Source organism: Halomonas sp. ML-15, from assembly GCF_014779595.1.
Classification (GTDB): domain Bacteria; phylum Pseudomonadota; class Gammaproteobacteria; order Pseudomonadales; family Halomonadaceae; genus Franzmannia.
In genome coordinates, this window is the sequence record NZ_JACXZT010000001.1 from 282,089 (window position 1) to 339,759 (window position 57,671).

Consider the following 57,671-nt stretch of genomic DNA (forward strand, 5'->3'; position numbering starts at 1 on the left):
GGCAGCGTCGCCCCAAGACCATGCGGATTCACATCGGCGGCCAGCTCGCCGACGGCGTCACCGCCAAGGACCTCGCCCTGCACATCATCCACCAGATCGGCACCGGCGGCGCTACCGGACATGCCGTGGAGTACACCGGCTCGGCGGTGGCTGCGCTGTCGATGGATGCCCGCATGACCCTGTGCAACATGACCATCGAGGCCGGTGCCCGGGTCGGCATGGTGGCACCGGACGAGACCACCCTCGCCTGGCTGCGTAATACACCCCAGGCGCCCAAGGGCGAGGCGCTCGAGCATGCCGAACGCCATTGGCTCAGTCTTTATAGCGACCCCGATGCCCACTACGACAAGTCGGTGACCATCGACGCCAACCAGGTCGCACCGCGCATCACCTGGGGCACCAGCCCCGAGCAGTCCGTGGCCGTCGATGAGCCCTTTGCCACCGTCGACAGCGAGGCCACCCGCAGTTCGCTGGAGTACATGGGCCTCAGCCCCGGCCGGCCCATTATCGGCCTGGAAGTCGACCAGGTGTTCATCGGCTCATGCACCAACTCACGGCTCAGTGACCTGCGCGATGCCGCCAGCGTTCTGGCCTCCGGCACGGTCAAGGTGCCAACGCTGATCGTCGCCGGCTCCAACCGTGTCAAGGCCCAGGCCGAAGACGAGGGTCTGGCGGATATCTTCCGTCAGGCCGGCGCCAGCTGGGGTGAAAGCGGCTGCTCGATGTGCGTGGCCATGAACGGCGACAGTGTCGCGCCGGGCCAGCGTTGCGCCTCCACCAGCAACCGCAACTTTCCAGGCCGCCAGGGCCCCGGTGCCCGGACACACCTGATGAGCCCGGCCATGGCCGCCGCCGCCGCGCTCAACGGCAAGATCGTCGACATCCGCCACCCTGATAAAGGAGCACCCGCATGACGCCCGTCACCCAGGTCGAAAGCCCCGCTCTGCTGCTGCTCGACGCCAATATCGACACCGATCAGATCATCCCTGCACGCTTTCTGCGCAAACCACGCAGCACTGGCTACCACCACTATCTGCTCTACGATGCCCGCTACGACATGCACGGCCAGCCGCGTAGCGACTCGCCGATTCCCGAGGCAGAGAGCGGCGCCAAGATCGTCCTCGCCGGCCACAACATCGGCTGCGGCTCTTCCCGGGAAGGCGCCGTCTACGCCTTCGTCGACTACGGCATCCAGGTCATCATCTCGACCAAGATCGCCGACATCTTTCGCAGCAACGCCATCCGCAACGGCCTGCTGCCGATCATGCTCGATCAGGCCCCCTTCGATGCGCTGGTCAGCCACTGCCGAGTCCAGCCGCAGGCGTCGCTGACCGTGGATCTCGTCGCCTGCGAGATACGCTGGGGAAATGACAACTGCCTGACCTTCGAGATCGACGACGGCAGCCGTGAGCGCCTGCTCAAAGGCATTGATGACATCCAGGCCACCCTGGCCTGGGAAACGCAGATCAACGCCTTCGCTGATAGTTACCTAAGCCAAAGACCGTGGGTGATTCCCGCTCACAGATAGCCACCGCAGCAGGGCCATCGAATGCGTCTGTCATACCTCTCGAAACGTCATGTCCTATTGACATTACAATATCACTATACATAAAGTGATATGAACCACGGCGACGGCTCATCCAATAACACTGCCTACATCCGCCAACGGCTTAACTACACCAATAAGATGGAGTCTCACATGCGCTTGACTACCCCCCGCCCCCTGCTCGTGCTCGCCGCAGCTGCCCCCTTCGGCCTGCTACTTGGCGCCCAGGCAATTGCCGACGACTACCCCAGCGAACCGATCAATCTGATCGTTGGCGCTTCCGCCGGTGGCACCACCGATGCCTTGGCGCGTGAGGTCGCCGATGGCCTGGCACAGAAGTACGACGTACCCACAGTGGTCGACAATCGCCCGGGGGCCGGTGCCAACATCGCCGCCGAGGCCGTCGCCAACAGCGACCCGGATGGCTACACCCTGCTGGTGGCCTATACCAGCCACACCCTCAATGAGTCGCTGTTTCACGAGCTGCCTTACGATCCGGTCGAGGATTTCTCGCCGATCTCACTGCTGGGCGAAGTCTCCAGCATTCTACTGTCGCGCCCCGACCTGGAGATCGACAGCCTGCAAGACCTGCTCGACTATGCCGCAGAGCAGCCCGACGGCATCACCTTCGGGGTCGGCGGCCTGGGCTCCTCGCTGCATATGGAGACCCTCAAGTTCATGCAGGAATCCGAGATACTCGGCTACGAAATCCCCTACAACGGCACTGCCCCGGCCATCGCCGACCTGATCGGCAGCCACGTCGACGTGATGTTCGCGCCCTTCGCCGCCGCCATGCCGCTGGTCGAATCGGGTGACGCCAATGCCATTGCCGTCACCTCTCCGGAGCGCATGCCCAACCTCGACGACATCCCCACCGTCAACGAGACCCTCGCCGACTACCCCACCACCTACGGCTGGTTCGGTCTGCTCGGCCCCGCCGGCATGGATCCGGGCATCGTCGAGCGGCTCAACGCCGACGTCACCGAGATCATGCAAGGCGAGTCCGGCGCCGACCTGCTCGAGCGCGAAGGTGCCGAACCTATCGACATCAGCCCCGAGGCGTTTGCCGACTTCATCGCACAAGACGTCGAGCGCTGGCAGGCCATCGCCGAAGCGGGCGGCATCGAGAAGCAGTAATCAGGGCATAACGTCATCATGGCCACACGTAACCTGACACTGAAGGTCAATCACGAGCTGTTTGGCGGGCTGCTGCTCATTGGCATAGGCGCCTATGCCTATTACCACGGCCAGCAGTACGCCTTCGGCAGCCTGGCGAGAATGGGGCCGGGCTTCCTGCCCCAGGTACTGTCAATGGTGCTGTGTGGCATAGGCGGCCTGCTCGCCGTCACCTCCCAGCTGAAACCCAGCAGTACCGTCCAGTTGCAGTGGGGACAGCTGCTGATCGTGGCCGCCAGCATGGCGCTATTTGCGCTACTGCTGAGGCCCGCCGGCCTGTTCACGGCGGCCTTCGTGGGCGTGGTGATCTCCTCCTGGGCCGACCGCGAGATCACCTGGCCGGGGCGCATCGCACTGGCACTGGTGGTCGCCGCGCTCGCGTCACTGATCTTCATCGTCGGGCTCGGCATGAACATGCCGCTGTGGTGGGGCTAATCGCCTTGGAGACTTTCTGGTGGATGTAATCGCAAACCTGGGAATCGGCCTGCAAGCGGCACTGACCCCGACCATGCTGTGGTACTGCTTCGTCGGTGTGCTGCTAGGCACCTTCATCGGGGTACTGCCGGGGATTGGTCCCCTGGCGGCCATCTCGCTGCTGCTGCCGATTACCTACTACATCGGGCCCGACGTCGCCATCGTGATGCTCGCCGGCGTCTATTATGGCGCCCAGTATGGCGGCTCTACCGCCGCCATCCTGCTGCGCCTGCCAGGCACCGCCTCTTCCGCGGTGGCCTGCATCGACGGCAACCCGATGGCGCGTAATGGGCGAGCCGGGGTAGCGCTATTCATTACCACCATCGCCTCGTTTGCCGGCGCCATCACCGGCCTTGTCATCCTGATCTTCTTCTCGCCCTATATCGCCAAGCTGGGGCTCAAGTTCGGCTCGGCGGAATATTTCGCGCTCATGCTGCTGGGGCTGGTAGCCGCCTGTACCTTCTCCGACTCACCGCTCAAGGGTGGCGCGATGGTGGTGCTGGGGCTGCTACTGAGCATGATCGGCACCGACGTCAACACCGGCGTGATCCGCTACACCTTCGGTTTCTCCGAACTGTCCAGCGGCCTGAGCCTGGTCGCCCTGGCAATGGGTATCTTCGGCGTCGCCGATATCATTCGTAATATCAATACCATCGACACCTCCGGGCTGAGTGAGCGGTTCACCATGCGCTCGATGCTGCCGAGCCGAGAGGACTGGCGGCTATCGCTGCCCTCCATGGCCCGCGGCTCGGCCATCGGCAGCTTCTTCGGCACCCTGCCCGGCACCGGCGCCTCTATCTCATCGTTCATGGCCTACGCCACCGAGAAGAAGATCGCCAAGCAGCCTGAACGCTTCGGCAACGGCGCCATCGAAGGCGTCGCCGCTCCTGAAGCGGCCAACAACGCCTCGGCGCAAACCGCCTTCGTGCCCACGCTGACCCTCGGCATTCCCGGGGACATCACCATGGCGCTGATCCTGGGCGCCCTGATCATCCACGGCATCACCCCCGGCCCGCAGCTGATCACCACGGAGCCGGAACTGTTCTGGGGGCTGATCATCAGCTTCATTATCGGCAATATCCTGCTGGTACTGTTCAACATTCCGATGATCGGCGTGTGGATCAGCCTGCTCAAGATCCCCTACCGACTGCTCTATCCCACCATCCTGATATTTATCAGCGTGGGGGTCTTCAGCGTCAGCAACAGCACCTTCGACATCTACACCGTGGTCGGCATCGGTGTGCTCGGCTACCTATTGACCATGCTGCGCTTCGACCCCGCGCCGCTGCTATTGGGCTTCATCCTCGGCCCGCTGATGGAGGAGCACTTCCGGCGCGCCATGCTGCTATCGCGCGGCAACCTGGAAACCTTCATCGAGCGGCCGATCAGCCTCACCATTCTGATCATCACCGGATTGGCGGTGTGCTTCATCATCGCCAGCAGCGTGCGTCGTCGGCTGCAAGCCTACAAGACAGACAAGGAGTCCCATGTCACCTGAGTCACTCGATCCGCGCCACACCGCCCTGATCATCGTCGACCTGCAGAATGACTTCCTGCATCCCGACGGGGCCTATGCCCGCGGCGGCGCCACCAATCCCGAGGCCGTTGCCCTGCCCGAGCGCATCGCGCCGCTGGCCAAGCGCCTCAAGCAGGCCGGCGGCCTGGTGGCCACCACCCGCTTCACGCTATGGCCGGATGCACAGGGCGAACCGATGATCTCGCCACACCTGAAAGCGCTGCGGCCGTTTCTGTCCCGCGGCGACTTTGCCCCCGGCAGCCACGGTCAGGCCAACGTCGAGGCCATTGCCCCCCATGTCGATATCGCCGTCGACAAGGTCGCCTATTCCGGCTTCTTCAACACTCAGCTCGACTGGGCTCTCAGGAAGGCCGGCATCAGCAGCGTGATCGTTTGCGGCATCGTCACCAATGGCGGTGTGGCCAGTACCGTGCGCGACGCCCATATGCGCGACTACCACATCCTGGTGCTGGATGACGGCTGCGCGGCGTTCAAACGCAGCACCCACGACACCGCCATCGCCGACATGGCCAGTATCGCCACCGTTACTGACTGCGCATCGGTTGTCGCGCAGATCGGGTGAGAGGCAAACATGCGGCTCGAATTTCTGATCACCGTCATGACCATCGTCGACAAAGGCAGCTTTGCCGTTGCGGCCAAGGCAGTGAACATCACTCCCAGTGCGGTCAGTATGCAGGTCAAAGCGGTAGAGCAGTATTTCGAGAAGGCGCTGTTCAATCGCACTGGCCAGTCAGTGACGCCGACGCCGTTCGCCCATGACCTCTGTCAACGTGTCGGACCGCTACTAGATGAACTCGAGCAGATGCGCAGTGGCCGTCAGGCCGCGGTGACAGGCAGACTCAAGCTGGGCGCTATCAGCATCATGCAGCCTGTCATCTTGCCCCCTCTGTTCAAACGTCTGAAGCAGGACGCTCCCAAGCTCGACATTAGTTGCGTGCCCGGTCGTTCACACGAACTGATTGAAGCGGTCAAGGTCGGCGACCTGGATGCCGCCATCGTTGCAGAACCTGCCACAGCCAGCCGTCGACAACTCGACTGGCAGTTACTGCAACAAGCTCCTTTTTGCGTGATCACACCTAACGGCATAGCACCTGAAAGAAATAAGGATATGCTGACAGAACAACCTTGGATAGCTTACGACCGAACGACATCGCTCGGAAAGTTGTCGCGCCAACTCTCGATGTCGATCTTTGGAGGAAAACCGCCAGAACTTGAACTTCAGTCCCTCGAAGGTGTGATTTCCATGGTGTCATCTGGCTATGGATCTGCCGTTGTGATTCTCCCTGACCCGCGCCTAGCCAAGTATTACGAAATAGATACGCTGCCACTTGGCGATGATGCGCCTAGCCTACGTTTTTCACTTGTCAGCAGAAAAATAGAATGCCGAGACAAGCCACTGGTTATATTGAAGAACATAATAAATAACTGGAACACAGCGACCGACTAACGTCATTTCACATCAAAAATCTTCACTATCGAATAAAGAAATATTCACTAGCATAACGCCACCCGTTTGCTAGTTTATAACAGTAGATATAGACATTAAATCAACGACGCAAAGCCAAGTATAAAAAAGCATATAAATACAAATAGCCCTGAAAAAAGACGCCATGCAACCCACAGCATCACTCAAGCCGCTCATCGAGCGTCGCCTCATGTCGCCTCGCCAGTGGACCGACAACTACTCAAGCAGCACTGCCAGGAGAAGCTCATGAACACCACCGTTACACGTCGGCCAGGCTACCCATTGGGCCTTGCTCAAGCGCAAGGACGCAGCGCCAGGCTAAGAGAGTTGATCGACCGTGATGAAATAACCATGGCCCCTGGGTGCTTCGACTGCCTGACCGCACGGCTCGTCGCCGATGCCGGCTTTCCCGCTGCCTACATCACCGGCTCGGGGGTCTCGATGAGCGCTTTGGGCGCGCCCGATATCGGCGTGATCTCCTTTGCAGAAGTTGCCGAACGAGCGCGACGCATCGCCGACGTCGTCGACATCCCCATTATCTGCGATGTGGATACCGGTTATGGCGGCCCTCTCAATGTCGTTCGTACCGTTCGTGAACTCGAGCGTGCTGGCGTCAGCGCAATGCAGATAGAAGATCAGGCATGGCCCAAGAAGTGTGGGCACGAACTCGGACGCAAGCTGGTCGATATCACCGAAATGGAGGGCCGCATCAAGGCCGCGGTCGATGCTCGTGACGATGACGATGTCATGATCATCGCCAGAACCGATGCGCGCACCGGACACGGCCTCGCCGAAGCGCTTGATCGCGCCATGGCCTACCGCGAGGCCGGCGCCGACCTGATCTTCGTCGAGTCACCCGAAAGCCAAGAGGAGATGCAGAAGATCAACCAGCGTCTGTCATGTCCCACCCTCGCCAACATGGTGGAAGGCGGTCGCACGCCGTTTCTCGATGCCGAGACACTTGCCGCACTTGGATACCGTCTTGCTATCTATCCCAATTCGTTGACAAGGCTGTTCGGTTTCCAAGGCGCCAAGCTGCTTGAGAGTCTCGCCAAACATGGCAGCACCGAACCCTTGCGCGACCAGATGCTCGATCATCACGGGCTGTGGTCGCTGTTCGATTACCCCGAGTGGACGTCGCTGGAAGCTCGCTTCACCTAGCCAAGCCATCGGGACTTACACAATAACAAAACCATTTCCCCATCGCGTCATTGCGATAACAACAAGAGGTAAATCATATGCGACACTCAAAAACCAATGTACTGCACCACACTCCCCTCGCCGCTGGAATTGGCGCGGCGCTAATGCTCTCCTTGCCGTTTAACGCCCAGGCGCAGTCACAACTCTCGGTGGGCACCACCAGCCAGGCATCATCGCTATATGCCTACTTCGTTGCCGTGTCCCAGTTGCTCAATTCTGAACTCGACGACATTAATCACTCAGTGCTTGAAACCGGCGGCGGCCTCGACAACTCAAGGCGACTAAGTGAAGGACAGGTCGACTGGGCGATGATGGCAGAACCAGACCTGTTCGAATATTACAAGGGCCTAGGTCCCTTCGAAGGTGATCCCAACCCCAACTTCCGGACATTCTGGGTCACCACACCGTTAGCCTATCTGACCGTGGTCGATGCTGACTCGGATGTGACGTCCTACTCGGACCTTGACGGCGAACAGTTCAACGGCGGCGGACGCGGCTCTGGCACCGAACGCGCTACCTTCGAGGCTATGGAGGCCCTCGGCGTCGAACCCGACTGGTTCCGCACGGGCATGAGCGACGCCGTGACCGCCTTTCAGGATCGCCGCATCGTTGGCTTTACCAAGGCAGGGCCGCCCAACTCGCCCGACAGTGCCATCATGGATGCCGAGACCACCCGAGATATTCGAGTCCTGAGCTGGACGGATGATGAGATTGAACAGGTTCAGGCGGAATACCCGCACTTCGATTTCATGGCCGTTGACGATACCCCCTACGACACCGGCCCGATGAACCTGCGAGTGGTTTTCATCACCATCGGTACCACCACGGATCTGCCCGAGGATACCGCCTACGACATCTTCAAGACCGTGGTGGAAAACGTCGACACGGTCGCCGAATCCTACTCGGCCATCGAAGGGATGGACATCATCGAGCAGACCTTGGAACGGGGCCAGACACCGCTCCATGCCGGCGTAGCGCGTTACATCCTGGAGCAAGGTTACGACATTCCTGATCACCTGATGCCAGACGAGCTTGAGGAGGGTTGACCGTGACCGCACAGTCCCCCTATTCGGCGCCCCCAGGGGGCGCCTTTCGCTCACCTATGGTGCGTTTTCGCGGTCACTTGATTGCACTGCTCAGTACCACCATGGTGATGTTTCACCTCTATACCGGGGCATTCGGCTCCTTTCCCGACCTCATTCAGCGTTCGCTACACGTCGGCGGCACCCTGATCCTGGCGTTTTGCCTGTACGACATGCGCCGCGGCAGTGCTCGTGACACTCCACTAGGCCTTCTCGACGCCATTTTCATCCTGAGTACCGTGGTAGTAATCGGGCACCTGATCCTTAGCTACGATCGCATCATGGGCTTCACCTTCAGAATGACTCAGCTCGATTTTGCCTTCGCGATCATTGCCACGCTGCTTGTGCTCGAAGGTTGCCGCAGGGTGATCGGCTGGACTATCCCAGCGCTCGGTATCGCCGGACTCACCTACGCCCTGGCAGGACCCAATCTACCAGGCCCATTGGCACACGGCGGCCTCGATCCTCGCTTTGCTGCCGAAGTTCTGTATATCTCTACCCGCGGCCTGTTCGGCATGGTGACCGGTATTTCAGCGACCGTCATCGCGATGTTCGTCATCTTTGGTGCTGTACTGCTGCGCACAGGCGGCGGTCAAACCTTTATGGACCTGGCCATGGTAATTGGTGGCAGAACCACCGGCGGCGGAGCCAAGGTCGCAACCATCTCCAGCGCCATGTTCGGTAGCGTATCAGGCTCTGCCGCAGCCAACGTGGCCACTACCGGTGCCTTTACCATTCCGCTGATGAAGAAACTGGGCTATCGCCCTACCTTCGCCGGAGCGGTCGAGTCCGTGGCATCTACAGGCGGGCAGATCATGCCCCCCATCATGGGTGCCGGAGCCTTCATCATGGCCGAGCTGATCGGCATCTCATACCTCACCATTATGGTCGCTGCCATCATCCCCGCGGTGCTCTACTTCGCCGGCTGCCTGGCCGGGATTCACTTTGAATCCAAACGGCTCGGCTATAAACCGATGACCAGTGACGAGCTACCTCGCGCCAAGGACGTCCTGACCCTTCGCCGCGCCGGGCCTGTATTTCTCTCACTAGGTACTCTTATTACCTTGCTTGTGCGCGGATTTTCGCCAGCCATGGCCGCCTTCACCGCCACGGCGATTCTAGTAGTACTGTTTCTGCTCGGCACGCGGAGCTGGTCCGACCTCAAGAGGAGACTCAACAACCTCCGCGAAGGCTGCATCGATGCCGGGATCGGATTAGTTGCCATTGCAGTGCTTATCGCTGGCGCCCAGATCCTACTCGCCATGATCTCGACCACCGGCATGGGGGTCACCTTCACCTCAGCCATCATAGGGCTAGGTGAGAATCACCTGTTTATCTCTCTGCTGCTGGCCATGATCGTCGCCATGCTGCTAGGTACCGGGCTACCCACTGCTGCCGCCTACATGCTGGCAGCTGCTGTCGTCGCCCCGGCGCTGGTGCGGCTGGGTGTCGAGCCGATAGCTGCGCACATGTTCATCTTCTATTTCAGCATCATTTCTGGCCTGACGCCGCCGCTATGCGCCACGGTATTCATCAGTGCAAGCATGGCCAAGGCCAACTGGCTACCCACCAGTATTACCGCCATCCGGCTGTCCCTGGTGGCCTTTATTATCCCCTTCGTCTTCGTCTTCCACCCAGAAATCTTAATGATCGGTGACGGACTGACCATCGCTGCCTACGCCATCACGGGGTTGATCGGGGTGACACTCATCGGTGCGGCAATGTCGGGCTTTTTGCTCTACCCGCTGGTCCACTGGGAGCGTCTGATGTTCTCACTGGCCGCATTCGGCTTAATCGCTCCAGGCTTGCTACTGCCAGTCACCGGCGGAACGTTACTGCTATTGATGCTAGCCATCCACATAATGCGCGGCAAAGCCTCATATCAAATGACCAAGGAGACGACATGATCACTCTATATGGAAAGACCGTCAGGCAAACACTGGAAGAGATTCTGGTTCCCGAATCGACAGCACTTGTCGTCATCGACATACAGAACGACTTTTTCGACGACGATGGCGTGTTCGCTCAAGCCGGCAGAGATATGAGTCTCGCTCAGAAACACTTGCCCAACATGCGAAGTCTCATCGCCGAGTGGCAAGCAATGGATCTATTCACGATCTTCGTGCGCCAAGTCACACTTCCCGATGGTCGCGGTGATAGCCCAGCATGGCTGCGACTCAAGGTCCGTGATGGCAAGAGTCCCAACTACACCCTGAAGGGTTCCTGGGGAGCCCAGTTCTGTGCTGGCATCGAACCTAGAGCACAGGATCCGGTCATTGAAAAACTGCGGCCGGATGCCTTTCTTGGCACAAGCCTCGACATGATGTTAAAGGCCAACGGCATCGATACGACGGTACTGATTGGCGCCAACACCGAAGGCTGTGTCGAGTCCACCGTACGCAGCAGTGCCCATCACGACTTCTATACCATAATCGCCGAAGACGCCGTGGCCAGCAGCAATGCACAGTTCCACGACGCCTCTCTTGCCTTAATGAAAAACCGCTTCTTGGTGGAACCTTCGTCGCGCATTATCGACACCCTGGTTACCAACCAAAGGTAATATTGAGCTTTCACTGTATGCCAGTGGAACCACCACTGGCGTAATCACCAATTTTTGTTGAGTCAGCCTTTCACTAATATCGTTTTTATCAAGAAACTGACATTGCTAGCCTACCTATTACACACATAACGACATCTTGAGGTGAATTTTATGAGCACTCTAGCAAAGTGCCGCCCATGGCTTAGTGCTGATGTGGAAAACAACCACAGCTGGATACATTATATTTCTGATAATGCTATCGATGACATTGACCGCGCACTACAAAAAGCCAAGTCGACGTCCAAACCTCTGCTAGAATTGACACCAGATGACTTCCCGCTCAGCGGCGCTGGCCTGGAGGAGATACAAGCCGCCTACGCAAGTACTCAGCACGGCTGGGGATTCTGTCTGCTCAAAGGGTTTCCCGTCGAGCGTTACAGTGTCGAGGATATCAAGACACTCTACTGGGGCCTCGGACTGCATGCCGGCGTTGCCCGCACGCAAAATAAAACCAGCGACATCATGACGTCCGTAAAAGATACTGGCGGCCAATACAAGGTCAAAGGCGGTCGCGGCTACAACACCAATGCCGGCCTCGATTTCCACGTCGATTTCTGCGACGTCGTCTCGCTGTTGTGTATTCATCCAGCCAAAGCCGGCGGCACCAGCCTTATTACCAGTTCGCTGGCAATTCACGATGAACTCAAGCGTACCCGCCCTGATCTAGAAGCTGCGCTACACAAACCCTTCTTCTTCAGTTTGCAGGGCGCAGGCGCCGATGACGAGCCGAATATCTACCCCTGCCCACTCTACGGCGAAGCCCAGGGTTATCCAGCATTTCGAACCAACCGCAAGAACATTGCCGCGGCCCAAGAGTACTTCGAGGAGGTCCCCCGTCTAGCAGCGGACCAGGTTGAGGTCCTTGACTGGCTCGATGAAGCACTTAGGGACCCCAAGTTCTGCTTTTCGATGAATATCGAGAAAGGCGACATGCAGCTGCTCAACAATTACACCGTCGTTCACTCACGCACTGACTTCGAAGATTATGAAGACGATGCACGTAAGCGCCACCTGTTGCGCCTGTGGATGACCATTCCTGGATCTCAACCACTGCCCGACAGCTGGCGTGACGCCTTCAAGGATACCCGCGCTGGCGCCGTACGCGGCGGTAATCGCGGAAAGTGCATCGAAAGTGACTTTCTCGACTACGAACGCCGCCAGGCGCACTATCACGGCATGCACAACATCTTCAGCGACTACAGATGAATGATGACCTCGACCCGGCGATTCTTGGCGCGACCTTCGCTGGAGTCGTTGCTGGCCAGGGGGCGGGTATCGCCGAAGCCCACCGCACGCAACCGCGACGGCGACACGCCCTCATCGGCGAGATAGCGCAGGATCGCGGTGGCCCGGGCGCTGGAGAGCTCCCAGTTGGAAGGATATTCAGGTGTGTTGATCGGGCGGCTGTCGGTGTGCCCCTCGACCGAGACCTCACCGTCGTGGCGCTGGATCAGCGCCACCAGACTTTCGATGACCTCGCGGCCGCCACCGGACAGCTCCGCCTCGGCAGTGGTGAACAGCAGATTGTCCTCGACCCGCAGGCTGATGCCTTCTGCCACACGCGACACCGCAACACCTTCGAGATCCGGCAGATGCGGCGCCTCGGCCAAGCGCTGCTCGAGCGTCTCGGTCAAGCTGGTTGCCACATCGATCGCTTCGGGGTCGATCTCCCGCGAGCGCTCGGGCGCAGTGTCGGTCACCACGATCACCATCTCTTCCAAGGGTACGTCGAGATTGGCCCCATTGGCGGCAACCACCGGCAACGCAGAAGGCGGCGCGGGCTCCCAGTCCGCCATCATCGGCTCGGCGGGGAAAGGCCGGGGCGGTGCCGGTGCAGGCGTCGCCGGCTGACGCTGGCGCGCCACGCCCAGCGCCACTACCACAGCGGCCGGATCGACACCGGCCCCAGGCGTGGCGCCATTTTGATAAGCGGCCGGCGCAGCAGGCATCGCTGCCAGCATCTGCTCCGGCAGCGGCACGCCCAAAGCCTGCGTGGGCTCCGCATCCAGCTCAGCGTAGAGCGTCACCGGCTCTGGCTCGCTACCACCAACACGAAATGACAGCGCAAACAGCAGCACGAACAGCGCCACCAGCAGGGTCATCACATCGATATAGCTGACCATCCAGCCGCTGCTCGACTCGGTGTCGGTGACATCATCGAACAGCGCATCGTAACGCGAGGCCTTAGGCATTACCGGCTCCCGCGCCCCCTGGCAGCAACCGCCTTCTCAGTCCCTTGACCCCTGGCAGCCGACGCCCGGTCTTCTCGATCGGCGCCTCCAGTTCCACCTCGTCGCGTAGCTCGTCGTGGTGGTTGGCCATGAACGACTTCAGGGTCTCCTCGATAAAGGATGGTAGCCGGCGCCGCGACATCAACGACACCCCCTCGAGCACCATGTTCATGGCGATCAAGCGCTCCTCGGTGCGCCGCTCGAGCTTTACCGCAATCGGCTTGAACACCAGGTTGGCCAGCACGATGCCGTAGAAGGTGGTCAGCAGTGCCACCGCCATCTTCTCGCCAATCACGCCAATCTGATTGGTATCCATGACCTCCAGCATGTTCACCAGCCCCACCAGGGTGCCGATCATGCCGAAGGCCGGCGCATAAAGCGCCATGGTGCGAAAGATCTGCGACTCGGCGCGCTCCCGCGCCTTCATGCGCGCCACCCGCCAGCGCAGCAGGTCGAGGATCTCCTCCTCGCGGGTATTATCAATCACCAGCTGCACGCCGGTGCGCAGAAACGGATTGCGCACCTCCTGCTCCAGCGCCCGCTCCACGGCCTGGATATCGCCCTTGAACCACAGCCGTGAGAGTCGCACCAGCTCCTGGATATCCTCCTGCACGCGGCTGTTCTCGCGACGGAACACCAGCGCCACCAGCCGCACCACCCGTACGACCTCCTTGAGCGGATAGCTGATAAAGGTCGCCGCCAGCGTACCGGTCAGCACGATGGCCAAGCCCGGCAGGTTGATGAAGCTAGCCGCCGACTCGGCGCTCAATAATAAAACGCTGGCCAACATCAAGATGCTGGCGGCGATGCCGATAAGCGTAGAAGGATTCATGCGCTCGCCCGTGGTGAAAGTGGACCAAGAGGGAAGTTGTCGAGGCTGCCATGATAGCGCCAGCAGAACATGTCAAAACGCCGAAAAGCCGCCATTCGCGGAGCTACTCCTGCAGACCCGCCCACACCACAGCGCCACTGAGCACGCCTCTAGGAGAACGAAGACGATATGCCAAGCCAACAGGAACAGGCCCTGCTGGATGCCAGCGAGCACTACTTCGAGGTTTTCTTCGTCCAGCGCGATGCCACCGGCGCCGCCGCGCTGGCCACCGATGCCATCACCGGCTTCGGTACCGGTGTCGACGAGAGTGTCTACGACATCGACTACGCCCTGTACCTCTATCAGCGTGATATCGAGGCCATGCCGTCACCCGTTCACTACACCCTCAAGCAGCGCAAGGCCATCCCGCTCAGCGACAGCCTCGGGCTGGTGATGGGCGAATGCGACTGGCACCTGACCATTCACCAGCAGTCGGTGACCATGCGCCAGGTCCGCTTCACCCTGCTGATGCGCTGGCTCGACGGCGGCTGGAAGGTCGAGCACAAGCACCTCTCACAGCCCTCCCCGGCCCACGGCGACGACGAGCCCTACCCTCTCAAGCAGCTCGAGGAGCGCGCCGTGGTGCTTGAGCGGCTGGTCAAGCAGCGCACCCAGGAGCTGGAGAGCGCCCATCGCCAGCTGCATCAAATGGCCATCACCGACCCGCTCACCGGGCTGTTCAACCGCATCAAGACCGATGAAGTGCTCGAAGAAGAGCTGGTCCGGCAAACGCGCACGCCGCTCCCTCTCTCGCTGATCCTGATCGATATCGACCACTTCAAACCGATCAACGATGACTATGGGCATCACAAGGGCGACGAGGTGTTGATCGATGTCGCGCAACTGCTGCAGCAGCGTAAACGCATCACCGACTGCCTGAGCCGCTGGGGTGGCGAAGAGTTTCTGTTCATTTGCCCCAACACCACGCATCAAGACGCTTACGTGCTGGCCGATAGCGTACGCGAGGCAATCGCAGCCCACACCTTCAGCATCGAGCGCAGGGTAACCTTCAGCGCTGGGGTGGCCAGCTATCGCCCCGGCGACGACCGCAACGCCCTGATGGAACGCGCCGACCGCGCCATGTACGCCGCCAAGCAGGCCGGCCGCAACCGGGTGATCAGCGAAAACGTCTGACGACGTCAGCCACTTGCCTGACGTGATCTCCTCCTTCAGACTTCTCTGATAACCGCTCAGACCTCTGTCTACTTCGGGGGGAAGTGCCGATTGGAGGCTAACGCGTGACTGACGAGCTCACCCTGCTGGATGCCCAGCAGGATATCCATGAACTGATCGCTCAACAGGCGCCGTTGAAGAAAACTCAGGATGCGATTGCCCACTGGCTTGGTCTCCAGCTTCCCGGTGCAGTGGTGGCCTTCATGCGTTTCGACCCGGCGCAGCGCACGCTCAGCCTTTTCCCCACTCAACGCTTCTCACAGCGCTACGTCGAGCGACTCCAGGATGTCCCCATCGGCCCCGAGACAACCTCCTTCGGGGCCGCTGCTTATCTGCGCCGACAGATCGTCACCGAGGACATTCAGACAGATCCACGTTGGGAAGCCTACCGTGATGTCGCCCTTGCCGAAGGCCTCCGTGCCTGCTGGTCGAGCCCGGTGATCACCTCGCAGGGCGAGTTACTGGGAACGTTCGGTACCTATTATCGCGAACCCACCGCTCCCAGTGATGTAAGCCTGCGACAGCTCCGCCAGGCCGCCGCCCTGATCGCGCTGATGCTTATCAGGGACCGTGACAGCCGCCATCACCGCACATTGGCGGAGTGGCACCGCTCGCTATTCATCAACCACCCTCACGGAGTCTACGAATTCGACCTGGAAGGCAGGTTCCAGCGCGGCAATGCCGCCCTTGAACGGATCACCGGCTACCCGGAACAGGAGCTTGTCGGTCGCCACTTCAACGAATTCATCGCGCCCGACCATCGCGAGCTGACCCAGGCGGCCTTCGATGACGCCAGAGCCGGGGCTTCACGCCAGTACGAGACATTAGGTACGCATGCCGAGGGATATGACTACTATCTAGAAGTCACCAATTTCCCGGTGACCATCGATGGAGAGATCGTCGGCGTCTACGGCATCTGCCACGACATCGCCGAGCGCAAACGTCAGGAAACCGAACTACGCCTGTTGCAGCGCGGCATCGAGGCGAGCCCTAATGGCATCCTGATGGCCGATGCCACCCAGCACGACATGCCGCTGGTCTATGCCAACGAAGCCTTTTGCCGTCTGACCGGATATGCCCTGGACGAAGTGCTCGGCAAAAACTGCCGCTTCTTGCAAGGCCCAGAGACTGACCCCGCAGCCGTCGAGATTATCCGTCACGCCCTTGAGGCGCGTAGCGAGGTGCAAGTCACGCTGCTGAATTACTGCAAGGACGACACGACCTTCTGGAATCGATTGGTGATTAGCCCGGTTATCGATGAAGCCGGTCGCTGTAGCCACTTCATAGGTATTCAGGAGGACATCACTCGATACCGCAGCCAGGAAGCCCAAATTGCCCACCAGGCGACCCATGACCCGCTCACTGACCTGCCCAATCGGCACGCTTTGGAGAACCACCTCGAACATCTTTTTCGGTTGAGCCAGCAGAACCAGGCTCTGCTTGCGGTGTTGTACCTCAACCTGGATGGATTCAAGTCGATCAATGATGGCTTGGGGCACCGCGTCGGCAACCAGTTGCTGGTGGCGATTGCCGACCGTCTGCGTCAGCTGCTCACCCCTGGCGTTACCTTGGCCCGCCTCACCGGCGACGAGTTCGTCTTCCTGTTACCTGACATCGCGGCTCGTGAAGAGGTGGCCATCGTGGCAGAGCGTATTCTCGCCACCTTCGAAAGATCCTTCGATATCTATGGATTGTCGCTGCATATCAGCACCAGTATCGGCGCCGCCTGCAGTGATGAGGTCCAGCAGGCCCACGAATTGATACAGCATGCCGACCTGGCCCTGGAAGTGGCCAAACAGCAGGGCCGCAATACTTGGCAGTGGTACCAGGAGGACGGCAAGCGGCATACCAGCGAGCACGTATTGCTGCGTCATGACCTTCACGCCGCGCTGCGCGACGACGAGTTCGAACTCTATTACCAACCGGTGGTTGATGCCGTCAGCGGCCAGGTTCGCAGCGTTGAGGCCCTGGTCCGCTGGCACCATCCAACCCACGGCATGGTGTCCCCCGGGATCTTCATTCCCATCGCCGAGCAAACCGGCCAGATCATTGACCTGGGCCGCTGGGTGCTGAAAAAGGCCTGCCAGAGCCTGGCCGACCTCCACGCAACAGGCGAGCGAGTATTCCCGGTGGCCGTCAATATCTCGTCGCTCCAGTTTCGCCGAGACGGTTTTCTCGATGAACTGCAAGGCATCCTCGATGAGACAGGCTTACCCCCCGAGCTTCTCGAGCTGGAGATGACCGAGAGCATCCTGCTGGGAGGCGCGGAACAGGCTATCGAGATGATCGGCAAACTGCGCGGGATGAGCATCACTATCGCCATCGACGATTTTGGTACAGGCTTCTCCAGCTTGAGCTACCTGCGCGACCTGCCTATCCACAAGATCAAGCTGGACCGCGCCTTCATCCAGAATATTCTCACCAGCCGCAGCAATGCCGCCATCGTCCAGGGCATCATCACCATGGCCCATCACATGGATCTGGTAGTGGTCGCCGAAGGCGTCGAGGAGCTCGAGCAGCAGCAGGACCTGATTGGTCGCGACTGTGACTTGCTCCAGGGCTTCCTGTTCGCCAGACCAATGCCGCTGAAAGACCTCCTGGCACTGCCCAACCGCCTGCCGGTAGTGACCGCCCTTTAGCCATTCGACCGCCAGACCCAGCTCAGGGTTATCCATCGCCTTGGGCGTGTTGTGGGCTCCAAGGCACAGGCAATGCAGGTGGTCGACCGGTTGTGCGAGGCATTGGCAGCTTCACCGCTGGACGTCGGACACGACGTCACCGAAGGTGGTAGGTTACCCTGTACCGCCTCTTTGGGTGTGGCGCTGATCCGTCACCGAAACCTGCCATCGAGCGCAGACCGCGAGCTCTACGCAATCAAGTGCGCTGGCAGGCCTAATATGCTAAGTATAATTGTTGAAGCAGTTTCATTAATTAATAAATAACACAATACACCGCACGCGCAGGTATCACCCATGGCCGTTCCCGTTCGACATGACAACCCCTCGGCTACCGTGATTCATTCGCTATTGCTGCAGAATCACGAGCTGACACTGTACGCCAAGGACATGGCTTACTCCCTGAAAGCCGACGTGCTAGAGCTGGACATGGACACTGGCCGCCTGGTGCTGGAGGTGGAATATGCCGGCCAGGATATCGAGCGCTACCTGGCCAGGGGGGCATTAAGCTTCGATCTCGAGGTGCTGAAGGGGCCCCAGGCCCTCGAGCGTGAGACTTACAGTCTCAGCAATGTGGTTGCCAAGCTGACCAAGACCGATAGCACACTGTATCGCCTGGAGTGCCAGCTCCCCGAGTCTGTCTTCGTCGCCGAAAACCGAGGGGCTATCCGGATTCCCTTCATTCTCGGCATGCAGGCCCGCGTCAGCATCGAGGTCTACCTGCATGAGCTCAACGTCCCCGGGCGGCTGCGTAACCTGTCGGTGGGTGGCTGCATGGTCGACATAGATCTTGCCGAAAGCATCGCGATCAACGTGGAGCAGCGAGTTCCGGGTGTCACGATCGAATTTCCCAACGGTGAAAGTTTCTTCGCCGCCGGCAAGGTCCGGCATATCCGCCCCTTCGGCAATCATGGCTACGCCGCGGTCGGCATCGAGTTCACTGATCTGACGTCGCTTCAAACGGAGGCCTTGTTCCGATACGTCGGCGAGTCTGAGCGCGAAGCGGCTTACCGCACCGGGGCCAACGATAAAATGACGCACCACTCCCCTCTCTTCATTCCCGGTGCCAAGGAGAAGAAGATTCTGCAGCGTGAAAGCAAAGAGCGCGAGGTGGACTCGCGCCAGTCGCCCATGGAGCGCGGTGTGGTCAATATTGCTCACCAGCTTCAGGTGGGTTTGATGTACATGAAGACCCGCGACTTGTTCCCCGAAGAACTCTTCTATGACTGCGTCGACACCCTGCGCTACCTGGTGGAGCAGGACCGAAAAACCTTGCTGCATGCCTTGGCGTACCTTCGCGAAGAGCCGGACTGGGTCCGCCATGCCGTGCAGGTAGCAGGTCAGCTGGCTGACATGTTGACCATACGCGACCCGCATGACCCCAGGGTGCGGGAAGCCGTGCTCGGCGCCCTGCTGCACACCATGGGTAAACCGCTGTTGATCGGACCACAGCTGCCGTCGCTCAAGGTCAACATGAACCCTGCGCAGAAGGCGATTCTGCAAGGGCACGTGACTGTTCTGCGCGACAAGCTGCGTGAGCTGAACTGGACGCCGAGCCCCATTTGCCGGGAAGTGCTCGAGAATGCCAACGAGCGTCTGGATGGTAGCGGGTACCCGGCCGGGAAGCGCGCCGAGTCGCTGTCAGAGCTGGTTCGGCTGGTATCGGTGATCAAGGCGGTCAACAAGCAGCGCTATGCGCATAATGGCATTCCCCCCCGCCCCCCGCTCGATGCCTACCGCAGGATTCATGAGGCAAACGCCGCCTACGACAAGACCGTGCTGGTGGAGTATATCCAAGTCTATGGACTCTACCCGATCGGCAGCCTGGCCAAGTTCTCCGGCGGCTTCCTCGCCTGGGTCATGGACATCGACGGGAAGGGCATGCCGATCCGGGTCCATATCGTCAAGAACCTGCGTTTTCCCGATACCAACATCGACAATGTGGTTGGCAGTGGCGATTTTGCCCAGATTGGCAAGCTGGAGGATATCGTCAATCCAGTGGACTACGGGGTGAAGGTCATGAAGGTATGATCGCGTTTGCGCTCTAAAAAAAAGAACACACTTCAGCTTTCATTAGTGCAGGGGGCTTCACAATACTCAGGGACGTACACCACAGGCATAGCAACAATCACAACCCGACCAGGAAGGACGTCCCATGCCTCTCTCGACGCTACTCGACTGGCGCTTGCATGCGCTGGTCATACTCGTTTCGCTACTCTCCGAATTCATCGGCATTCAGCAGATCCCCATGGGGCCCGGCTCCCTGCTGCTGCTGCCGCTGTTCTACGCCTTCATTCTCGGGGTACTGCTCAACCCCAACGTCACACGCACCGCGGCCAAGGTCTTTCCTCAGCGGATCAGCGAGGCCGCCGGCCCGCTGATCCTGCTCTCGATCATGCCGTTCATCGCCCGCTTCGGCACCACCATCGGTCCCGCCATCGAGGACCTCGTCGATGCCGGTCCGGCGCTGATTCTCCAGGAACTGGGTAATCTCGGCACCATGCTGATCGCCCTGCCGGTGGCGGTACTGGTATTCAAGATGGGCCGCGAGTCGATCGGCGCCACCTACTCCATCGCCCGCGAGCCCAACATCGCGGTGATCTCCGACAAGTACGGCCTCAAGGGGCCGGAAGGCATCGGCGTGATGGGCACCTATGTCGTCGGCACCATGTTCGGCACCCTGTGGTTCGCCCTGATGGCAGGCTACCTGACCTCGCTGGACATTCTCGATCCGCGCGCACTTGCCATGGCCTGCGGCGTCGGCAGCGGCAGCATGGTCGCCGCCTGCTCCGCGGCCATCGCCGGCACGCTGCCCGAGATGCGCGATGAACTGCTCGCCTTCTCCGGCGCCAGCAACCTGATGACCTACGCCACCGGGCTCTACTTGACGCTGTTCGTGGCTCTGCCCATCGCCGAAAAGCTCTACACCCTGCTCAGCGGCAAGCGCAAGGCCAAGCCGGTTGGCGCCCAGGTCACCGCCACTGACGACAGCGACATCCCCGCCGAGCCGCGCCCCGAGCAGAACCTCGGCAAGACCGCCATCGTCATGGCCGCCGCCTGCGGCGTTGCCTGGGTCGCCAACACCATCAACGGTGCCGGCCTGATCGAGGCCCTGCCAGGCATGCTGATCCTCTACGTCATGACCATGATCGGTCTCACCGTCACCCGTTTCGCGCCCTTCTATCTGCCCGGCGTGGCCTGGGTCTCGCTGGTCAGCATTCTGTTCACCCTGCCCTGGGCACCCGGCAATGCCTGGCTGGTCGAACAGCTCAGTGCGGTGAACTTCCTCGCCATCGTCACCCCGGTCTTGGCCTACGCCGGCCTGGCGCTGACCACCCGCGAGCTGAAGATGTTCCGCCAGGCCGGCTGGAAGCTGGTGATCCTGGCGCTGCTGGTCTTTACCGGCACCTTCGTCTCGTCCGCTCTGATCGCCAACCTGCTGCTGTGAAGGGGTGAATCATGAACATAAGCGCCAACGCGATCCCCAGGATCGATGACGAGACGCTGCGCGAGTGGCGTCATGACTTCCACCAGCACCCGGAGACCGCCTTCGAGGAGCATCGCACCAGCCGCAGGATCGCCGAAATCCTGCGCGGGGCCGGGCTCGACATCGTCACCGGCCTCGGCGGCGGCACCGGCATCGTTGCCAGCCTCGATGGCCGCCTCGGCGAAGGCCCCAGCATCGGCCTGCGCGCCGATATCGACGCCCTGGATGTGCCCGAGGCCACCGGCCTCGCCTACGCCTCCCAGACTCCCGGTAAAATGCATGCGTGTGGCCATGACGGCCACACCACCATGCTGCTGGGCGCCGCCTGCCAGCTGGCTCGCGCGCCGGAGTTCGCTGGTCGGGTGCACTTCATCTTCCAGCCCGCCGAGGAGAGCGAAGGCGGTGGCCGCGTGATGGTCGAGGAAGGGCTCTTCGAACGCTTTCCCATGCAGGCCGTCTACGGCGTCCACAACTGGCCCGGGCTCCCCGTCGGCGAGGCCGCGGTACACGACAGGGCGGTGATGGCCGCCTTCGACGTCTTCACGCTGACGTTAACAGGCGATGGCTGCCACGCCGCCATGCCGCATCTGGGCAGCGACGTGATCCTCGCCGCCTCGCAGCTGGTCACCCAGCTGCAGGGCCTGATCAGCCGCGAAACCCCGGCGCATCAGACGGCGGTGCTCAGCGTTACCCAGATCCACGCTGGCGACGCCTTCAACGTCATCCCCGAGACGCTTGAACTGCGCGGCACCCTGCGCTGCTTCGACGAGCCGCTGCGCGAGCATCTCGCGCAGCGTTTCCAGCACGCCGTGGATGCTCTGGCCCAGTTCCATGGATTGACGGCGCACCTCGACTACCAGCCGCGCTACCCGGCGACCTTCAACACCCCGGAGCACGCCCAGCGCTGCGCCGAGGTGCTCGAGGCCATGCCGCAGGTTGCCCGCGTCCACCGCGACCTGCCCCCTAGCATGGCCTCGGAGGACTTCGCCTTTATGCTCCAGGAGCGCCCCGGGGCCTATATCTGGCTCGGCAACGGCGAACACAGCGCCGCCCTGCACAACCCCCACTACGACTTCAACGACGCCCTGGCGCCCATCGGCGTGGCGTACTGGACCCAGCTCGTTCAGACGCTGCTATCCCGCCAATCCGACGCTCGTTGATCTGGAGGTCACCTTGATCACCACCGTTACCGTTATTGGCCTCGGCAATATGGGCCGCGGCATGGCCCTGACCCTGCACAAGGCCGGCTTCCGGGTCCAGGGCAGCGATATCGACCCCCAGGCGCGCGCCCGCCTCGCCGCCGACGGCATCGACACCGCCGCCCCGGACGCCCTCGCGCCGAGCGACGCCTACCTGCTGTCGCTGCCCACCTCACAGCACGTCGGCGACGTCCTCGAACGCTCCCCCGGCCTGGTGCAACAGGCCACCCGGGGCAGCCTGATCATCGACACCTCCACCAGCGATCCGGTGGAGTCCCGCCAGCTCGCCGTCAAGGTGATCGCCGCCGGCCTGGCGTGGCTCGACGCCCCGGTCAGCGGCGGCCCCGGAGGCGCCCACAGCGGGCAGCTCGGCATGCTGGTGGGCGGTGAACCCGCCACGCTGGAGCGCGCCAGGCCGCTCCTCGAGGCAATGACCAAGAGCATCACCCACGTCGGCGAGGCCGGCAGCGGCCACGTGGTCAAGCTCGCCAACAACTACCTGTGCGCCGCCCACCTGCTGACCACCGCCGAAGCCGTGGCCATGGCGCAGCGTGCCGGGGTCGACCCCGCCGCCTGTCTCCAGGGCCTCAACAGCGGCTCGGGTCGCAGCGCCGTCAGCGAGGTCAATTTCCCGCGCTGGATTCTCGACGCGAGTTTCGACTCCGGCTTCAGCATGGGCCTGATGCGCAAGGACCTGCGCCTTGCCCACCAGACCGCCCAGCGGCTAGGCCTCGATGACGGGCTGCTCGAACGGGTTCGCGACGCCTGGCACGACGAAGCGCTATCGCTGGACGATGGCGACGACTTCAATCGCATCACCCTGCATCTGCTGGAAGCGGCCAAGCAGTATGTTGCCGACCGGCACAAGGAGGACCGCGCATGAATACCCTGACACAACAGGCATGCGACCGCCTGCGCCTGCTGCTCGACGCCTACGGGCTCGACCCTCAGCAGCCCAGTGCCAACTGGGTGCAAGGCCGGTTCGTCGCCGGCAGCGGCGAGACCATCACCCTGCAGGACCCGGTCACCAACCTGCCGCTGCTGCACTACCAGGACGCTGGCGAGGCCCTCGTCGAGCAGGCCATCGAGGCCGCCCACAGCGCTCAGCAGGAGTGGATGGCGCTCAGCGCCAGCGAACGCGGCCGGCGCATGCAGGCCGCCTCCCGCGGCCTTGAGGGCCACGAAGAGCCATTGGCCAGGCTCGAGAGCCTGATCGCCGGCAAACCGATTCGCGACTGCCGCGGCGAAGTCGACAAGGTTCGCGAGATGTTCGAGTACTACGCCGGCTGGTGCGACAAGCAGCACGGCGAGGTGATCGACGTGCCCAGCACTCACCTCAACTACGTGCAGCGCGTGCCCTATGGCGTGGTTGGCCAGATCACGCCCTGGAACGCCCCCCTGTTCACCTGCGGCTGGCAGCTCGCCCCGGCGCTGGCCGCCGGCAATGCTGCGGTGCTCAAGCCGTCGGAGCTGACCCCGCTGACGTCCGCCGTGCTGGCCATGCTGCTGGAACACAGCGGTCGACTGCCACCGGGGTTGATCAACATCGTCAACGGCCTCGGCCATACCACCGGCAGCGCCCTCACCACCCATCCCCAGGTCGCCAAGCTGGTCTTCGTCGGCTCCCCCGAGACCGGCCGCCTGATTGCCGAAGCGGGCGCCCGGCGGCTGGTACCCAGCGTGCTGGAGCTGGGCGGCAAGTCGGCCAATATCGTGTTTGCCGATGCCCCGCTGGACGATGCGGTGGCCGGCGCCCAGGCGGCAATTTTCGCCGCTGCCGGCCAGAGCTGCGTGGCCGGCTCGCGGCTGCTACTGCAGCAAGATATCGCGGAGACCTTCTGCCAGCGCCTGGCCGCTGCTGCGGCCACCATCGAGGTCGGCCTGCCGGGTGAAGAGGCCACCCGCATGGGCCCGCTGCAGAACGCCGCCCAGTATCAGCGCGTGCGCCAGCTTATCGACGCCGCCGTGACCGAAGGCGCCGAACTGCTGACCGGCGGCACACGCCCGGCGGGCCTGCCGGACGACGCCGCCCAGGGCAACTTCCTCGCCCCCACCATCCTCACCAAGGTGCGCCCCGACATGGCCATCGCCAGCGAGGAAGTGTTCGGCCCGGTGCTGGTGGTGATGACCTTCGAGGACGAGGCCGACGCCATCGAGCTGGCCAACGGCACTGCGTTCGGCCTCGCCGGCGCGGTGTGGAGCCAGGACACCGGCAAGGCGCTACGCGTCGCCCACCAGCTGCGTGCCGGCACGGTGTGGGTCAACGGCTACAAGAGCATCAACGTGATGTCGCCCTTCGGCGGTTTCGGCGACAGCGGCTACGGCCGCTCCAGCGGCCTCGACGGCCTGCGCGAATACACCACCACCCGCAGCGTCTGGGTGGAAACCGCGCCGAAAGCTAGTGCCGCCATGGGCTACGGCAGCCGCTAGCGCGGCAGACTAGCGCTTGTTGGTGGGCGGGACATCGCAGCGAAAGGCACTCATCCAGTGCTGCAGATGGCGCAGCAGCTGCAGCCCCGCCCGCGGCATGCGCCGGCCGATACGGGTCACCATATGGGCGTTGGCTTCACTGAAGCGGCGCCCCACCACATCCCGCGCCACCAGGGTGCCCTCTTCCAGCTCCCTGGCCGCGGCAAAGCGCGGCAACAGCGTCACGCTCAGCGATGCCCGCGCCGAGTGCTTGAGTACCTCCAGCGAGCCGGTCTGGATCCCCACCACCGGGCGGTGGCCCGCCTCACGAAACGCCGCATCGACCAGCGCCCGAACGCCGTGCCCAGGATGCCACAGCGCCATGGGATAGGCCGCCAGCTGCTCGATGGTGAGCGGCGCCCTATCGCTTGCCAGCGCATGGCAGGGCGACATCAGCAGCACCAGCGGCTGGCGCGTGGAGCACCAGAAGCGCAGATGCGGATGCACCTGCTCGTGGTACATCAAGCCGATATGCGCCTCATCGTTGACCACCGACTCGATGATCTCCTTGGTGCTGCCGGTGTCCACCTCCAGACGCACGCCGCGGTGCGCCTCGGTGAACTCGCGCAGCGGATGGTCGATCACATCGCCCACGAAACCCTCGCCGATGCACAGGGTGATCTGTCCGGTCTCCAGCCGCTGATAGGCATCCAGCGCATCGCTGAACTCGCGGTCGAGCAGAGTGCGCCGCTGGCAGTAGTCGAGCAGCATCTCCCCCACCGGCGTGGCCCGCACGCCGTCACGACGCCGTTCCAGCAAGGTGGCATCCAGCGCCGTCTCCAGCAGGCCGATCTGCCGACTTACCGCCGACGCGGCGATATCCAGCCGCGACGCCGCGGCACGAATCGACCCGGTCTCCACCGTCAACTGGAAGTAGATCAAGCGCTGGTGAGGAATTTCCATAAATAGCTCAATTGAAAAGTCGTAGCGACGTCATTCGCGATTTGTGGGGCGGTTTCAACCGCGATCTGTGGGAGCGACTTCAGTCGCGATGCAGCGCGCAGCGCTGCCAGGCTAGCCACCCCCAGCGCGAATAAATTCGCTCCTACGTTTGCCAAGGGCACCACGCCCATTGTGGGAGCGGTTTCAACCGCGATTGCAGCGCGCAGCGCTGCCCGGAAATCCCATCGCGAATAAATTCGCTCCTACGTTTGCCAGGGGCGCCATTCGCGATGCCACTTACCCACTAATCCACATAGGTGAGATTGGTTTCCCAGCTCTCGCTGCTGACCTGAATGGCCGCCTGCACGCCCGCGGCATCGCCCGCCTCAAAGGCCGCATAGATCGCCTTGTGATCCTTCAACGCCACCTCGGGCAGGGTCTGCATCGAGGTCTCGAGGGCGGCCTCGATCAGCTGGATCAGCGTCTCCCCCACCCGAATGGTCATGGGGTTGTGGGTCGCGTTCAGGATCGCCCGATGGAAGGCCCCATCGTGGTGGGCGGTCTGCTCCCCATTGTTGATGGCGGCCTCCATATCCTTGATCGCCTGGCGGATACGCGCGTGATCCTCCGGCGTCGCGTTGTGCATGGCCTGGAGGGTATAGGCCGGCTCGAACATCAGGCGAAACTCCATCACGTCGCGGGTCATTCCCCTGGCGAGAATCATCCCGAAGGCCATCGGGTCGACGATCGGGTCACCCGGCTCGCGACGAATCATGGTGCCCTGCCCGCGGCGCACCTCCACCACCCCGATCGCCTGCAGCATCTTGATCGCCTCGCGCACGCTCGACTTGCCGATGCCCAGGCTGTGCGTGAGCTCGCTCTCCGACGGGAGGTAGTCACCTGGCTTGAGTTCCCCACGAATCAAGGCCGTCTTGATCCGCTCAAGAATCTGCATGGCGACGGAACTGCGCTCGATGGATCCGCCAAAGGAGTCACTCGAGAGGGGCCGCGTCGCGAGCCGGGGGGTCAGACTCATGTGTTTTCTCGCTGTTGTCAGTCGTACCGCATTTTATCAAACAAAACAGGTGGCTGGAGCCACAAAGAATAAGCTAATGCCAACACTACCTTGCAAGAGCGCCAGTTCGATGACTAGTATAGACCACATGACATCAGACATCAGATGTCTGCCATGTAAAGATATTGGGTATCATAATGACAACATCCAAGCTCGTGGTATTGACCACCGGCGGCACCATTGCCAGTGGACAGACTGACTCAGGGCGTCACCGCTCCGGGGCACTCGCGGGTGAGTCGCTCTTGTCTCAGGTCGCACTGCCGGAGGGGCTGACGGCGCAGATCGACGTACGCTCTGTTCTGCAAAAGCCCAGCAATGCCATTACGCTCGATGACTTGCTGCTGCTGCGAAAACAGTGCCTGGCGCTCGCCGAGTCGCCGGAGGTGGTGGGGATCGTCATTACCCACGGTACCGATACCCTCGAAGAAACCGCCTACTTCCTCGACATCACCCTACCCGGCCAGACCCCGGTGGTGATCACCGGGTCGCAGCGCGCCCCCCACGAGCCGGGCACCGATGCCTTTCGCAATATCGCCGATGCCATCCGGTTGGCGGCCTCGCCAGAGGCGCGGGGGCTAGGCACCCTGGTGCTGTTCAATCAGTCGCTGTTTGCTGCGCGCCAGGTGCGCAAGGTCAGCACTTTCCAACTGGAGGGTTTTGCCGCCCCGGAAACCGGGCCGCTCGGCTATATCGACGGTGCTCGCGTCCACCTGGCCGCCAGGCCGGTGCGGCCGCGTCCCACCAGCGCCCCCCTCACCGAGACACTGCCCCGCGTCGATATCCTCCCGGCATATCTCGGCGCCCCTCCCGACATGATCCAAGCGGCCATCGCCAACGGCAGCCGGGGCCTGGTCATCGACGCCCTGGGCCGCGGCCATGTGCCGCCGACCTGGCCCTCCCATATCGCCGCGGCCGTCGCCAACGGCACGCCGGTGGTGATTGTCAGCAACTGCCACAGGGGGCCGGTCGAAAGCGTCTATGAGTTTGCCGGCAGCCTCTGCGACCTGGAGAACGCAGGCGCCATCTCGCTGCAGGATCTCAGTGCTCGCAAGGCTCGCCTGGCACTCTCCGTCTTGCTCGCCTCATCTACACCGGGGCCCCTCGAGGCGAGCTTGAAAACCCTGACGTCCGCCAGCGCCGCGTGACGACTCCTCAGGGCCATCAGCCCCGTAGCAACGAACAAACCCAACGACCCGCAGAGGTACAACATGAATAACAAGCTTATCAAGACGTCCTTGGTTGCCGCCGTAGCAGCCGCCACCTTCGGCATCAGCCAGGCCAACGCCGCCGATTACACCTTTACCTTCGCCCACGTGCTGATCGAAGACACCCCCAATGGCCAGGCCGCGCTGCGCTTCAAGGAAGAGGTGGAAGAGAACTCCGACGGCCGCATCCAGATCGACGTACTGCCGGCGGCCCAGGTGGGTGGCGACGTCGAGATCATCGAGCAGATCCAGATGGGTCTGGTGGATATCGGGATCCCGCCGTCTGCCACGCTCGGCAACTTTGAAGAGCGTCTGCAGATTCTCGACCTGCCGTTCCTGATTCCCGACTACGACACCATGGTCGAGCTGCTGGACGGCGACGTAGGCCGCGAGATTCTCGATACCCTGAGTGATCACAACATGTACGGCGTGAACTTCTGGGGCGCCGGTTTCCGCCACATGACCAACAACGACCGCCCCATCGAGAGCCCGGAAGATCTCGAGGCCATCCGCATGCGTACCATGCAGGCCCCGATCATCATCTCCACCTACGAAAACTTCGATGCCAACGCCACCGCCATGGCCTTTACCGAGGTCTACAACGGCCTGCAGCAAGGCGTCGTGTCCGGTCAGGAAAACCCGCTGGCCAACATCTACACCATGCGCTTCCATGAGGTGCAGGACTACCTGTCGCTGACCAATCACGCTTACCACGCCTATGCCGCGGTAATGAACACCGATTCGTGGAACTCGCTGCCCGACGACCTCCAGGACGTCATGCGCGAGGCCTTCGACAACGGTCGCACCGCGTCTCGCCAACTGACCCTCGAGGATGAAGAGAACATCATGGCCTCGCTGGAGGGCGAGATCGAGATCAACGAGATCACCGCAGAGGCCCGCGAAGCCTTCGTCGCGGCCAGCCTGCCGGTGCATGAGGAGTATGAAGACGTCGTGACCACCGACCTGCTCCACAAGGTCTATGACGTGGTCGGCATCGAGTACTGAGACAACCCGGGCGCCCTCGCGGCGCCCGCCCTCAATCACGCGTTTCTCTACGAAATGGCCTAACCATGTTCGCAACGCTCAACAAGATTCTCGATCACGTGGAAGGCGTGGCGATGGTGGTGTTCATGTCGATTGCCACCGTGCTTACCTCCCTCCAGGTGATCTATCGCTACGGCTTCAACAGCTCGCTGTTCTGGGTGGAAGAAGTCGTCATCTACTCCATCATCTGCATGAGTTTCGTCGGTGCCAGCATGGGTGTGCGTCATGGCGTGCACATCTCGGTCGACGTGCTCAATGCCTTCGTGTCCCCGGCCGTCAACCGCTGGCTGCATATCACCGCCGCGGTGTTGGGCATCATCTTTGCCGGCTTCATGGTCTATTACGGATTTCAGCTCTTCTTCAACACCTTGGGAAGAGGCCAGAGAACGGCCGCGCTGCGTCTGCCCATGGCCTGGTTCTACCTGCCGATTGCCATCTCCGGATTGCTGCTGGTAGTCCGCTACCTATGGCTCATCCATGAAGCCTGGACCAAACCCCCGGTCAGCCTCGCTGAAGAGCTTGCCGCCGGAAAAGACAAGCTCGTCTGACGCCTGGAGTTCGTTATGATTACGGCACTTCTGCCTATCTTCTTCGCGGTGCTGCTACTGGGGCTGCCGATCTTCGCCGCCCTGGCATTCGCGGTCTTTCTTGCCATTCAGTTCTTCGGCACCACCGATCCGGTCATCGTGCCCATGCGCATGTTCACCGGGATGAACAACTTCTCGCTGATGGCGATCCCGTTCTTTATCCTCGCCGCCGAGCTGATGCGCATTGGGGGCCTCTCCGGCAGGCTGATCGAACTCGCCAAAGCGCTGGTGGGCTGGGTCCCTGGCGGGCTGGCGGCCGCCACCGTGCTCTCCTGCCTGCTGTTCGGCGCCATTTCAGGCTCCAGTCCGGCCACCGTGGTGGCGATCGGCTCGATCATGTTTCCCGCCCTGGTCGCCGCCGGCTACGACAAGCGCTTCGCCATCGGCCTGATTGCCACCGCCGGCACCCTGGGGCCCATCGTGCCGCCCAGCATCGCGCTGATCATCTACGGCTCGGTCACCGGCACCTCGGTGGGCCGGCTGTTCGCCGCGGGGCTGATCCCCGCCATCCTGATCGCCTCGCTGCTGATCGCCTACTGCATCGTCTACGCCTCGATCAAGGGCTACGCCCGCGCGCCCTTCCCTTCGTTGAAAGAGGTCATTGCAGCGTTCAAGTCCGCCGCCTGGGGCCTGGGGCTGCCGTTCATCCTCCTCGGCGGCATCTACAGCGGCCTGTTCACGCCGACCGAATCCGCCGCGGTGGCCTGCATGTACGGCCTCTTCGTCGGCATGGTGATCTATCGCACCATCGGCTGGCGCGACCTGCTCGGCACGCTGCGCAGCTCGGGCCTCACCTCGGCGACCCTGCTGCTGATCACCGCCGGCGCCTCGGCGTTCTCCTGGCTGCTGGCGATCACCGGCACCCCCACCCAGTTGGCCAACCAGGTCCTGTCGCTCACCGAAGACCCGATCATGGTCATGGCACTGTTCAACGTGGTCATGATCGTAGCCGGGTTCTTCCTCGACAGCGCCTCGGCGATCATTGTGCTCTCGCCTCTGCTCGAGCCGATTGCCGGCCGCGTTGGCGTCGACCCCGTGCACTTCGGCGTCATCACCCTGGTGAATTTCTCGGTGGGCATGATCACGCCGCCGGTCGGCCTGAACCTGTTCGTTGCCATGGCCATCTCGCGGATGTCCCTGGTGGAGGTCTTCAAGGCCTGCCTGCCGCTGATCCTGATGATGTTTATCGCCCTGCTGATCCTCACCTACGTGCCAGTGCTCAGCACCTGGGTACCATCGCTGATCTACTGAACGAGCTACCGAGGAGACGCAGACCATGAACACCCTCACATCACTCGCCGCAAGCATCGACGGCCAGCGCTTCTGGGATGACATGCTCGAGCAGGCCAAGATCGGCGCCTTGACACCCCGCGGCCTGCGTCGCCTGGCCCTGGACGATAACGACAATAAGGCCCGCTGCTGGCTGGTCGATCAGGGTCGCGCACTGGGCTGCGAGGCCTTCTACGACGCCATGGGCAACATCTTCCTGCGCCGCGAAGGTCAGGACCCCGACTTGCCGCCGCTGCTGATCGGCAGCCATCTCGACAGCCAGCCCAGCGCCGGCAGCTACGACGGCACCCTCGGCGTACTCGCCGGCCTGGCGGTGCTGCGTGCACTGCAGGCCAACGGCATCGCTCATCGGCGCCCGATTGAAGTCGTGTCATGGACCAACGAAGAGGGCGCGCGCTTCGCGCCCGGCGCGTCGGGGTCATCGTGGTTTGCCGGCCAGCGCGAGGCGGCCAGCATTCTCGCGGCCGAAGACGATGACGGCGTAAGCTTTGCCGATGCCCTGGCTCGCTGCCTGGAACGACTCGACGCCCATCAGGTGAACTATCGGCCCGATCCCTTCACCCCCTTCGCCTTTCTGGAGCTGCATATCGAACAGGGGCCGGTACTGGAATCGCTGGGGGTGCCAGCCTGCGCGGTGCAGGGCATTCAGGGCGTCAACTGGTACAGCGTGACGGTACAGGGCCAGGCCAATCACGCCGGCACCACGCCCGAACACGCGCGACGCGACGCCTTCACCGGCGCCCACGCGCTGATCACCGCGCTGCGCGAAGCGGTGGCCGAGCACGGCGAGTCGGTACGCTTCACCATCGGCAAGTTCGCCCTCGAGCCCAATGCCACCAACACCATTCCCCAGCGAGCGACGTTCTCCATCGACCTGCGTCACCCCAGTGCCGCGGTGCTGGCAGCGCTGGATGAGACCTTCCAACGCCTCGGCGCCAAGCAGTGGTCCGGGTGCACGGTAGAGTTGAAGGCCAGCTCGAGGGTCCCGCCGGTGGAGTTCGATAGCCAGCTGGTCGAGATGCTCAATGCCAGCGTCAAGGCCTACGCCCCTGACGCGCCGCAGCTGGTGTCCGGCGCCTTCCACGATGCCATCCACCTGGCGCATCGCTGCCCTACCGCGATGCTGTTCATGCCGTGCCGCGACGGCATCAGCCATCATCCCGATGAGCATATCGAGCGCGACGATGCCGAGATCGCCGTGCGCGCCCTGGCCGACACCGCGGGCACCCTGCTCGGCCGTTGATACTTTCATTACCCACTACTCTATTACCCACCACCAGGAGAGCTACCATGCACCTCGCCGATGCCCTGGCCGAACGCGGCCTTAGCCTGCCCCCCATCCCCGACCCCCGCGGCGCCTTCCGGCCCTGGTCGCGGCTCGACAACCAGCTGTTCCTGGCCGGTCAGATCTGTGAGCTGCATGGCGACGTCCTCTACCCCGGCAAGGTAGGCGCCGAGTTCGACCTGGAAACCGGCAAGCTCGCTGCCCAGGCCTGCGCGCTGAATCTTCTCGCCGCCCTGCATGATGCCGTGGATGGCGATATGAGCCGCGTGGTGCGCTGTGTCAGGATGAACGGTTTCGTCAATGTCGCCCCCGGCTTTCACGACGTGCCGCTGGTGATCAACGGCGCCTCGGAGCTTTTCATCGAGCTGTTCGGCGACGCCAGCCGCCATGCTCGCACCGCCATCGGCGTGGCCACCCTGCCGGGTAACGCCGCCGTCGAAGTGGAATCGATCTTCGAAATTCGCTAATCGCCAGGAGCCACCCCATGACCACAGCACCGCTCCAACAGCCGCTACGCGCCCTGCACCGGGCGCTGCGCGACGGCAGCGTCAGCGCCGTTGACCTCGCCGACAGCGCCATGCAGGCCTACCGCAGCCGCGGCGAGCACGACCACGCCTACAAGACCTGGAACGGCGACGCCGCCCTGGCCTTCGCCCGGGCCACCGATGCCCTCCTCCAGCAAGGCGGCGACGCCGGCGCGCTGATGGGCCTTCCCGTCTCGATCAAGGATATCTACGCCGTGCCCGCGCTGCCCACCTTTGCCGGCTCGTCGCGTCGGCTTCCCGCCGAGTGGGAAACTCCTGGGCCGGTGGTCAGCACCCTGCTCAACCAGCTGCCGGTGGTCATGGGCAAGAGCCACACCGTCGAGTTCGCCTTCGGCGGACTGGGCACCAATGCCCACCACGGCGCCCCGCGCAACCCCTGGGATCCCGTTGATCATCGCACCCCAGGCGGCTCGAGCTCAGGTGCCGGCGTCTCCCTGGCCAGCGGCACCGCGGGCCTGGCCTTCGGCACCGACACCGCCGGTTCGGTGCGCGTGCCGGCCAGCATGACCGGTGTGGCCGGTCTCAAGACCACCGTGGGCCGCTGGTCCACCGCCCAGATCGTGCCGCTCTCGACTACCCTGGACACTCCGGGGCTGCTGGCCCGCCGCGTGGATGACCTGGCGTTTGCCTTCGACGCCCTCGACTCCGGCCTGAGCCCCGCGCCCGGCGCCGTGCCCGCCACGCCGGACCTGGCCGACCTGACCTTCGGCGTGCCGGAGCACTTCTTCTGGGACGACTGCAGCCCCGGCATCGCAGAAGCGGTAGCTCAAGCCATCAAGCAGCTCGAAGCCGCCGGCGCGCGCATCGTCACCCTGGAGCTTCCGAAAACCGACGACGCCTTTACGCTGTTCCAGCAGGGCGGCGTCGCCGCCGCCGAGCTCGCCGCCTTCCTGCACACCTCGCTGCCGGACGCCATCGAGGCACTCGACCCCAATGTCGCCGCGCGCATCGCCGCCGCCGACGGCATGCCCGGCTGGGAGTACGTGCGCCGCCGCCAGGTGATCGACGACCTCTCTCGCGCCGCGGCCGAGCGCCTCGGCCAGGTGGATGCCATCCTGACCCCCACCGTGGCCATCACCCCGCCTACGCTGGAGAGCCTGGAACCCGAGGGCGCATACCCCAAGGCCAACATGAAGGCGCTGCGCAACACCGTCATGGCCAACTTCATGGGCCTCTGCGCCCTCACCCTGCCGGTCGGCCGCGACGCCGCCAACATGCCCGTAGGCCTGCAAGTCATGGCCGGCCCCTGGCAGGACGCCAGACTCCTCGCCATCGGCCAGGCAATTGAAAAGCAGCTAGGCAACAGCCTCGATATACTCGGCCAGGTGCCTGACCCAAGGTAGGAGGGACTTCTAATGTGGGAGCGAATGTAACTGAAGTCACTCCCACATTTACCAACGGCGCCACTCCCCTAGTGTGGGAGCGAATTTATTCGCGATGGGGTTGATCTAACCGGCAGCGCTACGCGCTGCATCGCGGTTGAAACCGCTCCCACAGGGACGATGGCGCCAAGGCCACTGTGGGAGGGACGATGGCGCCAAGGCCAATGTGGGAGCGAATTTATTCGCGATTGCAGCGCGCAGCGCTGCCTAACCACCTCCCTCGTTGCGAATCGGGCGGAAGACCTCGATCTCCAGGCCATCGATGTGTCGATAATGGCGATCGTTGGCGGTTAGCAGCGGCAATCCCAGCTCCATCGCAGTGGCGGCAATCAACGCGTCGGCCATCTGCATACTGTGGCTGAGTGCATAGCTCTCGACTAGAAAAGCGGCACGCGCCGACATTCCCTCATCTAGATGAACCAGCTCAGCCTCCCAATAGCGCATTGCCTGGCGTAACTGATGAAGCTCCTGCTTGTTGCGCAGCCCCTGAACCAGTTCCATGTAGCTGACGGCGGAGATCGCGAAACCTACCATCTCATCCAGCTTTTCCGCCGCAGTGCTATTGCCCCGCAAGTTCCAGATCAGCACATCGGTATCGACCAACATTACGGATCGGCTCGGAGGTTACGCGGTGCGCGAAGCCGGCGAACATTGTCATCAACGTCCATCTCCTCCCGGTCAGCCCAGAGTCCAAAGGCAGGGTTACGTGTAGTGCGCACGTCAAGTTGATTGTCCTCCAGCCCTATCAACCGCGCGCAGGGCTTGCCGCGATAGGTAATTTCGACGACTTCGCCGCGCTGCGTGGCCGCCAGCAACGCCCGAGCCCGAAGGCGAAGATCTTTTACAGTAGCGTGCATCTAGTAGTCCTCCTCATCGCAGTAAAGTCTCGAACCGCGAGTCGACGGGATTATGGTTACACTTTAAAGTGTAACGTAGCACAAGAGAAATCCAAGCGCTGCCGGGCCAAGCCACCCAACCCCATCATGACTGAAATCACTCCCACGCTCGCTCACGGAGCCATTCCCAATGCAAGAACGACATCAGTCGCGAAGCAGCACCTGGCCAGTGCCGGCCACCTGCCAGCCATTACGCCCCCCAGCCTTGACCTGATAAAGCGCCTGGTCTGCTGCGCTATAGGCAGCGGCAAAGGCCTCATGCCCGGCGGTAAACTGGACCCCGCCCACACTCAAGGTGACATGCTCATTGGCGGGATGCCCGGGATGGGGCAGCGCCGCTCGACGCACCTCCTCCACCACCGAGGCACAGGCCTGCTCCAGGGTCTCGATGTCATCACAGGGCAGCAGCGCGGCAAACTCATCGCCGCCCATGCGGTAGAGCCGCGCGCTGCCTCCCAGGGCCTGGTCAATCAGTGCAACCAGTTCGCGCAGCACCCGGTCACCGTCGGGATGGCCCAGGGCATCGTTGTACTGCTTGAAGTAATCGATATCGATCAGCAGCAGCCCCACCGAACGACCAGGCTCGACCATGACATCGTCATGCAGCGCGCTGCGGTTGCCGACGCCAGTGAGCGGATCACGCAAGGCCTGAGCCATCCAGCGCAGGCTCTCCCGGGTGGCACGATCCGCCACCCGGTGCTTGAACATATGCATCCCCCAGAACAGCAGCCCCAGCAGATAGATCACCAGGCTCCCTATCAGTACCAGGGCCTGGTGGCGGCGCGTCTCTTCCACGAAGCGATTGGTCACCTCGCCGCGGCGGTCGAGCTGGTCCATTTCGATCTCGGTCAGGCAGCGGATCGGCTGCAGCAGGTCCTGGCTAAGCAGCGCTGGCGGCGGCACCACATCACGGCCAAGCATGTCATGCAGACCATCCAGCCGCTGCAGGCTCGGCACCGTGCAGGCGTACTCGTTCCGATAGAGACCGATATCGAACAGGCTATAGCCTAGCTCGATCCGTAAGCGGGCCTGCTGTATGGCGTCAGGTTCTTCTTCCTCCAGCAGGATGCCCAGCCCCTCCTCCAGGTAGCGGCGAGAACGAGTGGCCAGCTGTTGGCCGGTCAAATTGCCGGACTGGCTGAAATAGGCGTGAATATCGGGATGCACCCAGCGCGTTTCATAAGCGATCAAGACCATCAGCGCCGTGAAGCTTATCAGGCTGAGCCACAGCCAACTCGGAGTGCGCCGCCTGCGAATGGGAGGGTTCACTACGGGGCCTCGATCCCACGAATCATCCAGATCCAATCATTGAAGTTGCGCAGGTTACCGGTGTCTCGGTTACCGTAGTCGCGCTCCACCAGTCGTACCGGGCCGCGCTCGCGCAGACTCAGCGGTTCACCGGCCTGATGCGTAACGAGAATCCAGTTGGGGTCATCCCACCCTCCCAGGGTCGCCTGGTAATCATCCCAGGTGGTAAAGGTCAACTCCTCGGGCACCTCGCCGAACTGCTCCTCGAGCAGATCGCGGAACACCAGCCCGGCCACCTCCACCTCTTCGGTCAGGTAGGGTTCGTAGAAGGTAAAACGCACATCGGCACGCTCGCGCAGCTCAGACACCGGTACCCGGATCTCCTCCTCGCCCTGCTGGAATACCACCACCTCGGGACTAGCCAGGGCGGTAACAGCCGGCCACAGCACAGCGGCAAGCAAAGTGGAACGGAACGGCACAAACAACAGGCAGCGCAACACACTAAGTGATGGCATGGAAGGAATCCCCTGCGTCGTTACAATGTTAGTTTTGATCAGCAGCGAGTCTAGCATGTCAGACGCTGGACAGAACTGATAACGCTGCCGCCACTCCCCACTGTGGGAGCGACTTCAGTCGCGATGCAGCGCGCAGCGCTGCCAGGCCAAGCCAACCCCATCGCGAATAAATTCGCTCCCACATTTATCGGTGCCGCAACCGCTTTCCTCATGACTACCCTGATGATCCTGAGAAGAATGCAGGACTGCTGCCCCCGCACCACTACCCGAATCGCCCCATTGCAGGCAGGAGTCCAACTGGATACGCTTCCACACCCAGCGAATGGCCTCCTGGAACTCAACGCAGAAGCAACTTGGCCATCAAGAACAGGTTAATGATGAAGCAGTTACGCGGCGACTCTGATGGTGCGACTCACGCCTATGCGGTGCCTAATGAGGTATCTGCCTCAAGAGACGCCTGGCGATGGCTGCTCATCGGGGGGCTCTTACTCACCCTGCTCTATGTGGTGGTTCCTTACGGCCCCCTGGCCAGCGCAGTTTATATAGCCGCCACGCTGCTAGCAGCAGTCGCCGTCGCGCTTGCGGTGAAGCGGCGATCACAGCTGTTCCGCCCCACCGCGTGGCTGCTGATCGCGAGTGCGCTGGGGCTAGCCGCGAGCGGTCATGCCATCTGGTTCTGGTTGGATCTGCGTGGACTGGAACCCTTCCCATCAATTGCCGATGCCTTCTATCTCGCCATCTATCCGCTCTTCATGGCCGCGCTCTGGATGCTGGGACAGCGTAGCGGTCGTGACGACGGCGCCCTCAGCGACGCGCTCATTGTCGGTATCGCGGCGGCCGTTCCGGGATGGGCGCTGCTGATCGCACCGTACCTCGAGGCCCCCGACCTCACCTTGCTACAACTCTTTGTCTCGACGGCGTACCCCGTTGCGGACCTGATTCTATTGCCGCTGATCCTGAGACTTGTCTTCCTGCACCGCGCCAGAATCACGGCCCACCTTTTCCTGCTGTACGGCATGCTGGCCTATCTCGCCGCGGACATGCTTTATGCGCACGGCAACTCCGCCGGCTGGTACGAGCCTGGCGGGATAACGGATGGCCTGTGGCTAGTGGCCTATGCCTTGATCGTGACCGCGATATGGCACCCGTCAGCGTCGGTCGAGCCGTGTCCCCCTATCTCCAGCGCCGAGTTGTCGAGCCAACGCCTCATCGTGCTTGGCGCGGCCTCCATGATGGCCCCGGCGGTGATTCTCCTGACGGCCGGCGTCGATGTTGAGGTCGTGCGCGTAGCCGCCATCTGCTCAACCCTGCTGTTCCTGTTGGTCATGCATCGCATGGCGGGACTGATGCGAAAAACCAACCGTCAGGCCCATGAGCTGGAAAAGCTCTCGCGCACGGACCCGTTGACCGGTGCTGCCAATCGCAGGCATCTCGGCGACGAGCTGGAACGAGAGATGTCCCGTGCACAGCGGTCCGGCTCCCCCTTGACGCTGGCTTTCATGGATCTGGACTACTTCAAGCGTTTCAATGACACCTATGGGCACGCCGCAGGCGATATCCTGCTCAATGAGCTGGTAGGCGCATGGCGTCCTATCCTGCGTCCAGCGGATCTGCTGGCCCGCATCGGCGGAGAGGAGTTCGTGGTGCTGCTGCCCGATACCAATATTGATGAGGCCCGTCAGGTAGTGGAGCGTATGCGACAACGCACCCCTCGCGAGCAGACCTGTTCAGCCGGTATCGCCGAGTTCAGGCCTGGCGACACGGCCGAGGCGTTCCTGGCCCGCGCCGATCAAGCCATGTACGCGGCCAAGCATGGCGGTCGAGACCGGGTAGCCTTCGCTGCCGCACCATCCCAACCCCATCGCGAATAAATTCGCTCCTACATTTGCAAAGGCGCCACTCCCCAGAGGTGTGTTCACTAGACGGATAAAAAGAAGAACCAAATATCTGACGCAATATCAGCTAGCTTGTCAGTGGGAGGTGAAACAGGCGGCTACCATATCGACTCTCTCGCCTGCCAACAACGATTTACGGCCATGCCAAACCTTCGAACCGTGACCTAACATAAGTATTCCGCGCATAGTTTTAATACTGCAAAACAGGTTTCCCGGGCGCCCATCGTTATCTTGATAGATATCAAAGTAAAGACCTGAATCAGGCCTCCCTGGCGCTGGAGACTCAGCGACGAGATACACTAGCGCAGTAATTTCGCAACCGCTGGCATCGTCTCGGTGGACAGCTATATAATCGCCCTCGCGATAATAAGTGTAACAGCTGCTATGGGGGTTAAGTAAGTATGCTTGGCCAAATGCTGAGAACAATAGGCTCCTCATCGGCTCACCAGAGAGAAAACTTATTCCAACCGGGCCGAGTCTTGACAAGCGTGAGCTGTACGCCAAAACCTCACCACCAGTGACAGCCTGGGCCCTCTCAAACTGCCTTGCCGATTCTTCGCATAACGCCGCGAGATGGGTCTCGGAAATGGCAGCTTGAATCTTCGCGAAGCCGGCCGAGAGCAACTTTGTGCGCAGTATTTCCTGATCTTCCTCGGAAAGCATCATTCTCAAGTCTCTCTTAGCAAGGAACATGGTTACTCGGTATTGTCAAAGGGCAAGGCTCGCGTATGATTCTTTATTAATATCCGAGTCATAAAAAGGCCGCGTCTGACAAGAAAGCTCTAACTGAATACCATTCGGATCACTAAAAAATATTGAACTGGCATGTCCTAGATCGATAATTGAAGAAACATCTACAGAATGCGCTTCGAGTTTTTCCCGCCACGATTCCAACTCGCCTATATCATTTACACGAAAGGAAAAATGATACATACCTCCGGGCAGCCCCAGAGCACCGTTTATACCTGCATCGTAGTTGCTAGCGATCCCCTCAATATCTTTTGGCTCCATAAAAACGATATACTGCGCCCCACCAACATCAAAATAGACTTGCCTTAGAGCCCCACCCTCATTAATACGAGTTAATTCGTCCAAAACACGCTTGAACTCTAAAATATTTGTATAGAAATATATCGTACCTTCCATATCATGGGTAGAAACACCGACATGTGAATATCCGTTAATCATCGTCATTACTCCCTAGCATGTTAATTAATTTTTATACTTATTGCCTTGGCGGTTTAGGAAAGTTAGTTTTTCTTCACAGCCATTTGGCGTATAAAGTGCTTTTCCTGAGTTGAGTTTGACGCGCAAGTAATCTGCTAAGCGGTAGACGAGAGACATAAGCGTAAACGTAGGGTTAGCCCAGCTAACGGTAGGAAAAACGCTGCCTCCTGCTATATATAAATTACTGAGACCATGTACGCAACAATTAGAATCAACCACTCCCTCATCAGGTGATATAGCCATGCGGGTGGTGCCTAACTGGTGATTAGAGTAGAGAGGTGACAAGTTGTTAAAAAGAGAGTTATGTATGGAATTAGACATACGACCCAAGCCATTCCTCACTAGCTCGGCACCAATCTCTTGCGCTGTACTCTTAAAACTTACTCGATCTAGGTCGTTCAGCCTCCAATTGAGCTGTAAGCGCCGCATGCCGAGTGAATCTTCTTGCTTAGACAATGATACACGAGAATCAGGATTAGGCGCTTGCTCCATAAACAATCCAGCGAATGGCGTTTCGGAACCATCCATGCCCGGGGTTCTATATAAATGTAACCTTGCATTCGTAACACTTAGTGCTTCCTGCGCTACGGCAGAAAGCCCTAGGCATGATAAATACTGGCTTCCAGCGTCAAAATCCCCCCGTTCAGCCCAATGTGTGAATGCCTCAGGCTTCGTTAACGTTAAAGGTTTGATATGAAAGTGAGGGTGCTCCATGAAGAAGCGCCCTACAAGGTCATTATCATTCCCTACTCCGGCCTTGATCTGACTATCAGCATTGAGCAGTATACGTGGTGTTTCCAATCCTCCACACGCTAGAACCAAAATTTTAGGTATAATAACTCCTTGCCGACCATTCATTGTGCGGAATATTAACCTAGTCACGTCACTATGCTCAGAGTCTAAATGTATATCCACCACGGTCGCGTTAGTAAAAGTAGTGATGTTAGGATTACAACAAAACTCCTTGAGCAACAGGTCTCCAAAACGAATAATCGGTGCACCGAAGCGCCAAACTGTCGGCGTGAATTTGTGATTATCAATAGGTAAAGAGATTTTATTTTTTCTAGCGATATCTCGGGCGTCGAAATTCACCCCCCCTAGATTGAGTAGCCCCGCCACCTTTGAATAGTACGTCTCAAGAACTTCCACGCCGAAAGGCCAACCGCTGTTGGCTACCCAAGAACGCTGAAGAAAGTCATGACGATCAAACTGGGCACAGTAGCCCGCCCATATAGATGAAGAGCCTCCAAAACCACGTGCACGAGTTTCAGAAAGAGGGTAGTCAAGTCCTATAGACTCCCCTTTTTGCAGGGTATCGACTTGTGGATCAGCTTTGATACCGCCACTCTCTATCAATATAATGGAGGCGTAATCGGACAACTCTCTCGCTAAAATCAACCCGGCCGGACCTGCGCCGACAATAGCCACATCCGCCGAGCGTTCAAGTGCGACCTCAGAGTTACGGGCATCTAAAATCATAAAATGCTCGTCCTCTACTGATCATACCGAAGCCGTTGTTGATAGACCGAGAATCTTCTTTGAATATCCTCTGCCACCAGTGGTGGCAACTCCGACTCCCAGGAACCAGCAGCACCTTTCCTCAGGTGTCCAGATTTAACAAGATCAGGAATATACCCATGATGTTCTGATAAGGTAAGCTGCATCCTGTGAAAGGCAAAGCTATTGGCCACCTCATCGATCATATCCTCTGTGACTCTTATCTTCCAGTAATTCATGACCTTTTTTAACCAATAAGGCGTATCATTGATTAAATCTTCATAACGTACAACCGGAAAACTATTATAAGTGACTAAATCTATCCAACGCTCCAGGTCACCGAAGGCATAACGACTACTTCCATTTAAAAAACCAATCATGTGATCAAAATAGAATTCAGTTATATCTGTGTAGCGTGGTTCCGCAAAGCCATTGCGCAGATCACAGCGCGCAAGATCATGGTACCAGGAAACCACCACATCACGTAGATCGCGCACCAAGACCACGGCACCGTGAACATTGGGTTTTTTCACGTCCATCCCAATATCCATAACGTGTGATAATTTTATTTGTTGTCTTGCCTTTACTCCTAACAGTCGTTCCAACATGGCTATCATCCAAACCGTACCGGACTTTGGCATGCTGTTGACGACAAATAGTTTGTGCCGTGGTATCTGGTGTACAGATATCGGCTTGGAAGTATAGCGGTGAAAAGCGAGGCTTTCGTCGAGAAGCTCAGGATAATTTGGACCAATATGATAGGGAGCAGCAATCAGGTTAAATCGGTGAGCGAGATCCACCTTTTCTAAGATAGCCTGACCATCATAAATATTATTGAAACCACCGGCAAAAAGCTCACTGACCGCCTCATTAAAACAACGTCCCGCCACTAACACTATATCCACGGGTGATAATATTTTAAGAAAATTCTTAAAACCAATGACGGCAATATTTGGCAACTGATATTTCTCACCTTCAGCAAGGTCCGGATAATCGACGAATGCAGAAACATCGGCTGGAGAGATTTCACCCTCTCTCGACAGCCATTCCACTATCTTGCATGCTTCACTGCGCGATGCCAGAATGTAGATTCCAGACATGGCCGGATACTCCTATCGCATCTTTGACAGTCCGGCCGGAAGGCCCGCCCCAAGCTCTTTCAACAACCAGTTCCAATGCCGTACGCTACAGAACCCGGGCGAAGTAGCAATTACACAGCGTTGAAGACGTGACTGCAGAGGTTTAATGGCCGTAAAAAAGCGCGACAATTTAACCTTGGCCATCCGCCGCATTTCACACTGGCTTGCTATCGCGTTTGTGCCGATATTTCCATTGAAATCGTTAATAAAATAATCCAGATCGATATGTAATATCACTTTTCCTTCCGGAATGTCTTTAAGTAATGACTCAGGGTCATCTCCCGCGCGATAAGTGCCATCGCCATTACGAATATTCGTGGATACTTTTTGCAGAGAGGCAAACTGGTAATTTGTAACCTCAGGGTAAGAGCATGGTGCGCGAACAATCTGGCTAGGTTGGCTGCTATCCTCTGGTAAATTATTCAAGTGACGCACATGCACCTTACACCCGGCAAAATATAGTGGTGTTATGAAATCTCCAATACTCACACACCCTGATTTTATGGCTTCCACCCAGTCATGTGATCGCTTGGGATTAAAAAGGCGACCGGTGGCCAAGTTGAACACCCCATCAGGAGTCCATGTCAAGAATGTCGGCATCATATCTGCATGGTCATCCAAATGAATCAAAATTAAATCTTTGTCGTTTTTAGCAAGCTCATCAGAAATAAAATACCCAGACCAACAATCCTCAAAACAGAGATCATACTTGTCTCTTCGTGAGCGATAGTCGAAACAACTTCCGAGATTAATCGTCAAATCAAACTCACTCAAGACTTCCGCCAAGTCTGGATCCGCCGCATGATAACTCGTATCAGGGCCTTCGATTCGAAAAGCATAATTTCCTTCATGCCACGTAAACTTTAGGCTTCGAACAATTTGCTTTAACCTAGCCCTAATGACTCTAGGCTCATTGTCATCCACAAAGCTTCGACTCAGTGGCAACTCGATAGGTGTTATCATGACTGAGACAAGTGCTCATTCATATGGTCCATCAGCGTATCGGCGAACGCCTTCACATGGACCTTGCATTCGGGCGTTTCAACGGCATCAAACCTTCCGTAACGACGGTACTTTATAAGATTGTATCCACCTGAACACAATTCGAAATAGTCACATTGGGATTCACAGGCACGGTGACTATACTCGAAATCTTTCTGAATTCTTCCAAGCTTTGCACTACTTGCTATTTCTTCCAGGCTATCAGTCAGTATATTACCTATTACCATCCCGCAGCCGTCACCGTAAAGATTCTTAAGATCCTTGCATTCGTCCACAGTTAAGCCTGCATAAAATGTAGTAACATCACCATTAATCTCAATGCTCAACGTTTTAAAAGGCCTGCACATGCTGCGCGCATCGTAGCCCGGCCTTTTATCAGAATCAACGAAAAGTCGATTGTAGAAAGTTGAAAAATTTCTAATTCTAGGAATTTTACAATCCCCCTTTTCATCGCAGTAGTCTAACAACGAGCGAAGAAAAAAAGCATAACTTTCAGTATACTCTTGTACCTTTTCCTCTACATCCCTGTCAATGAAAAACTCATCGTGGAGATTAAAGTGAAACTCTCGCACATATTCAACGAACGGTGAAAAAAACTCTATAAACTCTATAGGGTAGTGTAAACCTTCTGGTGATATCACGGCAGTTACATCGAACGGAATACCATTATCAACCAGCAACTGCATTCCGTGCTGGGTTCGATGATGTGTGGGCATACCTCGCCAAGTCTTACGGTGCTGATCATGGAGAAATTCTGGCCCATCACAGCTGATCCCAATGCTCAAATATTCGTGGTATTCCTTGAGAAGGTTGCACCACTCCTGGTTAATCAAAGTGCCGTTGGTCTGAATATCGAAGGTGATCTGGACATTTTTTCCTTGTGCTTCCCGAAGTTCAAGTATGCCATCCATCGCTGCTCGGTAGTATTCGGGCTTGAGTACTAATGGCTCTCCCGAATGCCAGCTAACTCGAACCTCGTCTCCAAGGTAATGGCTATGCAATAACTTTTCAAATATTGCAATTGTGGTTCCAATTGGCATTTTTGATTTGTTTTGTCGGCTGTCTTCCGAAAGATAACAGTAGTCACAGTTAAGGTTGCAAAAGCCAGTACCCTGTAGAACTACCATCTCTACGGGCCCCAAGAGTAGCTGTGCCGTCTCACTTTCTGATCCCATTACAACTACTCCTACGGCTTGAAAATGGCGGGCCATGCCCGCCTTCTGGCTATGAGCTAAATCAGCGAGCCTGTAACGACTGCCTTAACATCACGCAAGCCAAACACTCCAGGGGAATCACCTCCGCATGGCAGGCCCCCAAGACGCAGCACAGGTAGATTGCACCGATTCTGCTCCCGAGCTCGCAAGCGGCTTGTATTGGCTAAGTCGGCCTGCAGCGAAAGCTGCTTTCATGCCAGGAATAGCTTCAATCATTGGTTTTTCGGAATTATTATTACGCATCGCTCTTTCCCTCAAAGGAGTGGTTACTGTTATTCAAATCTTAAAGCGAGGCAGTTATTTATCCTCACATATAACCCTAGCGAAATGTATCGTCGTGTCAAACTGCTTTCCACTGAAATTCACCCCTTGGGATTTTCAGAAAAACCCTTTTAAAGCATAGACTTACCTAGATTATAGCAAGTTAACCAAACTTTTTATATTCTAGAATAGCGCTTATCCCTCCATTTTAATGGCTTTATATAATCGAACCAAAAGGTGTTTATCCTGATCCGTAAAAGTGGTTTTTTTACAGAACAGGTACTAGTGCACTATGCGAGCAAAGTTCCGCAGATACCCACGGCCTTATACTAAAGGTCCCTGGAGAGCCCCAGCCAACCCCATCGTTACTGAAGTCACTTCTACATTAGCCTTGGCGCCGCCCCCCCATGTGGGAGCGAATACATTCGCGATACAGCGATACTCGACGCTATAGCCTAAGAAGGGCATTCACCGTTGGCGACCAGGTGTTCCCTGCCAAGCTCTGCGACTCGCGTGACCCCTAGCAGAGCCATATCGCGAGACACTTCCTGCTTGAGTAGCTCGAGGGCATGGGCTACGCCAGCCTCCCCGGCATACGCTGCCGCGTAGTTGATTGGGCGACCGATGAACACGAACGACGCCCCGAGCGCCAGCGCCTTGAGCACGTCTGTGCCCCGCCGAAACCCGCTGTCGACCATCACCGGCATATCGCTCACGGCCTCGACCACCGCCGGCAACGCGAGCAGCGTCGCGACGGTACTATCGAGCTGTCGACCGCCGTGATTCGACACGATGATGCCGTCAACCCCTATTGCCTGAGCCTTGCGGGCATCCTCGGGGTGCAAGATCCCCTTGACGATCAAAAAGCCGGGCCATAGCTCGCGTACCCGCTCGAGTACTTTCCAGTCGAGATGACTCCGTCCCGAGAAGTCCCGGTTCACATCCTTGGCGATCACCGGTATGCCACGAGACGCGTAGTTGTTCTCGAAATGTGGCACCCCGTGATTTAGCAGAGTGCGTAGGAAGGTGCCAAACAGCCAGCGAGGACGTACCAGACCATCCCACGCCAATCGCAGACTTGGCCGGAGCGGAGAGGAAAAACCACACCGCCGGTTGTTGTCGCTGTTGGGTGGTACCGGATAGTCAATCGTGATGACCAGATGCTTGAAGCCACTGCGCCTGACCCGCGCAATCAACGCCTCTATCGCCGGAAGGTCCCCCGGCAGATACGCTTGGAACCAATCCGTTCCGCCAGTTTCCGCCACCTCCTCCATGGGAATCAGCGAGGTGCCGCTCAGAATCATGGGCACCTTGGCTGTGGCGGCGGCGCGAGCCTGTACGATATCGCCACGATAGGCCGAAAGAGCACTGAGGCCCATCGGGGCAATACCAAAAGGGGCGGCATAGCGGCGCCCAAAGAGCTGCGTGCTGACCGAAACATTCGACACGTCGACCAATCCGCGCGGCAAGAAGCTGAAGTCGCCAAAGGCCTGGCGGTTAGCGGTAAAGCTCCCCCCTTCTTCTGCCGCATTCGCCACATAGCCGAACAACGGGCGCGGCAGAAACCGCTGCGCCGCGCGCTCGAAATCCTGAAGGTTATATATGTTGGCTAGACGCTTCACATCTTTTCCTGTGCAGGGATAAAAGAAGCCGCACCGGGATTGACGGCACAGGGAGGGAGCTCTCCTTGCAGCGCCATCGCCAGATTATCGACGGCGAGCTGAGCCATCGCCGCACGGGTTTCATGGGTCGCCGAGCCGATATGCGGCAGCACCACCACCTGCGGCAGCGCTAGAAGCGGCGAGGTACTCGGCAACGGCTCCTGCTCGAAGACATCCAACCCCGCTCCGGCAATCTCGCCCTCTTGAAGCGCCACAATCATGGCCGCCTCATCGACCACCGGGCCCCTGGCAATATTGACGAAGATCGCCGAGCGCTTCATCTGGCGAAAGGCGTCGCTACCGATCAGGTGGCGGGTCGAATCAGTGAGCGGCACGGTGACACACACCACATCGGCGCTCGCCAGCAACTCCTCGAATGAGCAGTGGCGGGCCCCCAGCTCGGCATCGAGAGCCGGCTTTGGCGAGGCATTGCTGTACAAGATGGGCATCCCGAACCCCAGGGCCCCTCGCCTCGCCACGGCAGCACCGATACGCCCCATGCCCACCATGCCAAGCGTTTTGCCATGGACATCGCGCCCGAACTGCGGCTCGTCAACATGGGTCTGCCACTGCCCCTCGCGGACGAACCGATCCAACTCCGGCACACGACGCGCTGTGGCCATGATCAGCGCAAAGCCGGTATCGGCGGTCGTCTCAGTCAAGACGTCAGGCGTGTTGCATAGCAAGATGCCGCGGCGACTCATCTCATCGACGGGAAAGTTGTCATAGCCCACCGAGATCGTGGCCACTACCTCAAGGTTCGGCGCCCCATCCAGCAGCCCCGGCGTCACCGAGAGCTTGCCGCCGATCAGGCCATGCGCCTGGGCCAAGGCATCGTAATACTTCTCTACGTTGTCTTCCCCGAGAGATGGGAAATAATCGACGTGAAACAGCCTCTCAAGCTGCTTCAGATGCTCGGCATGAAGCCGACGCACTGCCACGACTCGCTTTCTCATGGTCCCCTCCTCAGGGCGTAGTGCGCCGCTCAGCTCATGATGCCGATATGCCACGGCACGAATTCATTGTCTCCAAGCCCCAGCAGCTCGCTCTTCGAGCGTTGGCCAGACGCAGTAGCCAGCATCAGCTCGAAAATACGCTGCCCCATGGCCTCCATATCGCAGGTGCCGTCGATGATCTCGCCGCAGTTGATGTCCATATCGTCCGTCAAGCGCTCATACATTGGCGTGTTGGTCGCCAGCTTGAGGGTCGGGGAAGGCTTGGCCCCGAACATCGACCCACGCCCGGTAGTAAAGGCAACCAGATTTGCCCCACCGGCAATCTGGCCGGTAATCGAGACCGGGTCATAGCCCGGGGTATCCATGAAGACCAGCCCCTTGGCGGTGACTGGCTCGGCATAGCGATATACCGCCATCAACGGACCAGTCCCCCCCTTCATGGAGGAGCCCAGCGATTTCTCGAAGATATTGGCCAGGCCCCCCACCTGGTTGCCAGGACTGACCTTGCCATTGATCTGGACATCGCGACCAACGGAGTACTCATCCTTCCACCAGCGCACGCGCTCGACGAGCTTTTCCCCCACCTCGCGACTCGCCGCGCGTCGCGTGAGGGTATGCTCAACGCCGTAGATCTCCGGCGTCTCGGAAAGAATCGCCGTGCCACCGTGGCGTGCCAGAATGTCCACCGCCCGGCCAAGCGCCGGATTGGCCGTGATCGACGAGAAGCCGTCCGAGCCACCGCACTGCAGCGCAACGGTCAAATGGGCGGCAGACACAGGCTGCCGCTCGACGCGATTGGCATCAGGCAACAGCGCCTGGACGGCCTCCACGCACGCGCTGATGGTCTTGGCCGTGCCGCCCATGGCCTGCATGGTAAAGCTCTGGAGGCGCCCCCCTGCATCCAGCCCTTCCTCTTCGAGCAGGCCATTGATCTGATTACGCTCACAGCCCAGTCCGACGATCAGCACGGCGGCAAAGTTCGCGTGCCTGGCATAGCCGGCAATAGTCCGACGCAGCAGCGCCATCGGCTCGCCGGTCATCTCCATCCCACACCCCAGCGAGTGCGGAAAGGCAACCACGCCATCGACATTGGGGAAGTCCGCCAACCGCTCCTCCGTGAACCAGTCGGCCACCTTGCGCGCGACGGTGGCAGAGCAGTTAACGGTCGATAAGATGGCAATATAGTTGCGCGTGGCAACCTGGCCATTGTCACGCACGATACCCTGGAAGGTAGCGACCTCATTAGCGGCCACTGGCGTAACGGGGACATAGCCCTCTGCGTGGCGATAGTCACGATCGAACTCTTCGAACGCCACATTGTGGCTATGCACCATGTCGCCCGCAGAAATGTCACGAGACGCGAAGCCGATCGGCACGCTGTACTTCAGGATCGGCTCCCCCTGAGGAATCATACGGGTTGCCATTTTATATCCCGCAGGAATGGTCGCCCGACTGGTGACGGCTTCCTCCGGAAGCTCCATCCCCAGAGCAACCTCCCGACGAGCGACCACCACATTGTCGTCGGAATGGAGGCGAACGGTGGGCCCGGCAACACGCTTGCCGGTAGTCTCAACTTGCGCTGTCATGTGTGGTGTCTCTTAGGCTGGCGCTCCCCGAACAGGGCCTCGGGGCGGGCAAGGTTGTTAGCGTCTGGTATCCGTTCAGGCCCGATGACCCGGCATCTCGAACCCCAGCTGATCCAGGGCACTGGACAGTGCCTTTTGCTGCTGCGCATCCATCTCGACCAGTGGCGGCCGCAACCGATGCCATGCAGCATCGCCGCCATACAGTGCGGTGGCGGACTTGAGCGCGGGAATCATGGGGAACTGCTCGAATACCCGCCGCAGTTCGGAAAGCCCCGCCTGCTGCTGCTCGGCGCCGGCGTCCTGCCAGCGCGCCGCCAGAGACGCGATGGGGCCCGGGTTGACGTTGGCAGTAGCACTGATGCAGCCCGCCCCTCCAGCCATGAGATTCCTGAGAAGGAAATGCTCACTGCCAGAGTAGACATCGATATCGCCACCCAAGGCCTCGATCAATGCCTGGGTATTGGCCCAGTCGCCGGCACTATCCTTGATGCCGGCAATGGTCTGGGGATACGCCTTCAGCAATCGCTCGATCAGCGACAGGCCAAGGGGCACCTGAGAGACTGGCGGGATGTGGTAAAGGTACACCCTAAGCCGCTCGTCTCCCACGCGCTGAATCACCTCGGAGAAGTAACGAAACAACCCCTCGTCGGAGACGCCCTTGTAATAAAAAGGCGGCAGCATCAGCACACCGGCACAGCCATGATTGACGGCATCCCGCGTCAACTCGACGGTATCGCCAACGGCACAGTGGCCAGTGCCCGGCATCATCCGCTCTGCCGGTATGCCTTCCTCAACGAGGGACTCGAGCAAGGCGCGCTTTTCCGGCACGCTCAACGAGGTAGCTTCGGAATTGGTGCCGAACATGGCCAGGCCAACGTGATTCTCGACCAGCCACCTGCAGTGATTGGCAAAGCGGTCGGCATCTGGCTTGAGGTCAGGGCCGAACGGCGTGATCACCGGCGACCAGACCTGGCCAGAGCGATGCACTTGATTCATGAGGTTCTCCTGGTGAAGTGAATCAGTGCCATTCATCAACAGCAAACTGAGCCAGCGCATCTGCATCGAAGTCGAAGCCCAGACCCGGCGACGTCGGCAGAATGAGCCGGCCCTTTTCACAACGGAGCTGGGTATCGATCAGGCGACGGAAGTTGAGGACCTGGTCATCAGCAAAGTACTCCACGAAAGGCGCATTAGGCGTTGCCGCCACCAGATGGACATGCAGGTCGTGGAACCAGTGGGGAAACACTTCAACGCCATAGCTCGCCGCAGTCGCCGCAATACGGCGGAACTCGGTAATCCCCCCGCACACCGCCGCGTCGGTCTGCAGGATCATGGCTCCCTCCTTGTCCAGCAGCTCCTTGAAACGCCAGCGCCCCGCCTCGATCTCCCCGGTGGCAACCGGCACCGGCGTGCGCTCGGCTAGGCGACGATGATTATCGATATCGTCGGGGCTGAATGGCTCCTCAATCCAGTAGGGATCATAAGGTTCGGCCATGCGCATAAAGGCTAGCGCTGAGGGCAAATCACGCCAGGCGTTGTTGGCATCCATCATCACCAGCACTTCCGGCCCCACGGCCTCTCTGACAGCAGCAAGTCGGGCCTCCTCCTCCGCAAGGCTGTCACGTCCGACTTTCAGTTTCACCGCCTTGAAGCCATTGGCGACATGAGCGCGCATCTCTTCAGCCAGATGGGCTGGCGTCTTGCCTTCCAGGTAATAGCCGCCACTGGCATAAGCCGCCACACTCTCGCTCTTGTCGCCACCCAGCATCTTGTAGAGAGGCAGGTTGGCAGCGCGTGCATTACGGTCCCAAAGCGCAGTGTCAATGATACTGATAGCCCGCATGACAGAGCCGGACCGACCATGAAGCAACGCCTCCTGATACATCTCACGCCATAGACCCTCGACACGGTGGGTATCCTGGCCTATAAGCACCGGCTTGAGCAGATCACGCACCGCCAGTGAGACTAGCCGCCCAGCATTACTGCCGCCATAGCAGAAACCGATGCCTTTATGCCCATCATCGCCTACCACTTCAACCAAGGCATAGTCACGCTTGAGAACTTTTCGATTGGAAAAGCTGGTGGGATTATCCAGGGGCACACTGACCGTCCGTGCTCTTACCTCAACAATGGTCGCCATAATATTTCTATCCTTTTTCGACAATGATATTGGTCAAGCTGTTTTCTTGAACTTGGATATGATCGAACCCAATAGCGGGGTGGACTGAATAATCGAAAATGCTGCAAGTAACAACAGACAGAGCGCGATCGGGCTCTTGACGAATACCATGAAGGTACCACCGCCAATCAGCATCGATTGCTGGAAGCTAGTCTCCATGACGGGTCCAAGAATCAGCCCCACCACCATCGGTGCAGGCGACATGCCCGCCTTGATCATCCAGTACCCAAACAGGCCAAAGCCGAACATAAGACCAACATCAAAGAAGCTATTATTGATCGCGAACGAGCCCACTACGCACAGCACGATGATGGCGCAGGCCACAAAGCCATCGGGCACCTTGGTCACGCTGACGCACAGCCGTGTGAACATCAGGCCAACTGCCAGCAGCGCGAAATTGGCGATGATCACGGCCCAGATCAATGTGTAAGTCACCTCCCCATGCTCGGTCAGCAGGTTAGGTCCCGGAAGGATCCCATGCACCATCAAGGCGCCAAGAAGAATGGCGGTGGATGAACTACCGGGAATCCCCAAGGCAATAGTGGGAATTAACGAGCCGCCCACCACCGAATTGTTGGCCGCTTCGGGGGCTGCCAGGCCGGCCACGTCCCCTTTTCCGAAGCGGCTCTTATCCTTGGCAAATCGCTTGGCCTCATTGTAAGCAAACCAGCTCGCCGTATCTCCCCCGGTACCGGGGATAAGGCCTGTGATAATGCCGATCACTCCTGACCTGAAGATATTCGGCATAAGCATCTTGATATCTTTGATCTTTGGAAGCAGCCGATCGGTAATCTTGTTGGCCACTCGCTTGACGTCCAGGCCGCTTTTCTCTATCAACAGTAGTGCTTGGGGAATAGAGAAGAGGCCGATCAGCGCCACCGTAAAGCTGACGCCGGAGAAAAGATTCATATGCCCGAAGGTCATCCGCGGCGTGCCGGTAATCAGGTCCATGCCGACAGTACTTACCAGCAACCCCAAGCCGCCAGATAGTAGGCCTGACACCACCGAGCCCTGGGAAAGAGAGCCAATGATCGTAATGCCCAGCACGGCAACAGCGAAGAGCTCAATGGGGCCAAACTTCAACACCAGGATCCCAAGCAGTGGCGCAGCCACGAGTAGCGCCACGCCGCTCATCAGGCCGCCACAAAATGACGCAAACAGTGAAATCCCCAACGCCTTGCCGGCCTTGCCCTGCTGGGAGAGCGGGTAGCCATCAAGCACCGTCGCGGCAGCGGCCGGCGTCCCCGGGGTATTCAGCAGGATGGCAGCGATCGACCCACCATAGGACGCACCGACGTACAGCGAGGCCAGCATACTCAGCCCAGCGCCGGGATCCATGCTGAAGGTGATTGGCAGCAACAGTGCCAACGCCATGGTGGCCGAGAGCCCTGGCATGGCACCCACGAACATGCCTAGCAACGTGCCGCCTACGATAAGCAGCAAGTTCCACCATGTCAGAACGTTCAAAATCCCAGCGAGCAACATGCTCGAATCCATGATTCACTCCATTTTCTGTATTGCCGCTAGAAGGAAGGCAGCGCTGGCATGTTTAAGCCAAGGAAATGGAAAAATACCAAGCCAATAACAAGCAACAACGACATAGCGCCGATACTTGCATACTTGATACTTATCCCCCTTACCACAAACAATGAGGCTGCAAGGAACATTGCTGTAGCGATAAAGTAACCTACCACGCTGATTCCATAGACATACAAGAGCGCAAAAGCATAGACCGTAAAAGCCTTGACCACGCCTTCTTTGTTAAATCTCATCTTGCTGTCTACAGCGAATCCATCAGAGGTGCTACCAGAGGTGGAAAGTCGAACTCTAAGCTTAGCAGCGAACACCTCCTGCACAATCAGTGCCAGTGACAACAAACCCACTGTTGTGGAAAATATAAGTGGAATCTGAGCCGCCCTCGTTGGATAGCTTATATTATTGACAAAGAAAACAATCGCCAAAAACACACCGAAGGCACCCAGCGACAGGCGACTCACATTCATATTCTAACCTCCAATATTTTAATTTAAATACTAGGCATCATCTTCAACATTCGCCCAGATCTCAACGAATGTTTCTTCCATGCGCTGCATCATTTCCATATAGTCATCGCCGGTAATGATATCGATATAAAAAGCCCGCTCTTCTGCCAGAGCCAGGAACTCTTCATTGGTACCGAGTTCTTCAAACGCAGCGATCAGTTCATCACGCGCCTGATCAGGAATGCCTGCCGGTGCGCTGTACCCGCGCGAAGAGCCATTCACCACATCGTAGCCAATTTCTCTCAGCGTCGGCGTATCAGGCAGCATGGGCAGCCGCTCTTCCGAGAAAACCGCCAGCGGGCGCAGGCTGTCAGCCTTGATATGACCATAAACGATACCGACATTATTGAAGCTGGCATCAATCTGCCCACCCATTGCGGCTGTCGCAGATGGGCCATCACCGGCAAACGGGACTTTTTCAAATTTCAGCCCGGTTGCATTCTCTACCATGATAGTCGAGAAGTAATCATCCCCACCTACACCTGAGTTACCGATGGTGATGCGACCGGGATTCTCCTCAGCGGCTTGCAACAAATCCTCGATGGTTTGATAGGGGCTGTCCGGATGAACAACAATGACACCCGGGTCGGTCACCACGTTAGCGATCGGGGTCAGTTGATCGATATTGTAATTGATAGCATCATTTATAATATAGTTTGTCATCAGCATCGGCGTGTTGGTAATGCTGATAACAGACCCATCTTTCGGAGACTGATTCCCTAGACGAGTCCAGGCAATCGCCCCTGCGGCGCCGGGAATATATTCATTGACGAAATTTACGCCAAGAATTTCCGTAAGGAATGGCTGAGCAAGCTGTGCAAGGGCGTCACTACCACCGCCTGCCTGAAATCCTTGCAGGACTCTTACTTCATCGGTTACGGAATATTCTGCCATTGCCGACATGGGGATTGCCGCTGACATGGCGAACAGAGAAATGGTAGCTGGCAATAATAACTTTTTCATCAATTCCTACCTTTGTTTATGGTTTTGTCTTAAGGCGCTGCATGATTTTTATTTGGCATGCCCGAGGAAACGTAGTACGTTATTGACAGGATTGTCAATAATCTTGTTAACAATACGACCAAAGTTCAACCAGGGTGCCAGCGGCACAGAGGAAGGAGGTTTCCAGTGAAATCAGACAACTACCCCAAGGGGATGGGCAAGGGGCTGACCAACTATGGCGATGAGGGCTTCTCGCTGTTCCTGCGCAAGGCGTTCATCAAGGGGATGGGGTACACCGATGACGCCCTGTCACGGCCGGTGATCGGCATCGCCAACACCTACAGCGGCTACAATGCCTGCCATGGTAACGTCGAGGCCCTGGTCGACAGCGTGAAACGCGGCGTGATGCTCGCCGGCGGCCTCCCGATCGACTTCCCCACGATCTCGCTGCACGAGTCGTTCTCTCACCCTACCAGCATGTACTTGCGCAACCTGATGGCACTGGACACCGAGGAGATGATCCGGGCTCAACCCATGGATGCCGTGGTCCTGATCGGCGGCTGCGACAAGACAGTACCCGCACAATTGATGGCCGCAGCCAGCGCTGGTGTGCCCGCCATTCAACTCGTGACAGGCCCGATGCTCAGCGGCTCACACCGCGGTACTCGCGTCGGTGCATGTACAGACTGTCGGCGCTTCTGGGCCGCGTACCGTGGGCAAGAAATCGACGATCAGGAAATTGCGGAGGTCAATGACAAGCTGGTTCCCACCGTCGGCACCTGCTCTGTCATGGGCACCGCCAGCACGATGGCGTGTGTTGCCGAAGCCATGGGCATGATGCTGCCCGGCAGTGCCGCTGCCCCGGCAGTCTTCGCCGACCGCCAGCGCATTGCCGAGCAGACCGGGACAGAGGCCGTCAGAATCGCCGTCGAGAAGGTGCTTCCCAGCGACATCATGACCGAAGCCGCGTTTGAAAATGCGCTGCGTGTGCTGCTCGCCCTGGGCGGGTCGACCAATGGCCTGATTCACCTCACCGCCATTGCCGGGCGCCTGGGGATCGATGTCGACCTTGATCAGTTCGACCGAATGAGCCGTGAAACGCCGGTGCTGGTGAACCTCAAGCCATCCGGCGAACACTATATGGAGCACCTGCACCATGCAGGCGGACTGGCAGCCCTGTTGCGCGAGATCAAGCACCTGCTGAACCTGGATGCCCCCACCATCAATGGCAACACGCTGGGCGACAACCTCGCGGCCAGTCCGCATATCCTCAATCAACAGGTAGTGCGCCCACGCGACAACCCCATTTACGCTCAGGGTGGCATGGCAGTGCTGCGTGGCAACCTCGCGCCGCGCGGTGCCATCATCAAGCAATCAGCAGCATCAACGGAGCTGATGCGCCACTCGGGGCGCGCCGTGGTATTCACCGGCCTCGAAGACCTGGCCAATCGCATAGACGACCCGGAACTGGATGTGAACGCCGACGACGTTCTCGTGTTACAGAACATCGGCCCGAAGGGCGCACCAGGCATGCCCGAAGCCGGCTACATTCCCATCCCCAAGAAGCTGGCCGCACAAGGTGTCAAGGACATGGTGCGTATCTCGGATGGCCGCATGAGTGGCACGGCCGGGGGCACCATTATCCTGCACGTCTCTCCCGAGGCCGCCGAACTTGGACCGCTGGCGCTGGTGCGTGATGGTGACCAGATACAGCTGGACGTGTCCGAACGCCGACTGCAACTGCTGGTCGACGAAGAGGAATTAGCCCGTCGTCGCGCCTCGATGTCGCCTCGCGTGGAGCCGAGCAAGGAACGCGGCTACCGAAAGCTATTTCTCGAACAGATTCTGCAGGCGGAGGAAGGTTGTGATTTTGCGTTCTGCCGTCCCGAGATTTCGTCACGGGTGCCACGTCAGCGCTGAATACCCAGGCTGAGGGTATTCTGGTAGCATATCGGTATCCGCATGAAACGGATGCCGATATCGCATCCACACTCACCAAGCGTCAGCCAGGATAGCTGCCTTTGTTATGACACAGCTCAATCGCTCTTCAGACTTTTCTAATTCACCTAATGTAGATGATATTGTCTCTGCCATTGAAGAAGATATCGTACTTGGACGGCTAAACCCGAAAGAACGTCTGGTTGAAGAAGACCTCATTGAAAGGTTTGATTGCAAGCGCCATGTCGTGCGTCAAGCGCTTTTTCAGCTCGACGCTATTGGTCTGGTTGAGCGGATAAAGAATCGCGGCGCCTTCGTTAAAGCCTATACGCCCAAAGAGGTTGAAGACCTCTACGCCATGCGTGAGCTTCTCGAAACCGCCGGGGCTGAGTCGATTCCACTGCCGGCTCCAGCAAGCATGATCGAGGAACTCACCAATATCCAGAACGAGCACCGCGACGCGGTGGAAAAGCATGACTTGCGACGCGTTTTCCGGCTTAACATTGCATTCCATCGCACGTTGTTCTCGGCCACGGGAAATGCATACTTAGTTGAGTGCATCAATGACTTTGCCCAAAAGGCTCATGCCATTCGTTTTATGGCCATCACCGAAGCTGAGAGTCTAGAGCAGGCTTGCGCCGAGCATTTTGCCATGATAGATGCCATTAAACGTCAAGATAGAGAGCTTCTCTGCACGCTATGCCGCGAGCACCTTATTCCCTCCAAGCAGCGCTATCTAAGTATTGCAAAATTCCGTCATAATTAATAAAAATGACGAAGCACCTGTCTACCACTGGGAGCGCGCTCGCCAGGCGACTCAGTCGCCAGTTCGAGAGGGAAGTGGGCTGACACTGTCAGGTGAATGCCGTCACATCACGCACTGTCATATATGGCCCCATAGTCAGGTGGCTTGCCAATGCACCCGATTGCGCCCCTTTTCCTTGGCTTCGTAGAGGTGTTTATCCCCGATACGCATGAGTGAATCGATGTCGTT

At 59.3% G+C, this 57,671-nt stretch carries 52 protein-coding genes (2 of these 52 running past the window's edge); 30 read left to right on the plus strand and 22 right to left on the minus strand.

Translation table 11 applies throughout. The features are described from left to right. From leuC to IEI94_RS01375, 12 genes are all read left to right on the plus strand, one after another. Window positions 1-914: the 3' portion of a 3-isopropylmalate dehydratase large subunit gene (gene leuC, locus IEI94_RS01320; RefSeq protein WP_191164793.1), read on the plus strand. The gene continues 475 nt to the left of window position 1, outside the view; only the last 914 of its 1,389 coding nucleotides appear in the window; its start codon lies off the left edge, out of view; its stop codon occupies window positions 912-914. Next, on the plus strand, window positions 911-1,528 hold the full coding sequence (gene leuD / locus IEI94_RS01325) for a 3-isopropylmalate dehydratase small subunit (protein ID WP_191164795.1): 618 nt from the start codon (window positions 911-913) through the stop codon (window positions 1,526-1,528). The genes leuC and leuD overlap by 4 nt, the downstream gene beginning before the upstream one ends. Before the next feature lie 171 nt (window positions 1,529-1,699). After that, window positions 1,700-2,683, plus strand: a complete 984-nt coding sequence (locus IEI94_RS01330; protein ID WP_191164797.1) for a Bug family tripartite tricarboxylate transporter substrate binding protein — start codon at window positions 1,700-1,702, stop codon at window positions 2,681-2,683. Between the two features lie 18 nt (window positions 2,684-2,701). After that, window positions 2,702-3,157 carry a tripartite tricarboxylate transporter TctB family protein gene (locus tag IEI94_RS01335; RefSeq protein ID WP_191164799.1) on the plus strand — a complete coding sequence of 152 codons (456 nt, stop codon included), beginning with the start codon at window positions 2,702-2,704 and terminating at the stop codon, window positions 3,155-3,157. Window positions 3,158-3,176: 19 nt separating this feature from the next. After that, a complete protein-coding gene (locus tag IEI94_RS01340; RefSeq protein WP_191164801.1) occupies window positions 3,177-4,694 on the plus strand; it encodes a tripartite tricarboxylate transporter permease in 1,518 nt (505 codons plus the stop codon). Then, entirely contained in the window at window positions 4,684-5,295 is a 612-nt protein-coding gene (locus tag IEI94_RS01345) for a cysteine hydrolase family protein (protein WP_191164803.1), read from the plus strand. Before IEI94_RS01340 ends, IEI94_RS01345 begins: the two co-directional genes overlap by 11 nt. Window positions 5,296-5,304: 9 nt before the next feature. Then, complete coding sequence (locus tag IEI94_RS01350) at window positions 5,305-6,180, plus strand: LysR family transcriptional regulator (RefSeq protein WP_191164805.1); 876 nt, start codon at window positions 5,305-5,307, stop codon at window positions 6,178-6,180. 264 nt (window positions 6,181-6,444) lie between these two features. Continuing rightward, the gene (locus IEI94_RS01355; protein ID WP_191164807.1) at window positions 6,445-7,359 is read left to right on the plus strand and encodes an isocitrate lyase/PEP mutase family protein; all 915 of its coding nucleotides are present in this window, start codon (window positions 6,445-6,447) and stop codon (window positions 7,357-7,359) included. Between the two features lie 77 nt (window positions 7,360-7,436). Continuing rightward, complete coding sequence (locus tag IEI94_RS01360; RefSeq protein WP_191164808.1) at window positions 7,437-8,444, plus strand: TAXI family TRAP transporter solute-binding subunit; 1,008 nt, start codon at window positions 7,437-7,439, stop codon at window positions 8,442-8,444. A 2-nt stretch (window positions 8,445-8,446) separates the two neighbouring features. Further along, on the plus strand, window positions 8,447-10,387 hold the full coding sequence (locus IEI94_RS01365) for a TRAP transporter permease (RefSeq protein ID WP_191164811.1): 1,941 nt from the start codon (window positions 8,447-8,449) through the stop codon (window positions 10,385-10,387). Next, window positions 10,384-11,040: a cysteine hydrolase family protein gene (locus tag IEI94_RS01370; RefSeq protein WP_191164813.1), complete on the plus strand. Its 657-nt coding sequence runs from the start codon at window positions 10,384-10,386 to the stop codon at window positions 11,038-11,040. The genes IEI94_RS01365 and IEI94_RS01370 overlap by 4 nt, the downstream gene beginning before the upstream one ends. A gap of 150 nt (window positions 11,041-11,190) precedes the next feature. Then, entirely contained in the window at window positions 11,191-12,285 is a 1,095-nt protein-coding gene (locus tag IEI94_RS01375) for a TauD/TfdA family dioxygenase (RefSeq protein WP_191164815.1), read from the plus strand. Here the strand turns inward: IEI94_RS01375 and IEI94_RS01380 are convergent. Both IEI94_RS01380 and IEI94_RS01385 read right to left on the minus strand, forming a co-directional pair. Next, on the minus strand, window positions 12,276-13,271 hold the full coding sequence (locus IEI94_RS01380; protein WP_191164817.1) for a flagellar motor protein MotB: 996 nt from the start codon (window positions 13,269-13,271) through the stop codon (window positions 12,276-12,278). The two genes, IEI94_RS01375 and IEI94_RS01380, sit on opposite strands and share 10 nt — an antisense overlap. Beyond that, entirely contained in the window at window positions 13,264-14,142 is an 879-nt protein-coding gene (locus IEI94_RS01385; RefSeq protein WP_191164819.1) for a motility protein A, read from the minus strand. The genes IEI94_RS01380 and IEI94_RS01385 overlap by 8 nt, the downstream gene beginning before the upstream one ends. A 168-nt stretch (window positions 14,143-14,310) precedes the next feature. Here IEI94_RS01385 and IEI94_RS01390 point away from each other — a divergent pair, with 168 nt between their 5' ends. The 7 genes from IEI94_RS01390 to IEI94_RS01420 all read left to right on the plus strand — a co-directional run bounded on the left by IEI94_RS01390 (window position 14,311) and on the right by IEI94_RS01420 (window position 25,145). Then, window positions 14,311-15,315, plus strand: coding sequence for a diguanylate cyclase (locus tag IEI94_RS01390; protein ID WP_191164821.1), 1,005 nt, complete (start codon window positions 14,311-14,313; stop codon window positions 15,313-15,315). A gap of 104 nt (window positions 15,316-15,419) precedes the next feature. Beyond that, on the plus strand, window positions 15,420-17,993 hold the full coding sequence (locus tag IEI94_RS01395) for an EAL domain-containing protein (RefSeq protein WP_191164823.1): 2,574 nt from the start codon (window positions 15,420-15,422) through the stop codon (window positions 17,991-17,993). A 333-nt stretch (window positions 17,994-18,326) separates the two neighbouring features. Continuing rightward, window positions 18,327-20,060 (plus strand): PilZ domain-containing protein, encoded by a 1,734-nt coding sequence (locus IEI94_RS01400; protein ID WP_191164825.1) that lies wholly within the window; start codon window positions 18,327-18,329, stop codon window positions 20,058-20,060. A gap of 124 nt (window positions 20,061-20,184) precedes the next feature. Continuing rightward, window positions 20,185-21,477, plus strand: a complete 1,293-nt coding sequence (locus tag IEI94_RS01405; RefSeq protein WP_191164827.1) for a DUF3100 domain-containing protein — start codon at window positions 20,185-20,187, stop codon at window positions 21,475-21,477. A gap of 11 nt (window positions 21,478-21,488) precedes the next feature. Then, complete coding sequence (locus tag IEI94_RS01410; protein WP_191164829.1) at window positions 21,489-22,676, plus strand: M20 aminoacylase family protein; 1,188 nt, start codon at window positions 21,489-21,491, stop codon at window positions 22,674-22,676. Window positions 22,677-22,689: 13 nt separating this feature from the next. After that, window positions 22,690-23,598, plus strand: a complete 909-nt coding sequence (locus IEI94_RS01415; protein ID WP_224749858.1) for an NAD(P)-dependent oxidoreductase — start codon at window positions 22,690-22,692, stop codon at window positions 23,596-23,598. Beyond that, the gene (locus IEI94_RS01420; protein WP_191164831.1) at window positions 23,595-25,145 is read left to right on the plus strand and encodes an aldehyde dehydrogenase family protein; all 1,551 of its coding nucleotides are present in this window, start codon (window positions 23,595-23,597) and stop codon (window positions 25,143-25,145) included. The genes IEI94_RS01415 and IEI94_RS01420 overlap by 4 nt, the downstream gene beginning before the upstream one ends. Before the next feature lie 9 nt (window positions 25,146-25,154). Here the strand turns inward: IEI94_RS01420 and IEI94_RS01425 are convergent, their stop codons facing one another. Together IEI94_RS01425 and IEI94_RS01430 are read right to left on the minus strand one after the other, a co-directional pair. Next, a complete protein-coding gene (locus IEI94_RS01425; protein WP_191164833.1) occupies window positions 25,155-26,087 on the minus strand; it encodes a LysR family transcriptional regulator in 933 nt (310 codons plus the stop codon). 283 nt (window positions 26,088-26,370) lie between these two features. After that, entirely contained in the window at window positions 26,371-27,102 is a 732-nt protein-coding gene (locus IEI94_RS01430) for a FadR/GntR family transcriptional regulator (RefSeq protein ID WP_224749859.1), read from the minus strand. Between the two features lie 176 nt (window positions 27,103-27,278). Here IEI94_RS01430 and IEI94_RS01435 point away from each other — a divergent pair, with 176 nt between their 5' ends. The 7 genes from IEI94_RS01435 to IEI94_RS01465 all read left to right on the plus strand — a co-directional run bounded on the left by IEI94_RS01435 (window position 27,279) and on the right by IEI94_RS01465 (window position 34,440). Further along, window positions 27,279-28,286, plus strand: coding sequence for an asparaginase (locus IEI94_RS01435; protein ID WP_191164835.1), 1,008 nt, complete (start codon window positions 27,279-27,281; stop codon window positions 28,284-28,286). Window positions 28,287-28,349: 63 nt separating this feature from the next. Continuing rightward, window positions 28,350-29,351: a TRAP transporter substrate-binding protein gene (locus tag IEI94_RS01440; protein ID WP_191164837.1), complete on the plus strand. Its 1,002-nt coding sequence runs from the start codon at window positions 28,350-28,352 to the stop codon at window positions 29,349-29,351. Window positions 29,352-29,416: 65 nt separating this feature from the next. Continuing rightward, complete coding sequence (locus IEI94_RS01445; RefSeq protein ID WP_191164839.1) at window positions 29,417-29,938, plus strand: TRAP transporter small permease; 522 nt, start codon at window positions 29,417-29,419, stop codon at window positions 29,936-29,938. A 15-nt stretch (window positions 29,939-29,953) separates the two neighbouring features. Beyond that, complete coding sequence (locus tag IEI94_RS01450; RefSeq protein ID WP_191164841.1) at window positions 29,954-31,228, plus strand: TRAP transporter large permease; 1,275 nt, start codon at window positions 29,954-29,956, stop codon at window positions 31,226-31,228. A gap of 25 nt (window positions 31,229-31,253) precedes the next feature. Beyond that, a complete protein-coding gene (locus IEI94_RS01455) occupies window positions 31,254-32,510 on the plus strand; it encodes a M20 family metallo-hydrolase (protein ID WP_191164843.1) in 1,257 nt (418 codons plus the stop codon). A gap of 47 nt (window positions 32,511-32,557) precedes the next feature. Beyond that, window positions 32,558-33,019, plus strand: a complete 462-nt coding sequence (locus tag IEI94_RS01460; RefSeq protein ID WP_191164845.1) for a RidA family protein — start codon at window positions 32,558-32,560, stop codon at window positions 33,017-33,019. 17 nt (window positions 33,020-33,036) lie between these two features. After that, entirely contained in the window at window positions 33,037-34,440 is a 1,404-nt protein-coding gene (locus IEI94_RS01465) for an amidase (RefSeq protein ID WP_191164847.1), read from the plus strand. Between the two features lie 246 nt (window positions 34,441-34,686). On the opposite strand, the gene IEI94_RS01470 is transcribed toward IEI94_RS01465, so the two are convergent. From IEI94_RS01470 to IEI94_RS22510, 4 genes are all read right to left on the minus strand, one after another. Then, window positions 34,687-35,085, minus strand: coding sequence for a type II toxin-antitoxin system VapC family toxin (locus IEI94_RS01470; protein WP_191164849.1), 399 nt, complete (start codon window positions 35,083-35,085; stop codon window positions 34,687-34,689). Then, window positions 35,085-35,336 carry a type II toxin-antitoxin system prevent-host-death family antitoxin gene (locus IEI94_RS01475; protein ID WP_191164851.1) on the minus strand — a complete coding sequence of 84 codons (252 nt, stop codon included), beginning with the start codon at window positions 35,334-35,336 and terminating at the stop codon, window positions 35,085-35,087. Before IEI94_RS01475 ends, IEI94_RS01470 begins: the two co-directional genes overlap by 1 nt. A gap of 183 nt (window positions 35,337-35,519) precedes the next feature. Continuing rightward, window positions 35,520-36,644 carry a GGDEF domain-containing protein gene (locus tag IEI94_RS01480; protein WP_318153337.1) on the minus strand — a complete coding sequence of 375 codons (1,125 nt, stop codon included), beginning with the start codon at window positions 36,642-36,644 and terminating at the stop codon, window positions 35,520-35,522. Next, the gene (locus tag IEI94_RS22510; protein ID WP_224749860.1) at window positions 36,644-37,138 is read right to left on the minus strand and encodes a hypothetical protein; all 495 of its coding nucleotides are present in this window, start codon (window positions 37,136-37,138) and stop codon (window positions 36,644-36,646) included. Before IEI94_RS22510 ends, IEI94_RS01480 begins: the two co-directional genes overlap by 1 nt. 374 nt (window positions 37,139-37,512) lie before the next feature. Between IEI94_RS22510 and IEI94_RS01490 the strand changes: the two genes are divergently transcribed. Beyond that, on the plus strand, window positions 37,513-39,009 hold the full coding sequence (locus IEI94_RS01490; RefSeq protein ID WP_191164852.1) for a GGDEF domain-containing protein: 1,497 nt from the start codon (window positions 37,513-37,515) through the stop codon (window positions 39,007-39,009). 732 nt (window positions 39,010-39,741) lie between these two features. On the opposite strand, the gene IEI94_RS01495 is transcribed toward IEI94_RS01490, so the two are convergent. Genes IEI94_RS01495 through IEI94_RS01515 form a run of 5 tightly spaced genes read right to left on the minus strand, consistent with a single transcriptional unit; the run spans window position 39,742 to window position 45,109 of the window. After that, entirely contained in the window at window positions 39,742-40,221 is a 480-nt protein-coding gene (locus IEI94_RS01495) for a VOC family protein (RefSeq protein WP_191164853.1), read from the minus strand. Window positions 40,222-40,245: 24 nt separating this feature from the next. Continuing rightward, window positions 40,246-41,739 carry a GMC oxidoreductase gene (locus IEI94_RS01500; protein WP_191164855.1) on the minus strand — a complete coding sequence of 498 codons (1,494 nt, stop codon included), beginning with the start codon at window positions 41,737-41,739 and terminating at the stop codon, window positions 40,246-40,248. A gap of 14 nt (window positions 41,740-41,753) precedes the next feature. Beyond that, complete coding sequence (locus IEI94_RS01505; RefSeq protein ID WP_191164857.1) at window positions 41,754-42,857, minus strand: sulfotransferase domain-containing protein; 1,104 nt, start codon at window positions 42,855-42,857, stop codon at window positions 41,754-41,756. A gap of 12 nt (window positions 42,858-42,869) precedes the next feature. Beyond that, complete coding sequence (locus tag IEI94_RS01510) at window positions 42,870-43,859, minus strand: hypothetical protein (RefSeq protein ID WP_191164859.1); 990 nt, start codon at window positions 43,857-43,859, stop codon at window positions 42,870-42,872. Next, window positions 43,856-45,109: a radical SAM protein gene (locus tag IEI94_RS01515; RefSeq protein WP_191164861.1), complete on the minus strand. Its 1,254-nt coding sequence runs from the start codon at window positions 45,107-45,109 to the stop codon at window positions 43,856-43,858. Before IEI94_RS01515 ends, IEI94_RS01510 begins: the two co-directional genes overlap by 4 nt. 91 nt (window positions 45,110-45,200) lie before the next feature. Here IEI94_RS01515 and IEI94_RS01520 point away from each other — a divergent pair, with 91 nt between their 5' ends. Next, window positions 45,201-45,515 (plus strand): hypothetical protein, encoded by a 315-nt coding sequence (locus tag IEI94_RS01520; protein WP_191164863.1) that lies wholly within the window; start codon window positions 45,201-45,203, stop codon window positions 45,513-45,515. Between the two features lie 313 nt (window positions 45,516-45,828). Here IEI94_RS01520 and IEI94_RS01525 read toward each other — a convergent pair whose 3' ends face one another. The 8 genes from IEI94_RS01525 to IEI94_RS01560 form a co-directional block, all read right to left on the minus strand. Beyond that, window positions 45,829-46,995, minus strand: a complete 1,167-nt coding sequence (locus IEI94_RS01525) for an alpha-hydroxy acid oxidase (protein WP_318153338.1) — start codon at window positions 46,993-46,995, stop codon at window positions 45,829-45,831. Continuing rightward, complete coding sequence (locus tag IEI94_RS01530; protein ID WP_191164865.1) at window positions 46,992-47,990, minus strand: 2-hydroxyacid dehydrogenase; 999 nt, start codon at window positions 47,988-47,990, stop codon at window positions 46,992-46,994. The genes IEI94_RS01525 and IEI94_RS01530 overlap by 4 nt, the downstream gene beginning before the upstream one ends. 29 nt (window positions 47,991-48,019) lie before the next feature. Then, a complete protein-coding gene (locus IEI94_RS01535) occupies window positions 48,020-49,576 on the minus strand; it encodes a UxaA family hydrolase (RefSeq protein ID WP_191164866.1) in 1,557 nt (518 codons plus the stop codon). Between the two features lie 75 nt (window positions 49,577-49,651). Continuing rightward, window positions 49,652-50,572 (minus strand): dihydrodipicolinate synthase family protein, encoded by a 921-nt coding sequence (locus IEI94_RS01540; RefSeq protein WP_191164867.1) that lies wholly within the window; start codon window positions 50,570-50,572, stop codon window positions 49,652-49,654. Window positions 50,573-50,594: 22 nt separating this feature from the next. After that, window positions 50,595-51,716 (minus strand): mandelate racemase/muconate lactonizing enzyme family protein, encoded by a 1,122-nt coding sequence (locus IEI94_RS01545; RefSeq protein ID WP_191164868.1) that lies wholly within the window; start codon window positions 51,714-51,716, stop codon window positions 50,595-50,597. A 33-nt stretch (window positions 51,717-51,749) separates the two neighbouring features. Next, window positions 51,750-53,252 carry a tripartite tricarboxylate transporter permease gene (locus tag IEI94_RS01550; RefSeq protein ID WP_191164869.1) on the minus strand — a complete coding sequence of 501 codons (1,503 nt, stop codon included), beginning with the start codon at window positions 53,250-53,252 and terminating at the stop codon, window positions 51,750-51,752. Window positions 53,253-53,278: 26 nt separating this feature from the next. Continuing rightward, complete coding sequence (locus tag IEI94_RS01555; RefSeq protein WP_191164870.1) at window positions 53,279-53,758, minus strand: tripartite tricarboxylate transporter TctB family protein; 480 nt, start codon at window positions 53,756-53,758, stop codon at window positions 53,279-53,281. A gap of 30 nt (window positions 53,759-53,788) precedes the next feature. Then, the gene (locus IEI94_RS01560) at window positions 53,789-54,760 is read right to left on the minus strand and encodes a tripartite tricarboxylate transporter substrate binding protein (protein WP_224749861.1); all 972 of its coding nucleotides are present in this window, start codon (window positions 54,758-54,760) and stop codon (window positions 53,789-53,791) included. Between the two features lie 165 nt (window positions 54,761-54,925). On the opposite strand from IEI94_RS01560, the gene IEI94_RS01565 reads away from it, so the two are divergent. Together IEI94_RS01565 and IEI94_RS01570 are read left to right on the plus strand one after the other, a co-directional pair. Then, window positions 54,926-56,659: an IlvD/Edd family dehydratase gene (locus tag IEI94_RS01565; protein ID WP_318153339.1), complete on the plus strand. Its 1,734-nt coding sequence runs from the start codon at window positions 54,926-54,928 to the stop codon at window positions 56,657-56,659. A gap of 106 nt (window positions 56,660-56,765) precedes the next feature. After that, window positions 56,766-57,443: a GntR family transcriptional regulator gene (locus IEI94_RS01570; protein ID WP_191164871.1), complete on the plus strand. Its 678-nt coding sequence runs from the start codon at window positions 56,766-56,768 to the stop codon at window positions 57,441-57,443. A gap of 135 nt (window positions 57,444-57,578) precedes the next feature. Here the strand turns inward: IEI94_RS01570 and IEI94_RS01575 are convergent, their stop codons facing one another. Further along, window positions 57,579-57,671 carry the 3' portion of a diguanylate cyclase gene (locus IEI94_RS01575; protein ID WP_191164872.1) on the minus strand. The gene runs 1,770 nt beyond the window's last position, so 93 of the gene's 1,863 nt are visible here — the last part of the coding sequence; the start codon falls outside the window, past its right edge — the gene reads right to left on this strand; the stop codon is at window positions 57,579-57,581.

Excerpts from the sequence above, each read along its gene's own strand:
- IEI94_RS01420 (WP_191164831.1), top strand. The coding sequence starts at position 23,595 with ATGAATACCCTGACACAACAGGCATGCGACCGCCTGCGCCTGCTGCTC.
- IEI94_RS01550 (WP_191164869.1), bottom strand. The coding sequence starts at position 53,252 with ATGGATTCGAGCATGTTGCTCGCTGGGATTTTGAACGTTCTGACATGG.
- IEI94_RS01350 (WP_191164805.1), top strand. The coding sequence starts at position 5,305 with ATGCGGCTCGAATTTCTGATCACCGTCATGACCATCGTCGACAAAGGC.
- IEI94_RS01425 (WP_191164833.1), bottom strand. The coding sequence starts at position 26,087 with ATGGAAATTCCTCACCAGCGCTTGATCTACTTCCAGTTGACGGTGGAG.
- IEI94_RS01495 (WP_191164853.1), bottom strand. The coding sequence starts at position 40,221 with ATGATTAACGGATATTCACATGTCGGTGTTTCTACCCATGATATGGAA.
- IEI94_RS01435 (WP_191164835.1), top strand. The coding sequence starts at position 27,279 with ATGACAACATCCAAGCTCGTGGTATTGACCACCGGCGGCACCATTGCC.
- IEI94_RS01505 (WP_191164857.1), bottom strand. The coding sequence starts at position 42,857 with ATGTCTGGAATCTACATTCTGGCATCGCGCAGTGAAGCATGCAAGATA.
- IEI94_RS01515 (WP_191164861.1), bottom strand. The coding sequence starts at position 45,109 with ATGGCCCGCCATTTTCAAGCCGTAGGAGTAGTTGTAATGGGATCAGAA.
- IEI94_RS01355 (WP_191164807.1), top strand. The coding sequence starts at position 6,445 with ATGAACACCACCGTTACACGTCGGCCAGGCTACCCATTGGGCCTTGCT.
- IEI94_RS01330 (WP_191164797.1), top strand. The coding sequence starts at position 1,700 with ATGCGCTTGACTACCCCCCGCCCCCTGCTCGTGCTCGCCGCAGCTGCC.
- IEI94_RS01440 (WP_191164837.1), top strand. The coding sequence starts at position 28,350 with ATGAATAACAAGCTTATCAAGACGTCCTTGGTTGCCGCCGTAGCAGCC.
- IEI94_RS01560 (WP_224749861.1), bottom strand. The coding sequence starts at position 54,760 with ATGAAAAAGTTATTATTGCCAGCTACCATTTCTCTGTTCGCCATGTCA.
- IEI94_RS01335 (WP_191164799.1), top strand. The coding sequence starts at position 2,702 with ATGGCCACACGTAACCTGACACTGAAGGTCAATCACGAGCTGTTTGGC.
- IEI94_RS01400 (WP_191164825.1), top strand. The coding sequence starts at position 18,327 with ATGGCCGTTCCCGTTCGACATGACAACCCCTCGGCTACCGTGATTCAT.
- leuD (WP_191164795.1), top strand. The coding sequence starts at position 911 with ATGACGCCCGTCACCCAGGTCGAAAGCCCCGCTCTGCTGCTGCTCGAC.
- IEI94_RS01410 (WP_191164829.1), top strand. The coding sequence starts at position 21,489 with ATGAACATAAGCGCCAACGCGATCCCCAGGATCGATGACGAGACGCTG.
- IEI94_RS01345 (WP_191164803.1), top strand. The coding sequence starts at position 4,684 with ATGTCACCTGAGTCACTCGATCCGCGCCACACCGCCCTGATCATCGTC.
- IEI94_RS01500 (WP_191164855.1), bottom strand. The coding sequence starts at position 41,739 with ATGATTTTAGATGCCCGTAACTCTGAGGTCGCACTTGAACGCTCGGCG.
- IEI94_RS01390 (WP_191164821.1), top strand. The coding sequence starts at position 14,311 with ATGCCAAGCCAACAGGAACAGGCCCTGCTGGATGCCAGCGAGCACTAC.
- IEI94_RS01455 (WP_191164843.1), top strand. The coding sequence starts at position 31,254 with ATGAACACCCTCACATCACTCGCCGCAAGCATCGACGGCCAGCGCTTC.
- IEI94_RS01535 (WP_191164866.1), bottom strand. The coding sequence starts at position 49,576 with ATGACAGCGCAAGTTGAGACTACCGGCAAGCGTGTTGCCGGGCCCACC.
- IEI94_RS01540 (WP_191164867.1), bottom strand. The coding sequence starts at position 50,572 with ATGAATCAAGTGCATCGCTCTGGCCAGGTCTGGTCGCCGGTGATCACG.
- IEI94_RS01445 (WP_191164839.1), top strand. The coding sequence starts at position 29,417 with ATGTTCGCAACGCTCAACAAGATTCTCGATCACGTGGAAGGCGTGGCG.
- IEI94_RS01470 (WP_191164849.1), bottom strand. The coding sequence starts at position 35,085 with ATGTTGGTCGATACCGATGTGCTGATCTGGAACTTGCGGGGCAATAGC.
- IEI94_RS01375 (WP_191164815.1), top strand. The coding sequence starts at position 11,191 with ATGAGCACTCTAGCAAAGTGCCGCCCATGGCTTAGTGCTGATGTGGAA.
- IEI94_RS01475 (WP_191164851.1), bottom strand. The coding sequence starts at position 35,336 with ATGCACGCTACTGTAAAAGATCTTCGCCTTCGGGCTCGGGCGTTGCTG.
- IEI94_RS01460 (WP_191164845.1), top strand. The coding sequence starts at position 32,558 with ATGCACCTCGCCGATGCCCTGGCCGAACGCGGCCTTAGCCTGCCCCCC.
- IEI94_RS01360 (WP_191164808.1), top strand. The coding sequence starts at position 7,437 with ATGCGACACTCAAAAACCAATGTACTGCACCACACTCCCCTCGCCGCT.
- IEI94_RS01405 (WP_191164827.1), top strand. The coding sequence starts at position 20,185 with ATGCCTCTCTCGACGCTACTCGACTGGCGCTTGCATGCGCTGGTCATA.
- IEI94_RS01490 (WP_191164852.1), top strand. The coding sequence starts at position 37,513 with ATGATGAAGCAGTTACGCGGCGACTCTGATGGTGCGACTCACGCCTAT.
- IEI94_RS01465 (WP_191164847.1), top strand. The coding sequence starts at position 33,037 with ATGACCACAGCACCGCTCCAACAGCCGCTACGCGCCCTGCACCGGGCG.
- IEI94_RS01370 (WP_191164813.1), top strand. The coding sequence starts at position 10,384 with ATGATCACTCTATATGGAAAGACCGTCAGGCAAACACTGGAAGAGATT.
- IEI94_RS01450 (WP_191164841.1), top strand. The coding sequence starts at position 29,954 with ATGATTACGGCACTTCTGCCTATCTTCTTCGCGGTGCTGCTACTGGGG.
- IEI94_RS01430 (WP_224749859.1), bottom strand. The coding sequence starts at position 27,102 with ATGAGTCTGACCCCCCGGCTCGCGACGCGGCCCCTCTCGAGTGACTCC.
- IEI94_RS01570 (WP_191164871.1), top strand. The coding sequence starts at position 56,766 with ATGACACAGCTCAATCGCTCTTCAGACTTTTCTAATTCACCTAATGTA.
- IEI94_RS01510 (WP_191164859.1), bottom strand. The coding sequence starts at position 43,859 with ATGATAACACCTATCGAGTTGCCACTGAGTCGAAGCTTTGTGGATGAC.
- IEI94_RS22510 (WP_224749860.1), bottom strand. The coding sequence starts at position 37,138 with ATGCCATCACTTAGTGTGTTGCGCTGCCTGTTGTTTGTGCCGTTCCGT.
- IEI94_RS01380 (WP_191164817.1), bottom strand. The coding sequence starts at position 13,271 with ATGCCTAAGGCCTCGCGTTACGATGCGCTGTTCGATGATGTCACCGAC.
- IEI94_RS01545 (WP_191164868.1), bottom strand. The coding sequence starts at position 51,716 with ATGGCGACCATTGTTGAGGTAAGAGCACGGACGGTCAGTGTGCCCCTG.
- IEI94_RS01530 (WP_191164865.1), bottom strand. The coding sequence starts at position 47,990 with ATGAGAAAGCGAGTCGTGGCAGTGCGTCGGCTTCATGCCGAGCATCTG.
- IEI94_RS01520 (WP_191164863.1), top strand. The coding sequence starts at position 45,201 with ATGGCAGGCCCCCAAGACGCAGCACAGGTAGATTGCACCGATTCTGCT.
- IEI94_RS01555 (WP_191164870.1), bottom strand. The coding sequence starts at position 53,758 with ATGAATGTGAGTCGCCTGTCGCTGGGTGCCTTCGGTGTGTTTTTGGCG.
- IEI94_RS01385 (WP_191164819.1), bottom strand. The coding sequence starts at position 14,142 with ATGAATCCTTCTACGCTTATCGGCATCGCCGCCAGCATCTTGATGTTG.